The organism is Ponticaulis koreensis DSM 19734 (genome assembly GCF_000420665.1).
Taxonomy (GTDB): domain Bacteria; phylum Pseudomonadota; class Alphaproteobacteria; order Caulobacterales; family Hyphomonadaceae; genus Ponticaulis; species Ponticaulis koreensis.
Map to the genome: position 1 here is coordinate 2,204,935 of NZ_ATVJ01000001.1, position 57,671 is coordinate 2,262,605.

Genomic DNA, 57,671 nt, shown 5'->3' on the forward strand with positions numbered 1-57,671 from the left:
GCTACGCTCGCCGGGCAGCGTTCTGTCTGAAGGACAGATCATTGCGTCCAATGGATATTCGCTCTGCGCGCTCATCAATGCATGGGGCGGAGAGGCTATCGATCTGGGCGCGGCACCTGATGATCGCGCCGAAATTGCACGGCGAATAGAGAGCGCAGGCGAGGTCGACCTATACGTGCCAATTGGCGGCGCATCTGTCGGCGACCACGATCATATGAAGCCGGTTTTTCAGTCGCTCGGTTTCGAAGAAGTCTTCTCCAAGATCGCGATAAAGCCGGGCAAGCCGACCTGGCTTTTCAAGAAGGGGAACACGCGTGTTCTGGGGCTGCCCGGAAACCCTGCTTCAGCGCTGGTCTGTGCTCATATTTTTCTGAAACCCCTTGTTCAGACGATGATCGGCGCAGAGCTATCAGAAGGTTGGATGAATGTGGCTCTGGCAGAAGATATTTCAGCCAATGGCCAACGAGAGACCTTTATGCGTGGGCATCTCGCATATGACGAAGATGGACGGCAGATTGTCGTGCCTGCTGGAAATCAGGACTCATCATTGCTCAGCCCGTTTATCCACGCAGATGTTCTGATCCATCGTCCATCAGCGGACCCTGCGAAATCATCAGGCGATAAGGTGTCATGCCTTCGTCTCGATTGACGTTGCGTCATGCATTGATCTTTCGCGTCGGCTTGAGAAGTTAGCCTAAAAATAAATATGACTTCTGGGATAGAAGGACGATTGAATGATCACCCCACGTACGATCGATGATATTTCGAGTATTTTGACGCAGGTCACGCAGATTGGAGACATGAGCTCTGAGGCGTTTTCAGATTTTGATACTGATCTTGTCGCACCCGTTCTTGAAGAGGCTGGAAAGCTCTGCATGGACGTTCTGGCGCCGCTAAATCAGCCGGGAGACAAGACCGGCGCGCGCCTTGAGAGCGGGCAGGTTTACTCAGCTCCCGGCTTTAAAGATGCGTATAAAGCCTTCCAGGAAGGCGGCTGGATGGGCATGCCATTTCCTGAGGCGTTTGGCGGGCAGGGGCTTCCGCGTACGCTGGCCGTTGCGGTAATGGAAATGGTGCAGGCGTCGAATATGTCATTCAGCCTGTGCCCAATGCTGTCTTTCGGTGCGATTGAAGCGCTGCTCGAGCACGGTTCGGAAGAGCAGAAAGCACTCTATCTACCAAAGCTCATTTCTGGTGAGTGGACTGGCACAATGAACCTTACCGAGCCTCAGGCAGGCTCTGATGTAGGTGCGCTGAAAACGAAAGCTGTGCCCAATGATGACGGCAGCTACGCTATCACAGGGCAGAAGATTTATATCACTTGGGGCGATCATGACCTGACGGATAATATCGTCCATCTGGTGCTGGCACGATTGCCTGATGCTCCATCCGGTTCGCGCGGTATTTCGCTCTTCCTCTGTCCCAAATATCTGCCGGACGCCAATGGCGAAGCTGGTGAGCGAAACGGCGTTACCTGTATCGGTCTTGAGCACAAACTCGGTGTTCACGCGTCTCCAACCTGCGTCATGGAATATGACGGAGCCAAAGGCTGGCTCATCGGCGAGCCTAATAAGGGCCTTGCGGCCATGTTCACCATGATGAACTCGGCGCGTCTGCAGGTCGGCATTCAGGGGCTTGCGCAGTCCGAGGCGGCTTATCGTGTTGCCCGCGACTTTGCCGCGGAACGCAAACAGGGGCGCGCTGAAGGTGTTGAAGGCTCAGCTCCGATCATCAACCACCCTGATGTCCAGCACATGCTGCTCCAGATGCGCGCGCGTACAATGGCGGCTCGTGCGATCTGTTATGAATGCGCGAAGTCCAGCGATATGTCGGTGGGCGGTAGCGAGGCCGACGAACGCAAGCTTGCAAAAGAGGTCGAGGAAATCCTGACACCTATCGCGAAGTCATGGTCAACGGATGTAGGTGTTCTGTCTGCAAGTCTCGGTGTGCAGATACATGGCGGTTTGGGCTTTATGGGCGAAACACTCGCTTCGCAGCTCTATCGGGATGCGCGTATTGCGCCAATCTACGAAGGCACAAACGGCATTCAGGCGATTGACCTCGCCACGCGAAAGCTAGGCCTTTCTGGAGGCGAGGCTATTCCGCGTCTTCTCGCAAGCTTCGAGGCGAAGTGTTCGGAATTAGAAGCATCAGGCGATGCGGACCTGAAGCGCGTTGCGGCCCATCTCGCTGCGGGGATTAAGGCACTGCAAGATGTCACCTCATGGATGAAAGAGACTGACATGGATACCCGTCTCTTTGGCGCGACAGCATATCAGGAGATGTTTGGTCGTGTGGCTGGCGTCACATATCTGGCGCGCGGAGCCATGTCTGCAAAGGACGCAGGTTCAAATTCGGCAGCGGATCTGGTAGGGCTGGCGCTCTTCCTCTCGGAAACAGATCTTGGCGATATTGCTGGTTGGGCCGTACGCGTCCGTTCGGGCGAAGCGATGGACCGTCAAAAGCGAATGGATTTGCTTTCTTAGATGAGAGTGACTGGTAGGAGCGTCTATCTAGGACGCATCACCTTTCAGATTCTGGAGCGCTTCGACGATATCGCTACGAAGTGCTTCAGGAATTTTTTCTTGAGCGCTGATTTCTGCTGCCTTCGTTAGTGCGAATACCTTTTCTGCAGTTTTACGTCCCTTCTCAGTTAGCGACAGTCCGTGCGAACGTCCATCGACGGGTCTTCTTATCAGTAAATTACGCTGATCGAGGCGTCCGATAACCGGTGCGATGTTTGCGCTCGCAATGGCCAGAGTGCGACCAATTTCACTCTGAGTGATGCCGTCATTGTGCATGATCAAAATGAGTACATTTGCGTCAGTGATACGGAGCTTCAGTTCGGCCAGTTGATTTGTGAGATCCGATGTCATTGCTGTCGCGACACGCCGTATTGTATAGCTGATCATGTCATTGAGCGGGTTTTGGATCATTGTGATAAACCAGATTCGAATTGAAGCTTTGCGTCTGCAAGCGTTATAAGAAGCGGTGTATGAAAACAAAAGGCTTCTGATCGAAATGACAGCTGTGTAGTGAGCGTGAACCAGAAGGTCATTGGCGTTATTTTTGCTGGAGGCGAGGGGCGTCGTCTCGGCGGGGTCTCTAAGGCGCTGATCGAAGTTGATGGAATTCCGCTTTGGAAGCGGATTTCAAGCCAACTATCAGAAATTTCTAATGAGATTGTAGTCGTAGCCCCACGACAGCCTGACTGGCTGGAATGCGGCGAGAATCTGGTTTGGGTGCCTGATACTTTGGTGGACGGAGAACCGGTCGGGCCGGCCGGCGCTTTAACGGCTTCCTTGAACTACACCTGTAATTCTCACAGCGACGGTGCTTTGGTAGTCACAGTGCCCGTTGATGCGCCATTCTATGAATATGGCTTGTCGGACAAGCTTTTGAAAGCATTGGCGCTTCATCGTTCTGCTGCGGTGATTGCCGAAACAGGAAATCGCGTTCAACCTACTTTTGGAGTCTGGCGGGCGTCTTTGTCAAAGGCTATTGAAAAAGAAGTTTGTACCGGTGTCCGTGCGCTTCATCGAATTGCATCAAAGCATGATGCATACCGTCAGCGGTTCGATGGAAACGATAGTCGCTTCTTTAACATTAACACACCTGAAGATCTGGCACGGGCTCAACGTTTGTCTGTCTGAGGGCTTGTTGCCTTTATGCAGGTGAAACTTGAATGCGTCGCATGGTGACGATTGAGTGAGGTAATTTGCTCATGTTTGGAGCAAAAGCTGTCTTCACGCGCTGTAATACTGGCCGCATAACGGGAAGCTGCAGCGAATGATGGCGATTTAATTGAGTCCTGAACTGGTTTTCCTGTTTATTGGACTCAAGCTTTGCAGCGCGCATAGCCTCACGCATTCGATGAAGAGTGCAGACCTTCGGTGAAGAAGAAACAGAGCGCCGTCCTGTTCTACGGGCGGTTTTTTGACTTTCTTGTTCTGGCCCGGATCACTTCCAAATTTTGAGATCGGCCAGTCCTATTCTGAGGACTTCACTCATGTCTGCAACTAAATACGCAGTTTCAGCGCTCCCGTTCATCGCGCTCGCATTTGTTTCACCAATGGCTGCGGCTCAAGACGAGCCGACAGCTTTTGAAACTGCATTATCGGAAACAAAGCCAATCTTTCAGGCGCGCCTCCGTTATGAGGGCGTGGATCAGACCGGTTTTGCGAATGACGCCGATGCACTTACATATCGTTTCCGTGCAGGGCTTGAGACTGGCGCGTTTTTCGACACCAAGTTTCTTCTCGAATTCGACCACATTGACGACCTTGTCGATGACTTCAACTCGACAACAAACGGCAACACTGCCTTTCCAGTCGTTGCGGATCCTCAAGCAACTGAACTCAATCGTCTCCAACTGACAAACACCAGCCTGCCAGACACGACAGTCACGCTGGGTCGTCAGCGCATTATTCTGGACGACTCCCGCTTTGTGGGGAATGTCGGTTGGCGTCAGAACGAACAGACGTTTGACGGATTGCGCGTTCAAAATCAGTCACTAGGTGAGCTCAAGCTGGATGTCAGCTATGTGAACCAGGTGAATCGAATCTTCGGTGACGAGTCTGCTGCAGGGCGCTGGGAAGGTGACATCACGCTTGTGAATGCATCACATCCGACGCCTCTCGGAAATCTTACGGGATTTGCGTACTTTCTTGATATGGATGGCGCGGCGACGGGTGTTTCTTCCCATACGCTTGGTGCGCGCCTGAATGGGAGTCAGGAGCTGGGCGAGGGGCGTCTGGCGTATGCTGTGTCATATGCAAATCAGACCGATTATGGTTCCAGCCCGTTTGATTATAGCGCCGATTACTACACGCTCGACGCACGATACTCTGTAAATTCCTTCACTTTCGGCGGCGGTATCGAAACCCTTGGCGGCGACGCGCAGCGTGCTTTCCAAACGCCTCTTGCGACGCTTCATAAGTTTCAGGGTTGGTCCGATAAATTTTTGGTCACGCCGGTGAATGGTGTGGAAGATATTTATGCAACTATGGCATATCGCGCTGGTGAAGTTGGTTTTCTGAACGCGTTAAACCTCTCAGCCACCTATCATGACCTCTCTGCAGACGTTGGCGGGATGGATTATGGCAGCGAGCTGGACCTCGTGGCGTCCGCACGGGTCGGTGATGTGAATGTCACGCTGAAATTTGCAGACTACAGCTCTGACGGTTTTGCGACCGATACTTCAAAACTATGGATCCAATTTGACTTCGCTCTCTGATCACGACGAACAAATCAAGCCGGTACAGCAGGGGGCCACGAAAGTGGCGCCTCTGCGCGTACTGCTGATCGACGACGACCCGGAGCGGGCCAACATTGTAGAGGTTGGTCTGTCTGAAAACGCGGTCGTGCACATTGTTTCACACATTCACGGGCGCACGCTTCTGGATGAGATTGCGAGCATCACACCGGACGTAATCATTATGGATTGTGAATCGCCCGATCGCGATACCATCGAAAGTCTTCGCATGGTGGCTCAGTCCAATCCGAAGCCCATTGTGATGTTTGTCGAGGAAGAAGGCTCGGCCCAGATGAACGAAGCGATTGAGGCAGGGGTGAGTGCCTACGTAATTGACGGCCTCACGCCCAAACGCGTGAAGCCTCTGATCGAAACCGCTATTGCTCGTTTCAAGCATATGGATAGCCTGCGCAGTGAATTGCGCAAAACTAAAGAAGATCTCGCTGCGCGAAAGACGATCGAGCGTGCCAAAGGCTTGCTGATGCAACACCATGGCATGACAGAGGATCAGGCCTTCGCGTCCATGCGGACTATGTCGCAACAACAGGGCAAGCCTTTGAAAGATGTCGCTGAAAGCGTGCTGACTATCATTGGAATGCTTGCCGGTACGACCGGAAAGGCGAATACGCCATGACAAAACAGCAGCTGAATATTGGCTTTGTGCCGCTGACGGACTGCGTGACGATTGCCGCAGCGCAGGAGCGTGGGATTTTTCTGGCCAATGGCCTTGAAGTAAAGCTGAAGCGCTTTGTGTCCTGGGCGGCGATGCGCGATGCGCTTGGCACAGGTGCGATAGATGCGGCGCAAATGCTCTCACCTATGGTCGTTGCGTCTGCTGCGGGCCTCGGCCCGTTCCCTCGGGAGTTTACCTCCGCTTTCACCATCAATCTGAACGGCAATGCGATTACCGTATCTACATCGTTGTTTGAGCAGATGTCGCAGATCGCACCTGAGACGATTACGCGACGCCCGATGTCAGCCTATGCGCTTAAGCAAGTCATAGACAGGCGCCGTGACGAAGGTCGCCGCAAACTCGTTTTCGCGCATGTTTATAATCACTCCATGCACGCGCTTGAGCTAAAATACTGGCTCGCATCTGCCGGAATTTCGCCGGAAACGGATATCGAGATTGTCGTCATTCCGCCATCTCTCATGGTCGACGCGCTCGCCTCTGGCCAGATCGACGGTTATTGCGTTGGCGAACCGTGGAATAACAAGGCGGTTGTCGCTGGCATTGGTCGAACCGTAATCACGTCCGGGGAAATCTGGTCGAATGGTCCGGAAAAGGTGCTGGCGGTTCGCAAAGCATGGGCCGAAGAAAATGAGACAGTGCATCTGGCGCTTGTCTCCGCTATGCTTGAGGCTTCTGCATGGGTCGACGAAATGAACAACCGGTTGACCGCGGCACAGATTGTCTCCGGTCCTGATTATGTGAATGTCCCGTTTGATGAGATTGTCGGTTCTCTGACCGGCAGGAACCGGCAGACGGGTGGCGAACTGCGTATGGATATGCCGGACTTCAACGTATTTCATAGATACGCGGCTAACTTCCCCTGGCGGTCTCACGCAAAGTGGATTCTGTCCCAGCTGATCCGATGGGGAGATTTGCCTGATAGTCTTGATGTGGATTTTGTCGCGGCTCAGGCTTTTCTGCCGGACGTTTATCGCAAAGCCGCAGGCGCAATGGGCGTAGCTTGTCCGTCGGCAGACGAAAAAGTCGAAGGCGGCCACCAGCATGCATGGTTACTGACTGATGCGACTGCTCCGCTCGCTATGGGGTGCGATCAGTTTATGGATGGCCGGATTTTCGACCCATCGAATCTTGATGGTTATCTAGCGGGCTTTTCTGTCCGCCATGTAGAAAGCCGACTTGGCGAAAGTGACCGGCAGCAGGTTTCCAGCATAGCAGTTTAAAAGGTCGGGTCAGGCGAGTTCGGAGGCCTGACCCGTATCCGCTATCGACGCGCTCAATGGATAGCGGATAAGTAGGATGGCGGGATTTTTCACCGCATGTTCACGTGCGTCCATGGCAAGACGGTCGAGACGCGAAGAAACGTGCCGGACGTTTGGCTTTCCTGCATTCTCAATCCAGTCGCATTGCAAAGAACCGGGAACGCCCTTCGCCATAAGCGCCGTCTGAATGCGCCAGCTTTGCGCCACGCTCATATAGAAGGCTGCACAAACGCCCGGGCGAACGACAGAGCACCAATCAGGGTCTTTGCCATCTTTTGAAGATTTTCCTGTCGTAACAACAAAGCTCTGAAGTTCGGCCCTCTCGGTGATCGGTATGGACCATTCAGAAGCCGCAGCCAGAGCCGATGTTACACCCGGGACCATCTCGATTTCAGCGTCCTTGGAAACCGCGATTGCCAGTTCTTCGGAAGCTCGGCCGAACACCATGGGATCACCTGATTTCAGGCGTGCGACGGTCAGACCCTGTGAGAGCGCTTCAGAAATTCGGGCATTGATATCGACTTGTTGACGGCCTCCGTCTCCGCAACCTTTTCCAACATATTCGAGGGTGCTGTCAGAGCTTGCGAATGACAGAACTTCCGGGTCTACAAGGCGATCGTATAGGATGAGGTCTGCAGTTTTGATCCGCTGAATAGCGCGTAGTGTAAGCAGGTCCGCTGCTCCGGGGCCGCATCCGATAAGAGTGAGTTTACCTTTCATTGCCTTACTCCGCTGCGATGCTTGCTGGCGTGGATGGGGGAGCTTTTGCTGCCGCTGCACGGAGCAGGGCCCGCAGTTCAGGCTTGCATGAGCCGCATGTTGTGCCTGCGCCTGTTGCAGCACCAATGCCCTCAGCGCTTTGCGCCCCTTTACTAATCGCGTCTTCAATCTGATTTACGCCGACGCCGTTACATGAGCAGACGAGTCTACCCGTACTTTCTCCCGAAGGCGGACGACCGGCGAGAATGCCCAAGCGAATTTCGGGGGTGATGTTTGTTGTAAGCAGGGAAGAGAGCCAGGCGCGATCAGCGACCACCGGACCACTTTCGGACAGAGTGATGAAGAGTTCCAGCCTGTCTGCTTCAAACATCGCTGCAGCGTGCTGTCCGTCATGCGTTCTGAACGTGATGGCGGTGTCCGCGGCGATTTTATGAATCACCTTGTCTGCTGGTTCAGATCCCGCGATTTCATAGCGGAATCCTTCAGTGGATGTTGCAACAGCCCAGTAGTCAAGGGCATTCAGAATGTCGTTACACAGAGGTTTGCGAGAGACCAGGAAACCATACCAAGCGGGTGAAACTGGGTTGATGGCTATGGTGCCGTGCTTGGATTCAGGCTGGCCTGAGACGGGGTCGGTATTCGGCGCGATCAGCGCATCAACGCGCGCGGCAGAGCTGTTAGCCGCTGACCAGTGCATCGGGACGAATACAGATTTGCGTTGCATTCGTTCGGTTATCAGCACCCTTAACACCGCTTCACCAAAGGTGTTGGAGATGCGGGCAAGTGAAGCGGCCGTCAGGCCCAGCTTTTCTGCATCTTCCGGGTGGATCTCCACATATGGCTCAGCGATGTGCCCGGATAGCGTGGAAGATTTTCCGGTGCGGGTCATAGTATGCCAATGATCACGGACGCGACCAGTGTTGAGGATAAAAGGTAAGTCGTCTGACGGGAGCGAGGCCGGCGCGGCGAATTCTGTCGCAACGAAACGCGCCTTATGGTCTTGCGTGTAGAAATGGCCGTCCTGAAAGAACCGGTGATCTGAACCGGTATTGTCCTCGCCGTGACGAGGTGCGTCTCCAGCGGGAGCTGGCCATTGGAACGGCTCTAGTGCGTCGTAATCAGGATCACTTGTGTTGGCATACGCGCCGATGTCAAAGTCACGCAGTCCGTCATTCTCGTAAGCAGAGAGAGCGGCATATTCCCGGAAAATAGCCGCCGGTCCGCTGAAATCGAAGCCGTCATGGCCCAGCCGCTTACCAAGATCGCACAACGCCCACCAGTCGTGACGCGCTTCGCCAGGTGGTTTCAAAAAGCTGCGTTGGCGGGAAATACGGCGTTCCGAATTTGTGACGGTGCCAGTTTTTTCTCCCCATGTGGTCGCTGGCAGAACAACATCCGCCAGCGCGACTGTATCTGATGTAGTCGCGACATCGGAGACCACGACGAGCGGGCAGGCGGCGAGCGCGGCCTTTAGCTTGTCGGCGTTCGGGAGGGAAACCACGGGATTGGTCGCCATGATCCAGATCGCTTTGATCTGGCCGCTCTGGACAGCGTCAAACATCTCCACGGCTTTAAGGCCCGGACCGCTGGCGATACGCGGTGCCTTCCAGAAGCGTTCTACGCGAATGATATCTTCCGGAACGAAATCCATATGGCAGGCAAGCTGGTTGGCGAGGCCGCCGACTTCGCGCCCACCCATAGCATTGGGCTGGCCTGTGACGGAAAACGGACCCATGCCTGGTTTGCCAATCCGGCCAGTCACAAGATGACAATTGATAATGGAATTGACCTTGTCCGAGCCTGCGGAGGATTGGTTGACGCCCTGAGAGTAGACGGTGACGGTTCGCTCGTTTGCGGCAAAAAGCTCGAAGAATGTCTGCAGATCACTTTCGGACAAGCCGGTGAGTTTGGCTGTTTGCAGTAAGGTGAATTCGCCGGCTATGGAAAGCGCATCGGCGTAACCATTCGTATGTGTTTCGATGAAACGTTCGTCACGAGCCGCGCTCTCTGACAGATAATGAAACAGCGCATTGAAAAGCGCTACGTCCGCACCCGGGGTTATGGCAAGGTGAAGGTCTGCGCCATCCGTTGTTGCCGTCTGGCGTGGGTCGATGATGACCAGCTTTGTGCCACGCTTTTCACGCGCCGACTGAATGCGCTGATAGAGAACGGGGTGGCACCAGGCCAGATTGCTGCCGACCATCAGGATCAGGTCGGCTTCTTCGAGGTCCTCGTAACAGCCCGGAACTGTATCAGTGCCGAAGGCGCGCTTATGACCTGCCACTGACGAGGCCATGCAAAGGCGCGAATTCGTGTCGATATTGGACGAACCGATAAAGCCCTTCATCAGCTTGTTGGCAACGTAATAGTCTTCGGTCAGGATTTGCCCTGACACGTAGAAGGCGACACTGTCCGGACCGTGCTGGCGGATGGCATCGAGGAACCCGCGCGCCACCTCGTCCATTGCGTCCTCCCACGAAGCTCTTTGCCCTTTGATCTCCGGATAGAGAATCCGGTCCTTCAGCCCCAGCGTTTCACCGAGCGCAGAGCCTTTCACGCACAGCCGTCCATAATTGGACGGGTGATCGGGATCCCCGCGAACGATCGCGCTCTCACCATCAGCTGATGGCTGAACAAGAACACCGCATCCTACGCCACAGTATGGGCAGGTTGTGGCTATCTCTCTGTTCACTTTCTCGGTCATGGATTGCTCGATCGAAATCTTATGAGACAGGGAGATCAGGACGCCATGGCGAGGCGTAAATGCACGCGTCCGCCATCGCGAACTTCCGCCGGAAAGGTGCGTATCTGACCTTCGTCTCCACCTTGAGCTTTGCCAGTCGACAGATCGTAGACCCAGTTGTGCAGAGGGCACGTGACCGCACAGTCGTGCACGATGCCCTCGCTCAACGGGCCACCTTTGTGCGCACAGCTGTTCTCGACAGCATATACACGGTCGTCTGACGTTCTGAAGATGGCAATCTTCATTCCGTCCTTCTCCAGTCGACGTGACCCACGAACCGGAATGTCGGACAGCTCGCAGATGTCGAACCAACGTTCAAAAGGTGCCATTCCATCCATCCTTTTACTCCACCAGTTCGAGCGTCTTGAATTCGTGCGCATCGACTTTTCCTGATGCGCGCTCAGCCCAAGGGTCGTCCTGTGAGAATTGCTGTGCGTATTTGAAGCGCTCGAAGAGAGCTTTACGGTTTTCGACGTCATCGACGATGAGCTCATGGACTTTTTCTGCGCCGCCAATTCGGGCTGTCCATTTATAGATTCGCTCAAGGTAAAAGCCCTGTTCGCGATAGGCCTGCAAAACAGCAGCGCACATCTCGATGGCTTCTTCTTCGGTCGTAACGGTCGTCAGGTGATCGGTTGCCCGAACTTCCATACCTGCGGCGCCCGCAATGTGAATCTGATAGCCGGAATCCACGCAGACGACGCCAATATCCTTACAGGTGGCCTCTGCGCAGTTGCGTGGGCAGCCTGAAACAGCCAGCTTCACTTTGTGTGGCGTCCAGGAGCCCCACATCAGCTTTTCTAGCTTGATGCCAAGGCCCGTGGAGTCCTGCGTACCAACACGGCACCATTCAGACCCAACGCAGGTTTTCACCGTACGAAGCGATTTGCCATAAGCGTGTCCTGAGACCATGCCCGCGGCATTGAGATCCGCCCATACGCCCGGAAGGTCTTCCTTCTTCACGCCGAGCATGTCGATCCGCTGACCACCCGTATATTTGACCATTGGAATGTCATACTTATCGACTACGTCCGCCACAGCGCGAAGTTCTGCTGCGGTCGTCACGCCGCCCCAGGCACGAGGCACGACTGAATAGGTACCGTCTTTCTGGATGTTGGCGTGCACCCGCTCGTTAATGAAGCGTGACTGGTTGTCGTCGACATATTCTCCCGGCCAGCTGGCGAGTAGATAGAAGTTGAGTGCAGGTCGACACTTTGCGCAGCCGCAAGACGTCTTCCAGCCAAGTTCCTGCATGACGGCAGGAATAGATTTCAGTTCTTTAGCGATGATCAGACGACGGACTTCGTCATTCCCGAACTCCGTACAGTCGCAGACAGTCTTTTTAGCGGAGGCGTCAAATGCATCGCCAAGCTTCAGGGCGAGGAGGCTTTCGACGAGACCTGTACAGGTGCCGCACGAAGATGAGGCTTTCGTGCATTGGCGAACTCCCTGCAGGTCGGTCAGTTCGTTTTTATCAATGGCGTTGAGAATCTGCCCTTTGGAGATGCCGTTACAACCGCAGATCTCTGCCTCATCCGGCAAGGCTGCAACGGCCGCCATAGGGTCCAGGGGGGACCCTCCAGCGAAGTTCTGTCCGAAGATAAGCGTAGCGCGCTCATCTGCATCGATTTCTTCGCCTTTTTTGATTTTATCGAAGAACCAGGCTCCGTCCGCGGTCTCGCCATACAGGACCGCGCCGATGAGGCGGTTGTCCTGAAGTACGAGGCGTTTGTAGATCCCTTGAGCCGGATCTCGGAAGACGATCTCATCGCGGCCTTCGCCATCTGCGAAGTCGCCTGCTGAAAACAGGTCGACGCCTGTGACTTTCAGCTTGGTAGACGTCTCAGCGTGAGCAAATGCAGCTTCAGCATCGTTGGTCAGGGCGCGGGCGCAAATGCGAGCTTGTTCGTACAGCGGTGCAACAAGGCCGTAGCAATTGCCTTCAAACTCAACGCATTCGCCTACTGAATAAATGTCAGGATCGGATGTTCGCATCTGGCAATCGACCAGAATCCCGCGATTGACGTCGAGACCTGCGTCCTTGGCCAGTTGAGCGCTTGGACGGATGCCCACAGCCATCACAACAATGCTTGCGTCGATCTCTGTGCCGTCTTCAAGACGCACGCCCTCGACTTTTCCATCGCCGTAGATTTCTTTCGTATTGGCTCCCGTCCGGATGTCGATACCGCGACTGGAGAGTTCCTTCTCGAGGAGGTAACCAGCGGCTGGATCGAGCTGACGCTCCATGAGCGTTGGCATCAGGTGGATGACTGTCACATCCATTCCACGAAGCTTGAGCCCAGCTGCAGCTTCAAGACCGAGCAGGCCTCCGCCGATCACGACGGCTCGTCCGCCTTTTGCTGCTGCGTTCAACATCTTGTTCACGTCATCAAGGTCGCGATATGCGAGCACGCCGGGCAGATCATGGCCTGGAACCGGAATGATGAATGGCGTGGAGCCTGTGGCGATCAGAAGGTTGTCATACCCTTCGATCACACCGCCATCAGAACGAACGGTTTTGTTCTCGCGGTCTATCGAAACGACCTTCTCGCCGGCATGTAGTGTGACGTTGTTCGCTTCATACCAGGCTTCGTCATGGATAATGATATCTTCGTATTTGCTCTCCCCGGAGAGGACGGGTGACAACATGATCCTGTTATAGTTCACACGCGGCTCGGCGTTGAAAATGGTTACGTCGAACTGGCCCGGCGCGGTTTCGAACAGAGTTTCCAGAACTTTGCCCGGTGCCATACCGTTACCAACGACGACAAGTTTCTTAGTCATCAGGCTGCTTCCTCTGATGTTTCAGAAGCCGGGGCTTCCTCGGCTGGGGGAGTAGGGTTCGCGCCGCCTTCATACTCTTCAAGGAAGCTCAGGACCTGTTCGCGATAAGCGTAATAGTCCTGATGCTCCAAAAGGGCTTTTCGCGTGCGAGGGCGTGGTAGATCGACCTCCAGAACCTTGCCGATGCGTGCGTTTGGTCCGTTGGTCATCATGATGATGCGGTCAGACAGAAGAATGGCTTCATCAACATCGTGCGTGACGCACATCGCGGTGACTTGCGTGCGTTGCCAGACCTCCATCAGAACTTCCTGAAGTTCCCATCGTGTCAGGCTGTCCAGCATGCCGAATGGTTCATCGAGAAGGAGTAGCTTTGGAGACAGAGCGAAAGCCCGGGCAATACCCACGCGCTGGCGCATGCCGTTGGACATATCGGCGCCCAGCTTATCCATCGCATCACCGAGGCCTACCTTGGACAGATAGTACTCAACGACTTGTTCGCGCTCGGCCTGTGTTGCGTCCGGGTAAACACGGTCTACGCCGACTGCTACGTTCTGCTTAGCTGTGAGCCATGGGAAAAGGGAAGGTGCCTGAAACACCACGGCGCGGTCAGGACCGGCTGCAGACACCTCTTTATTGTCGAGGATAATACCGCCACGAGAGACTTCGTTCAGTCCGGCGGTCATCGTCAGAACTGTAGATTTTCCGCAGCCCGAGTGACCAATGACCGAGACGAACTCACCTTTTTTGATCTTGATATCAAACCCATCGACAACCGTGAGTGGGCCTTTAGGTGTCGGGTAGACTTTATCCACCTGTGAATACTCAAGAAAGCGGTGCTCCGCGACACCGGATGTCTGAGCCGCTTTGGTGTAAGCCTTCGGTTTGCCGAATGTGATGGGTGTGACGTCTGGAAGCGGACGTTCGATTTCCGCGCGCTTTTTGGCGACGCCGACATCCATCAGATAGGCGGTCACGTCACGACGAAGCGTTTTGAACGCGTCATTATGGTTCATCTCTGTTCGGTCGCGAGGACGCGGCAGATCGACTTTGAAAGACGGTCCAAAAGTTGCGTCAGGGCCCGGATTGAGCGGGATGATACGGTCTGCGAGCAGTATAGCCTCGTCCACATCATTCGTGATCAGAACAACGGTCTTCTTGTCATTTGACCAGATGTCCGTGATCTCGTCCTGAAGGTTTGCACGGGTGAGTGCATCCAGGGCGGACAGAGGCTCATCCAGCAGAAGTACCTTTGGGTCCATCGCTAGTGAGCGTGCAACCGCAACACGCTGACGCATACCGCCTGACAATTCTGCCGGACGTCGGTCTTTCGCATGACCGAGGCTGACCATCTCGATGTATTTGTCTGCACGAGCGGCGCGGTCTTTCTTGCTTTCCTTTGGGAAAACGCTGTCCACAGCCAGTTGAACATTCTCACGAACGGTCATCCAGGGCATGAGCGAGTAGCTTTGAAAGCAAACCGCCCGTTCAGGACCCGGGCCCTCTACAGGCTTGCCGTCGAAAAGCACCTCACCTGTGTCAGGAAAGTCGAGACCTGACATGAGGTTGATGAGCGTGCTCTTGCCGGAGCCAGAGAAGCCAACAATCGCAACGAATTCACCGTCTTCAACGTCGAGGCTGATGTTGTTGAGGATGTTGACCTTGTCGAGGCCTTCTCCAAACCCTTTAGAGACGTTTTTCAGCTCAATGATAGGCATTTCATCTCCTCCAGATTAGCGGTTTACAGAGTGGGTAAACATGGTCTGCAGAGCGACCATGACGCGATCGAGCAGGAAGCCGATAATGCCGATAGTCAGAACTGCGACGATGATTTTCGCCAGAGAGTTTGAAGAACCGTTCTGGAATTCGTCCCACACAAATTTTCCAAGACCCGGGTTTTGAGCAAGCATCTCAGCGGCGATGAGAACCATCCAGCCCACACCCAGCGACAGGCGCATGCCAGTAAAGATGAGTGGAAGCGCAGATGGCAGGACGAGCTTCGTCACTTTGGTGTAAGGCGTGAGCTTCAGAACCTTGCCGACATTGACCAGGTCCTTGTCGACTGTCGCAACGCCGAGCGCTGTGTTGATCAGCGTTGGCCAGAGCGAACAGAGTGTCACTGTAATTGCCGACGTCAGGAAGGACTTAGAGATCCCTGAATCTGTCGCTACCGTCGCGGAGACAACCATTGTTACGATCGGTAGCCACGCCAGTGGGGAAACCGGCTTGAAGATCTGGATCAACGGGTTGAACGCGGCGTTCATGCTTGGAGACATGCCCATGATGATGCCCAGCGGTGCTGCGATAAGCGTTGCCAGCATGAAGCCGAAAAAGACTGTCTTCAGGCTGGTCCAGATTTGCTGGTAATAGGTTGGACGTCCGGTATAGCCGGCATCTGACACATCCCCTGGACGGCCCGCATCAATCAGTGCCTGATTGCGTGCTGCCTGGCGTTCGTAGAATGCATCACGTCGCTCCATTTCCTGTGCATGGTCAGCATTGAGAACCTGAGCCTGTTCCCATACTTGCGCTGGTCCCGGGATTGCGCCGAGCGAAGTGTTTACCTGAGGTGCAAGCTGGGCCCAGGCGAATAGAAAGACCAGAATAGCGACAATCGGTATGCCAAGGCGTTGCCAGATAAGGCCGAGATTGCGTTTCGGGCTGTCACCGGCAGCCATCATCAGAATTGGTGTGACCCATGACAGAGCAAACACATCGAGAAATTTCGATGATTTGTTGATCAAGGAGAATACACGCTCCTGTTTAGCTGCTTTTACGTTCGCAGCGTTCTGTTCTTCTGCGGCCTCGGAAGCGTTCTCGTTGGCCGTTTGAGCAGCAAGAATGGCAGTCATTGTTCTGGTCCTTTCAAGGAAGAAAAGAAAGGGCGGCGCGCCTGGGTGCGAGGAGTTCGGGGAAAGGCACCGCACCGCCCTTGAGTTCTTATTGGACGACTTCTCCGCCCTGAACGGTTTCACCGTCCTTCAGGCCGATTTCGAGCGTTTCGAGGTATGCGTTTGGCTGGCGTCCATCGAAGGTGAGGCCATCGATGAATTCTGACTGCGGCTCGCGGTAGCCATCGGTATCCCATGGGAAATCGGCTTCGTTTGCGAGACCGTCATCGACCAGTGAGCGTGCGGCTTCGAGATAAATGTCGGAGCGGTAAACGCTGCGTGCGACATCATCATACCAGTCGTCAGGCTGGCTTTCCGCGATCTGCCCCCAGCGACGCATCTGAGTGAGGTACCAGACCGCATCGGAATAGTACGGGTAGGTCGCGTTGTAGCGGAAGAACACGTTGAAATCAGGTACTTCGCGTACATCACCGGCCTCATATTCGAAGGTGCCGGTCATGGATGCGGCGATCACATCACGGTCGGCCCCGACATATTCAGAGCGGGAAAGAATGTCCACGGCTTCTTCGCGGTTCGCATTGTCGTTTTCATCGAGCCACATGGCGGCGCGGATGAGAGCGCGTGTGATGGCCTGCGTCGTAACCGGGTTTTCTTCAGCAAATTCCGCCGTGATCCCGAAGACTTTCTCCGGGTTGTTGCGCCAGATTTCATAGTCTGTGATTACCGGCACGCCGATGCCCATAGATACAGCCTGCTGGTTCCATGGCTCGCCCACGCAATAGCCGTAGATCGTACCTGCTTCGAGTGTTGCCGGCATTTGCGGTGGAGGTGTTACGGAGAGAAGCGCATCGGCCATGATCTGACCGGATACGTCGTCTGGAGAATAGTAGCCCGGGTGGATGCCGCCTGAGGCCAACCAGTAACGAAGCTCGTAATTGTGTGTGGAGACCGGGAAGACCATGCCCATATTGAACGGACGACCTTCTTCCTGGAACTGCTCAACGACAGGTGCCAGAGCTTCAGCGCTGATCGGGTGAACTGGGCGACCGTCATCCATGCTCGGAATGTTCGGACGCATCATGTCCCAGACTTCGTTGGAAACGGTGATACCGTTGCCGTTCAGGTCCATAGAGAATGGTGTGACAATGTGAGCTTCGGTGCCGTAGCCGATTGTTGCGGCTAGTGGCTGACCAGCGAGCATATGCGCGCCGTCAAGTTCGCCATCGATCACGCGGTCAAGGAGAACTTTCCAGTTTGCCTGAGCTTCAAGCGTTACGAAGAGGCCTTCGTCTTCAAAATAACCATTCTCGTAAGCGATCGCGAGCGGAGCCATGTCAGTCAGCTTGATAAAGCCAAAAGTCAGCTCAGTGACTTCGAGCCCTTCCATGGGAATGATGATAGGGGCAGCGTCTGTAGCTGCAGGTGCCGTGCTTGTGGTCGGTTCGGAGCCGCCGCAGCCTGCGACAGCGAGTGTGCAGATTGCAACAAAGCCAGAAACAAAAACGCGCTTTGAGACATCGTTGTTCAGGAAAGAGAATGTCATAGTTATCCGCCGTGCTGGTCAGAACCTGTAGATCGGCTCTGAGTGAAACTTTTGTTGGACCAACATCCGGCGCACTGTGCGCTTACATGATATGGTCACTCAAAAGCCCATCGGCGGACGTTTGAAACCTATGACTACTTCGTCATATATTAGTGGATAAGGGTCTGAACGCCTCTCATCAATAAAATATACAGGAAGTCACAGGTGATCGGTCTTGATGATTAAATTCCAAGCATACTTCCTCATCAGGTGAACGCAGAGTGTGCGATAATTCGATCAGGGTTTGTGATTTTTTGGCCAAAACTGGGAGCGTAAGCCTCGGCGAGCCATATATTTAGAGAGAGTGGCACTTGTGATTGTCCGTTATGGAACGAACTTTCCGAGGTCCGCGCAGTGTCAGTTGGCACCAACACTCAACTACAACCCTCTGATTTATGGCTTCCCGAATGGGATCCCCGCGATGTTTTGGCGAAAATGTCTTCGGGGCGACATAGTGTCTGTATGCATTTGGGAAAGTGGTGCCGGCTGCAGGAGTCGAACCCGCGACCTGATGATTACAAATCATAACAACCTAAAAATGAATATTGAAAAAAGAGCATAAAAACAGTATCATATAGTCATTATCTCGAGAGTTTTAGCGCCCAAAATCGTTACACAACTCTTACACATTTTCGAGCGTAGTGACGGGAGGCACTGTTTTTATGCAAGCTGTTGAAAAACATTCGATTTATGGCGGTAAGGTTCACGTGTACCGCCGCGAGAACTCAGGCGTGTGGCAGTGCTCTGCCTACATCGCAGGCAAGAACCGTCGGAAGACTACCGGCGAGGCGAGCCTTCAACTGGCGAAGGAGTTCGCGGAAGACTGGTATCTTGGCCTGAAGGGCAAGGTACGCGACGGCGTGTTAAAAAACGAGAAAACGTTCAAAGAGGCCGCGACCCAGTTCAAGCGCGAGTATGAGATTATTACAGAGGGCGAGCGGAGCCCGATCTACGTCAAATGTCTGATGGAGCGGATCGACAATTATCTCATCCCATATTTCGGAAACCACGGCTTGTCCGAGATTACGGCGGGTTTGGTGCAGGAGTATCGTATCTACCGGCAGGGTCATTCCATCCCGCGACCTCACCACAAGACGCCAGACCAGCCAAAACCACCTTCTCGGAGCACCATGCACACGGAGATCGTCGCATTAAGGCACGTCCTCAAAACTGCTCTTCGACACGGTTGGATGAGTGCGCTTCCCGATTTCTCTATGCCTTACAAAACGTCGGGTAAGATCACTCGTCGTGCATGGTTTTCTCCGGATGAATATAAGAAGCTTTACGAAGCCACCCGAGCGGAATCCAAGAAGCATAAACATGGGCTTTGGAAGAACGCTGCGCTGATGCTTCATGACTATGTGTTGTTCATGGTAAACACCGGACTGAGGCCAGACGAAGCGTCACGGCTCGAATACCGCGATGTCACTGTCGTCAAAGACAAAGACAGCGGCGAGACCATTTTGGAAATCGAAGTTCGCGGAAAGCGGGGCGTTGGCTATTGTAAGAGCATGCCTGGCGCGGTTCAGCCGTTCAAGCGCCTAAAAACGCGGGCCAGGGCCGAACCGACCGATCCGATCTTTCCGACCTTCTCGAAGAAGATGTTCAATCGCATCCTCGAAGAAACCAATCTCAAGGTCGATCGGGAAGGACAGAAGCGGACTGCATATTCATTGCGCCATACTTATATTTGCTTCCGCCTCATGGAGGGAGCTGACATTTATCAGGTTGCAAAGAACTGTCGCACCAGCGTGGAAATGATCCAGAAATACTATGCAGATCACATCAAGACCCTGATCAACGCGGCAGCTGTAAACGTTAGGCGGAAGAAGTAATCGGGCACATCCTGTCCGTGGCGATGGCGCGAGCGGAACCGCTGAAGCCAAGCCTTTCGCAAAGTGGATGCTGAACAGCATCCACGGTGTCTGAAGAAACCCGAACGGGTTTCAGGCATTGCATGCCAACGTTTAGCCTAGTCTGCCTTTCAGGCGTTCCATCAAATCCATCTTCTCGTGGAGGATAGCCAAAACGAGCATTGGTTGAGGATCGCGTATCAGTCCGAAAATATAATGATGTTCGTAGCGAACCATTCGGAGGCCAGGGATGAGATCGTCCAGATTTTTGGAAATAGTGAGGCCGCTTGCAAATTCGTCCAGCCGCCGCTCGAGGCCGGACATATACTTCCGCACCTGCTCTACGCCCCAGCGGTCTACCGTGTAGGCGACAATATTGGCGATATCTTCGTCTACGTCTCGGGTCTTTTCAAAACCTGCCATGTCTACAACTTACCGAGTTTCCGTAGTGTGCTCTCGGTGATGTCGGTGATCAATTTTGAAGACACACCTTTGGAAGATGCGTTTTTGATGCGCTTGTCCAAAAGGGTTTTGAGTTCAGCCCATGCGGCCTCTTGGTCTCCATCACCGCTTGTCGGCAAGATGCGCTCCAAGACATATTCTTTGATGGACTTTCCTTCGGTCGCAGCAAGCGCCTTGATCACTTGATGCTGCTCGCCGGACACGTCGACGATTATTCTGCTCATATCGATACCCAATTCGTTTCTACTGCTGATTTTAGCACAAATGTACATTTATACAAAAGAACATTTTGAGTGCTGGGTTTTGGATAATTATGGGTTATCAATTCATATTGTGATAGTGGATGAGCACAGGTGTTTCTAAAAATGCTAAAAAAGCATATAAAACAGGTTAAAATGTGAGTACTCAAAAGAATTGATTGTTAGAAAAAAATGGTGTAATATCTAACGTAAAGGAGTTGATATTGATGTCTGCGATATCGGATAGGATCATGAAGCGTGTACGCGGGAAGGGCCGTGGTTGGGCCTTTACGCCTAAAGACTTCATTGATTTTGGTACGCGCGGCTCGGTCGATATGGCTCTTTCCCGTCTGGTTAAGGATGGGGCAATCCGTCGTATTGGCCGTGGTCTCTATGATTATCCACGTCTGCACCAGAAACTTGGCGCTCTAAGTCCTGATATGGACCGAATTGCGCAGGCTGTTTCTTCTCAGATCGGAGATAAATTGGTTCCTTCTGGTGCGGCAGCAGCAAACATGCTCGGGCTTTCAACGCAGGTTCCGGCTAAGGCGACCTATGCGACCAATGGAGCTTCGCGAGTGAAGAAGGTTGCGGGACGGACGCTTTCTATCAAGCATGCGCGCGCGCCATTGATTGATAACGCGCCCGTCCGCGCAAATGCCGTCTTGCAGGCCATGGTTCATTTGGGACGAAGCAATATCAACGCAGATATGATTGATCAGCTGGCTAAGAGGCTCGATGATCGGGATATGAAGTCGCTTGTGTCCTCTCGCGCACAAATGCCTGGGTGGATGGGTGATATTGTTCTGAAGATTGATGCGGCAATGCATGGATGATTTTTCCCGCAAATCGGCAGAAGATCGCCGAGCATATATCGAAGAGGCCGCCAGCAGGCGTGATCTGACAGCACTTATCATTGAGAAAGACTTCTGGGTTTGCTGGACACTCAAGCGCCTGATGGCGAGCGAGTTACTTCGTGGCTCTCTCACCTTCAAAGGTGGGACCTCGCTTTCAAAGGCATACGGGCTTATTCAGCGATTTTCAGAAGATATCGATCTCACAATCAGTCGCGATGCGACGTTCTTGTGTGATGTCCCCGCTCCTATGGAAGAGGGTATCAGCGGCAAGCAACGAAAGAAACGCGGCAAAGAGCTGAAAGAAGCTGCGCAACAATATGTTCAGAAAATCATCCGGCCGGAACTCTCGAAAGCAATCGAAGATGCCCTGGGCACTCTGGAAGGATGGAATGTCGAACCTGATCCTGACGATCCCGATGTTCAGACGATACTATTCTACTATCCGCAGGCCGACGGCGGCTCCAGCGACAGCGGCATCTCGGGCGCAGGTTACATAAAGCCGCGCATCAAGCTTGAATTTGGGGCACGAGGAGACACCGAGCCTTCAGGCTTGCAAACCATCCAGCCCTATCTGGCGGAGGAGTTTCCAGAGGAACTGCCAGATGCGTCGTGTTCGGTTCCCACACTCGCCGCTGAGCGAACATTCTGGGAAAAGGTCACTATCCTTCATGCGCTCCACCACAACGGAAAGCTGAGAGACGGTATGTCTCGTCATTACTATGATACACTGATGCTGGTGAATGGCGGGATTGCGGACCAATTCGATGTCGAGCTGCTCGCGCAAGTCGTGCACAACAAAAGCCTTATGTTTCCTGACCCCAAGGCATCCTACGAAACGGCAGTCCTCGGGTCACTCAAGCTGATTCCTTCAGATGAGATCGTTGCGAAATTGCAGTCCGATTACTCGGCAATGGCCGAAATGTTCATGGAAACGCCACCAAGTTTTGCAGAACTGATTTCCGGCCTTGAAGCCCTCGAGAGCCGTCTGAATAACGATTGGTGACAAGAGAAGCTATTTTGCGGCCCGCTTTGTGGACCATCCAATAAATGTCTTCAGGTTCTCGGGCAGGGCACGCATGATTTGCCGAATTGTCGGACCTTTTTGAATGCCTGAAGGCGTCCCGACAGTCACCAAAACCGCTTCAACCTTCGCGACCTCAAAGCTTGGCATCTGGTTGCCATTCGAACCCATCGGTTTTTGCGAGCGTTTATTTTTGGGCCTTTTAGGTTGCTTCGGGCCGGTGCTGGTATCCCAGTTATTCAGAATGTTGTTGGCGATTGAGTTGACCAGTTGAATCGGGAAAATCGCCAAAAACACGTAAAGCGTGAGCTGACTGTACTTATAATTGAAGTACACGAACGCCAGGGTGAGGATCCACACAAAGTGCCAGGCTTTTGTGCTGAGAAGCCAAAGAAAGAGTTTGGTAGGTATTATCCAGAACCACCGCATGCATCAGATCCTTTGTGGGAAACGGGTTTTGAGCCAATTCTTTTTCACGGAACGAAACATCGTGCCGGTTTGATAGAAAATGCCGTCCACCATGAAGTTGTGATGTGGCCCACCAGAGGCTAGGTCACGACCAAATGCGCCAGGCTCGATTTCATACTCAAGGGCTTCATTCATAGACTCGCTATAGCTGGAGCCAACCTGAGAGCCTCGATCCTTATTCTTCGAACGATTGCCGCGTCCCCAGAAGCTTGCGCGCTGCTCTTGTTCGTTCACCGATCGCCCTCGTGAATGGCTTTCGCTATATCCTTCGTTCTCACCGTAATTCACGCCCCGTCGAACCTGAATCGATTTTCCGATAAGATCGGCAGCCCATTCATTGGTGCTCGAACTACTGTTGGAATGGAAAATCTTTGTTTGAAAATGGCCAAGAAGGGAGTCGCAAATTTCGCGAGCATTGGATCCACCAATTTTCTTGATATAGCCGTCAATGCCCTGAGAGAGGTACACAGAACAGACGCTTGAAGACCGTGCCATGGATTGGAAGTCTTCATCATACTCATCGACAAAGACATGCGCTTCATCACACCACAGGAAAACAGGTCTTTCCTTACCGGTCTTCGGGCGTCGCTGCGTGGCGCGCTGCCACATATATTTGCAGATTTTTTGGATGAGGATGCCGACATCTGACCAGATTTGCGCAGGCATATCAACAATCCAGATCGCTCCCTCATGCGTCATTTCGGGGACAACGTTTGTCGAGGTGCAGAGTAGTTCATGTTCCTGACCGGTGAACAAAAGCGCCATCTTGCTTGTAAATGATATCCGAATGTTCTCACGCGTTTTCGTATCTGCTGGCCCGAACACGCTCTCCCAATAATTCCGGATCACCCACATTGAACGACTGTCCATTTGATGGGCCGGACTGGTTGCGAGCTTTTCTAATGTTTGCGCGCAAAATGAATGCTGCTTCCAGACGGGATCGCTATATTCCATCGCGCTACGCGGACCCGAATTGATCATCTGCATGACCTGATCGAGGTCTATCCGCCCGTAGGCGTGAAAGAGGGGATTGAGCGTGTTTCGTAAAAGCTCGCGAATGGCGTCATCCCAAAACTGGTTCTCATTGCTTCCCATCAGTTGGCGCTTCGACATCTCGATGACCTTCAGGAGCAGTTCGACGACATTGTTTACGCCGCCTGAGCCAACCGTCATTTCGTACTCAAGAAAGTTGAACCGGGTTCCCGTGTCAGGGCGAAAGAGGACAATGGATTTTTCACGCCCGCAGGCCTTTGCGTACTTCACCCAAAGCTCTGCTTCGTCCGGCTTGGCGCACAGCACTAATCCCCCCATACCGGCTTTGAGGAAAGCGTGAGCCAGGCTTTGACCTGAGCCGCTGGTTTTACCACTGCCCGTACCGCCAAAGATAGCAGTGCCCCGATAGGCATCAGAAAGTGTCCAAATATCTTTCTTTCCCAGCCTCAGAAGAGGCGTTGTGAGTTTCGTGTGGTAGTTTCCCATAAAAATTCCCCCGTAAGGTTGCTGTAACGCAAAACCTGAGAGAAAATAAAGACGGCACATCAACTAGATGTAGGAGAATTGTTATGCCTAGACCGATGTATGGGCAGCAAAGTCAGGAAATGACACAGGCCGCATCAAATACTCAAAAGGAACTTGCAGCCGCGACCAAAGAGTTTTCCAGGGCCATCAACGATATCCGGCAAACCGTGGTTGAAGAAGGATGGTTTGGCAAATCCCAAACCGGAAACTACGGCCACGGCCTCTATGAATCGAAAGGCTTTGGAAATGTCGGCCCGAGTGTCTCACCAGAAAACCAGCCTTCGATAGAAGCCCAGACTGTTGAGACTTTCGCTCAGCCCGGTTCGATCCATGACACGCATGATATCAATAATGGATTGGGGCCAACGCAGTCTCTTCATGTTTCTGCTCCGGCTCAACCGAGTGCCTTTGACCAGGCGACGGGAGGTGCGAGTTACCATCAAACGTCTCATGGCCAAGATCATCAGCATGGGATTGATCAATCTCACGGAGACATCAACCGGTGATCAAAGAGCTTCTCAAGTGGGTGGGACTTGGCTTTTTTGTGATCGCCTGTGTTTATGCGGTCCCCATTGTTTTTGCGCGAATAAACGAGGCGCGTGAAGACGCCTATCACCGCCAGCCCGTACATCCGGGCGATTCAACAATCACCGTTGATGCGGAGCGTCAGTCAAATCGCAATGTCCCAATGCGCCTCACCAACGTAAACGGGCAGACCTTCTATGTATTGGCCAACGAAGGTGAGACAGAATCCTTTATCAACGAGCTTATTGAGCGACTAGAAAGCGAACGGCGCGTGCAGCTAGAGCGCCTTTGTGAAGACATTCGGGATGATTTTGAGGTTGCCTTTCAGTCTCGCGACAATGACGTCGATGACTTCGCGGATTGGCATTTTTCGTGGAACAGAAAATACGATTATCTCGCAACCGCCACGGGGCAGATGATTGGCTCTGTTCTGTCTTTGGATATCGCAGATGTGTCTGAGGAAGGAAAGCAGGCTGTCAGAAAGAAGTTCATGCTTCGATATGAGCGAACGGTGTTGCGCCCAGAAATACGAGACCCGATTATTCAGGAGCGGCTTCGCCGTTCCATCTTGAGGGCGCATGAACGTTATGTTCGGGAGATGAGTTATCTCGATCGACAATTCCAAGCCTATATAGCAGAAAACACGACCTTGCTGGATGAGCCGGATGTCGAAGAGATTCTCCAAGTCGATCTGGACTGGGATCCAGAGCACTGGAAGTCACCCTTTTATTCCGCAGAAGGTGCGCCAACCGAGGCCGTCTTTACTGCCGTCGCCGATGTCGCAGGGGGTGCGCTCAGTTATTACGTGCTCGCACCAGCGATTGAAGCTGTGTTCCTCGAAACATTTTTGCCGCTCGTAGCTAACGTCATCACCGGAATAGGAACAGAGTTGGCCGCAGCAGAAGGCGGAGGTGCGATTGGTACATTCGTTGAACCTGGGGGTGGAACCGCGATTGGCGCAATCGTGGGGATTGCGGGAGCGGTGCTTACAGAAACTCTGATTTCTGAGAATTCCGAAAACCTTCAGCGTCCCGACTTTGTCGAAGCCGTCAATGAGGGATTGGATGTGACGATAGATGGTTGGTCGGGGCTAGCGTGTGGACGCTCAGAAGAACTCGTGAATGTGTGGTTCGATGACACGATCAACGTTCTGGCCTATGAGATTCTGAGAGATTGATTGATAAACAATAAAAAATCTGTATGATATCAATGGTGTAAACAATACTATTGATGAGATGAGTAACGATCAGAACCCAGACGAACGCCCCGAAATGACCGAGGAAGCCATTCGGGAGCTCGCAGAAGAATTTCGTGTAGAGGGTGAACTTGGCAAGATTGGCCACGTATCAACACAGCTGCTCAATCTCGGATTTCCTGAGAAATTTGCCGATTTTCTCGTTCAGCGCGGTTTCAGCGAAGATATCGTCCAGCAACTCATGCAGGCCATGAGTGAGTTCTTCTCGACCTTCTCGATCAATTTCGGTCAACCCTCTGAGACGGACCTTCGGAAGCAAATCGAGTTGGAGGAGGCGCGGAACGTTGATGCGCCCATCGGTCCAAGGATTAACATTGGCGACCCCAATAGCCCGCCAAACCTGCCTCAATAGTATCGATAGACATCGTCCACGAAACCAGAAATGAAGGACGAAAAGAACGACCTCAATTCTCGAGGTAAACCGGCACCCTCAACGGTCCTGAGAAGCTCGTCAATGAGTGCAGCCCGGCCAATCTCGGTGAGGTCTCGTCCCTGAACGGTGCTGGCAATGATACCGACTCCGCGCCCTATGTTGTCGCGGTCGCTGTCAGACAAGTTTGAGCAGGATTGGCCAGTGAAAAGCTGGCAAACAAATTCTTCTGCTGCCAGGCTAAATAGCGTTTGAAGTAACGCTTCTCCGGCAAGTTCTGTCAAATCGATACGGTGTACTGCGTAATTTATGGAGCCGCCGCTTCCCGAATAGTCTCCTATGACAACGTTATACCAACCAGATCGTCCGACATCCCCGAACAAGACCAATTCATTTCCGGTAGTTTCACCTTTGGTAACCGGTGAATCAAATAAAGGAGTGATGAGCACGTCGGGGTCGATCGAACCGGAAGTGCGCTTGATAGTGACGACGCCAACCTGACCTGCACCGACGTAAAAGTCGGCACAGACATATCGATTGTATCGAGTGTCGCTGGGAAAGTTCACGGATCTGTTGATGTAATATCCGGAGCCGGTATTACCGCACGAATCGTCTGCCTGACGTACTAAGCTCTGGGCGCTAGCGCTTCCCCACATCGAAATCGCCGCAAGCATTCCGCCAATCGAAATTGCCCATTTCCGCATTGTCACTCTCCCCCCAACGACTTTGGCTTGTAGAAAAAGCCAAAAAATCTCCCGAGAGTAGTAATAAGGCGCATATTCAGATTGTTATCAATATATACGCTATCATAAATAGATTATTTGCGCGTGTTGCCTCGATTTTGGCGTTAAATGACCTCCCAGCCAATTTGCTCGATATAGGTCGCCTTTTCCCAGGCGTTGCGTTCTTCAAAATCAGTCGGCTGGAAATCGTAAGGCTGGTGGCGTTCGATAATTTCGCAGATCAGCTCTTCTTCGATCCGCAGATACAGCGTGGCAAGATTTCTTCCGCTGAGCGTGACCCTGTGACCTATGAAGCTCATGATAATTCCGACATCGGTATTATACTCGGTCTCGATCAGCTGCATGTAGGGTAGTGAGCGCATCGCCCCATTGCTGAAGCGAAAGCCAATGCGATTGCCGAGCCGTGGATCGGTAAGCGTTGTAAAGGCGAGGTCTCTCTCCACTCTCCGTGCATCACGCCGTCTGTCGGCCATATGGTCTCGCGCAGTCTCATAAGTCATTCTCTATCCCCTGGCTTGGATAAGACGTTTGGTGGCGCGCTGAGATGGCTGGATCACCAGCTCGACCGATTCCTTGGTTTTGCTCAGCGCGAGCCTCGTGGAAGGCCCGATAGCGAAGTCCAAACTCTGTTTGTTCCTGGACGCGGCCGTTTCGGCCAGTTGGAACAAGATCGGAGGAGAGCGATCCATCTTGAAGTTCGATTGCAGATCCCCGTGCGCCGCTTTTGCTGATTGCTTCCAAAGTGGCGTCTTTGTCATCAGTATAGATGCGAACATTGCTCTTACCTCTGCTTACAGTCACGTAGAACTGTTCGGATGACATTGCGGGACTGCTCTGCTCTGACATGGAGGCAATGACCGTATCGACGGTACGTCCCTGCGAGGAATATGAGGTAGAGCAATAGCCGTAGTCGAGATGACCAAAACTCGGGCCAAGCTCGATGCCGTTTTCAAACGACATATGTCCATTTTTGTTGATCGACTTCACGCTCAGCAATTGCCCCGTCACGAGCTTTTTGCCGTTGAGGTCCTTGGCTTGCTCCGTGACACGTACCAAATCGCCCGAGCTTAGAGGTAATGCTTCTGTCTCATAGACTTTGAAGTCAGGTGCTTTGTCGAGCGGCAGGACAAAAATGTTGCTCGCATCTGTTCTTGCGAGCGGCTGACCTGAAGTATCACGTCCCATGATGGTCATTCGGTCACCACGGGTGACGCCATGGGGCATGTTCTGGAAGGCCTTCACTACCATGCCGGTTTCGTAGTTCGAGGCATCTCGCCGTTGCGCTTCAGTCCAGCGGGTGTCCTTCAGGCGCAGCACGGCGGTTTCGTCTTCGCTGAGCGCCTTCTTTGCGCGCAGTCCACTGCGAATGCCGCCGGTGATTTTGTCTTTCTCCCAATGGGTCGGCGCAACGACGAGCGCGGACTGACCTCTCGCGACCGCCTCAACATAGTCATTCGCCGCTTGGGTAAACCGGTCCTCGCTCGCGATTTCCTTAATCGCTCCGAGCGCATCAAGCTGTTTCCAACCGCCTTTCAGGTCGCCCTTGGCGATTGTATCAACAGCTTGCTTGTAAGCGCCTTTCTGTCTGACGATTTCCTGAACTTGCGCCGTGTTGAGGTTCGCCCGTTCCTGAAGGAGACGGAGGGCGTCACCCGCTGCGACAGCGCCATGCTGCTTGGTATCTCCTGTGAGGAGAAGCCGACAGGCATTGTCCTCAGCAATGTGAAGAAGCGTGCACATGTCCCGCACCCCAATCTGCCCCGCTTCATCGACGACCAGGACCGCGCCTCTTAGCTCCCGTTGCAGGCTCTCATCCACCAGCAAACGGGCAAGTGTGAAGGCGGGCGCATTCACTTCGCGTTTGAGTTCGCTGACAGCTCCAGACGCCGGAGCAAAGCTTGCCGTCTTGATACCTTGAGCATGAAGGCCATTAACGGCCTCAGCTAAAACCCCAGCGGTTTTGCCGACGCCGGCATCCCCTTGAACCACCATCACCCGATCGCGGCTGTTCCAGATGTGCTGTATGGCGGTGCGCTGCTTATCGTTCAGATAGTCCTTGGAGATTTTGTAGTTTCCATGCCCCAGTGCCCGACAGGCCATTTTTCCGCGTCGAGCGAGCGCAATCATTTCCTGCTCTTTGGCTAGCATGTCTTTCGTCGTGACGACATCGCGACCGTTGACTTGCCCTCGAACAATCCCTGACAGGCTTGCAACGGCCTTGAGGTCTCCGACTCTCACATCGCCCGCGCCAAAACGAAGCGCATCAGACATGACCTTCTTTTCGTGGGCGACCGACTGACGTTCAAGGGCGTGTGACAGTCCATGCTCCCACGCGGAGGTGACGGTCTGCGTTGGGCCGATTTTACCCTGCCGCTCTGCTTTGCGAACGAGGCCATTTATGCGCTCACTCTCGCCAAAGCGGAGTTTGGATTTCCAGACAGCATGTAGATCGCTGCTGAACAGGGCTTCGTCCTTTGCATCGCGTGTCATGACACCTAAAGCGCTTTTCTGGGCGGCAGACAGGTCACCAAACTCAGCGGCCTTGTCATCAATTTCTTTGGTGCGTCTTGAATACCGATCCAACATCGCCTTTGGGATGTCGGCCAGGTCCCACCATTTGCCCTTTCGCTCGACAGCAAAGCCAAGCCGTTTCATCTGGTGTGCAAGCGAAGCCAGATAGACCGCTTCGTAATATTCTCGCTCTGCTGCGATATTGCCAATCTGGACGGCTTTCCACTGGCGTTCCTCATCATCCCATGTCGCATTAATGACGGCAGCGTGGGTGTGCAGGTGAGGGTCGGGATAACCATCAATGGGACGCGCCGTATCATGATGAAATCCAGCCCAGATGATATTGCCTGTCTTACGCACATTGTCGGTGTTGAAGTGTCGCCCTTTGCGCACACGCGTTTCCATATTGGCTTCGACTTCTGCCATGGCCTCCGAGACTGCGAGCTTGTGAGCGGTCGCCAGACGCTCATCTTCTGTAAGCGCCCAGAGCAGGGAGACAGACTTGGGTGCATTGAACGTAAAGTCGATCATCGGCACGCGGTTCGCGCGGTCCCTTGCGGTGAGTTTTGCGCCCTGTGGGGTGCGGTTCTCGAGTAGGGCGATGAAGTCTTTATCGCGAACCTTACCGGCAAGCCCGAGCCGTGCGGCCCCCACGCCGTGCCACTCTCCACCGACGTCTTTGCCCTCGAGATAATAGTCCGCCGATCGCAGAGAATTGCGAAAATAGTTTGCCGCTCCAGACGACGAACGAGATTTAGTTAAGCGTAACACGCAACCTATAGTAGTTAAAAAGTATTAATAAGTTCTTAAAAATTGTATAGCAGACATGTCCCCTAAGGCTAGCTTAGGATTGAAAACTGTTTGAAAATCACTTGATTCGTCGTCGAAAACAACGACAAGGTCAATTTTTGAACTTTGAAAACGTCCTATGGCTTATGAAAACTTACAACCGCACAGCGCAGCTGTTATCGCCTGGCGCAGGGATGGTTTGTCGCTGAAAGAATGTGTCGATCGCCTTCGCTCAGAAAAAGGCGTCGAGACCTCGATTGGCACGCTGAGCCGGTTTCTGAAGGAAACCGCTCCGGCGCATGGCTTACGCTCTGCAACGCCGCAAGAAGGTCTCAGCATCGATGTGGCAAGTATCGTCGCAGAACTGTTTGCCGAGGTGCGAACGCTTAAGGAAGAGAACCGTAAAGCGCTTGAGCATCTATCAGGCCAAATTCGCGTTGCGACCGAAACCGCCAAGGGCAAAACGGCGACAACAAGCTATGACAAGAAGAAGCAACGCCAGACGTTTTTCACTGGCTTATCTGTCGGTGTGTTCCTGTCCCTTCTACTGGTCGGTGCGGGTGTCGGGTTGATGATCTATTTCAGATATCAATCCCAGTGATGGATGGGTAGGCTCATTCGGTGAAATTTCTACTTTCACATTAACTTAGCTTGTGCCGATTTCTTTTTTCAGAGAAGCTTCTCTCGAGCCATGTTGCGCTAGTGAATGGGAGACGTCATGTTCATCGTAGACGACATCATAATCGGTGCTTCACTTGCGGCCGTGGCTCAAGGTTTAGGAAGTCGGCTTGCTTCCAAGTACATAAAAACGCCGTTCGAGACAGCTCAACTTGCATCTGTAGATATTCAGAGGGAGCGCCTCTCCCAAGATGCTCGCTTGTTTCGTGAGCGAATGGACGCTGAGTGGTCCCGGCATCAAGATGCCTTCCGACAAAGGCTCGAATTGTTGGATGTCGAGCACAGTTTAAGAAAATGGCCGCTGGATAATCTGCCTGCCGAAATCAAGTCTGAACGAGACGCGTACAAAGACTCGGCTATAAATCTCTTTATTTGCAGCTCTAACGAGCACTTTTTTCAGCCAATTCCTGAAAATGGATCAAACTTTGAAACCAAGATAAGCAGGCAAAAGGCTAGCGACCTGCTTTTAACACGTCAGGTTTTGAGTGATGTGAAAGGCCTCAACCATTGGGTAACCAACCACTTCAATAAAGTGAATTCAAGTCACCCAGTTATCCCTTATATAGCGTCGCAAACTCATGTGAATTCGCACAGTACACCTCAGGCCTTGGCGACGAGCTTGCGCTATCATTTGCACACAGAACCCTGCGTCTTTGTTCATGTCGAATCTCATTCGCTACGGTCGGCAACGGTTTACACCGAAATCTGGGGTTTGTTGTCAGATGGCCTTTCAGAAGGCCGATCTCCCGCACTTGCTTCGAACTCATTCCAGATAAGGACGCATAACAGCCGTGATGAGTTGAACCAAATTGCCAGTGTCGACTTAGCGCTCAAAGTGATCGTCTCCAGCATTCTTGACCTGAGCCATCTCGTCTACTCACTAAGTCGTGGCGAAACGAAGCCGCCTCTTGCGCCACAAATTTTGTCGAAAGAACCGGAGTTTGCACAAGTAGCAGATGGAGTTTTCAAATTTTACTCAGCGATTTTACGCGAGACATCCAAGGTCGTTCCTGCACTTGCTATAGAAGAAGCGATGAGTTTTGTTGACTTGCTTTTACAGGTTGAACGTCCAGACTTGGCGCAGAGCTGTTTCACGTTAGGCCGAGATCAAGCGGCACAGATTTTGGGGTGTTCGACCATCGATCGAGAGTGGCACGAAACAGCTTTTCTTGGACATCCAGGCAATGAGCATTTTCGGCAGGTTTTGGGCCAGATTAGGCGAACACGTCAGAAGTTTCAAAACTTAGATGCCGAAGAAGTAGAAGTTGAGGATCCGATATTGGACCAATATGGGCCAAATACCCGAAAGCTTATCAACAAGCTTGGTATTTCTGGCAAGTCTGGAGGGGCATGATGAAGATCGCGATGATAGGTGTGCCAGGTACGGGTAAAACTATATATTTTACGGGACTTTATCGGGAATACTCCAACGATATTGGCTTTCTGCCATTGGGCGAAACGACTTATGACTATTTAGATAGTCTCGGTATAGAGCAACGTATGATGTTTGAGGTCCGCATCACCAACTTTCGCCAGCGGCAGGACTTTGCAGACATGGCAGAGATGCTCGGAAAAGATCCGATTGAAGACTATCCTCCAAAAACTAGCAGCTTAAATGACCTAAATCTAAGAATTAACTTCAAGTTTCAGGATATTGAAGATGGCCTCAAAGGGCGTCGTCATGCGCGCAGTCATAGAAGGGAGTTCACCTTTTATGATCCACCGGGTGAGACGTTTTTGGATAATGATCAGGAGCTTTCGGAAAGTACTTTATACGAACTAAACGCGTCAGATGCATTTATGATCATGCTGCCCTGCGACCTGATTGTGGCCAGGATTTACAGAAGTAAAAACCCGCTATTAGATGCCGAGCGGATTGTGCGCGACCTTAGTTTTGATCTCAGACTTGGTGCGGCTTCTGACATGCTCAATGCGCTTAGAGAACGAAAACTATATTATGAAAATCCTATATTTCCAGTCTGCTTTGTGCTCACCAAAGCAGACTATCTTAATGATACTGTAACAGACGTGGTCAATGAGATCATCTATAATGGGCTAATGAGAGCGTTTTCATTAGATAATTCAGACGCCGTCGTATGCGTTGCTCCGATAAGTGTCATTGATGGTCCAAACCAGCGTTTTGAGCCAGTAGGGTTGCGCTGGCCTTTTGCGTTCGTCGCAGGTGGGGCTTTGTTAGGGAAAAGTCATGAAGAGGCTTCGGACGCTGAGGATTATTATGATCGGGCGAGCGAACGGAGAAGGCTTGCCGCTGAGAAGCGGGATCTTGCAAGGCGTAGGCCGCTCGATCGTCTCTTTCAGTATTTGGCAACAGGGGAGTCCGCTACAGACGATGACGAGCATGCTGAGACTTTCGAAAGTGCAGCTGACGAACGGGCCAAAGAATCTAGAAAAGAGCGTGAACTAGCAGAACGAGTCTGGAATTCCATTCTGACAGAAGGCTATCACGAAGGTGTCAGGATTTTTATCCAAGGCACAGAAATTAACGATATAGACGAGCTTCTGGAATGGTAGAAGAGATTTTGTATTCTGCATTGGTGTCAAGTGAAGTTGGTCAGCCAAGAGGTTTGCAATTCCTTGCGGGGAAGCCAACCAGTGAATTTATGGCGAAACATCGCAAATGCCTGGAAGATGTCGGCAACACTTGGTCGAAGCCGCACTTATATTGTTTTCAGGCGGGCAGTGACCTCTATGTGGTGAGAACTGGCAGTGTTGGTCGATTATTAGGAAAAGATCACCCGTTTGCGAAAGAATTCAGCGAGGCGATATCAGGAGCTCAGCGCGGCCGAGACATTCAATTCAGCTATGCCTGTAAATTTACAGGAGAAGAAACTCTACCCCATCATGAAGAGTTTTTGTCTGGAGTGAAGGCAAGTGTAGAGGCAATTCTGACGCGAGCCAACAATGGGGAACAATTACCAATAACGGCGACCAAGCAATTTTCTAAGGCTAGTGCGTCCGGCAGTGCATTAGAAAATGCGAGTGAAAAAATTAAGGCAGCTTCGTCAAAAGGCTCGATCGCTAAAATTTCTGACGGAAACGCTATTGAATGGTTGGGTGAAAGAGCACCGAGTTTAGACCAAAAAAAAAGTCACTACACACCGAGCTACTCCAGCAGAAGTCGGTCGGTAGAAACAAAGCTACCAGAGACGTCCAAAAGCCTAGACCGCCGGACTTTGGTGATTGGGGCGACGGTCGCAATAGGAGCCGTGATCGCACTGGCTCTGTTCAAAAGCAGTCAGAAAAACGACGGCAATTCTCGGATGAGATAGAGAACGCTCGGAAGACTAGTCGCGAATCTAATGAAGGTTTCAACGCTCTTGATGAGTGGAATCGAAACCTTGAAAAGCAATTAGAATGGTGGGCGAGTTTTTTTAGGCTCCCACCGAAATAGTCCCAGCTGTCCTTCAGTTATCACCATAGCCGGAAGTATCGTTCGTGTCGGGGACGCCGGTTTCAGCCCAACCGGGATCATTGTAAGCAGGTGCTTCGCTTCCCCAGCCGAAATTATCATTGCCACCCCATTCCGAGGTTGCCGAGATCCCATCATCAACTGGGTCCACAAGAATGGTGCCGCCGCTATTTGTCAAACCGGTAATGAAGTTCTCAAAGCTGTTTCCATTCGTGGCAGAAGGGTCCTGCCACTCAGTTTCCATTGGCTGGTTGGGAGTGAAGTGTTCTTCGATACCGTTGTCGAATTCCTCGGAATACGTCTCTTTGGCTTCGTCAACATAAGAAGTTATGTAGTTGCTCTGGCCTTGATCCCATAGCCCTTCAGCCTCGTTTGCCTCTGAGGGCCAAAAGATTATTCCTAATCCAGTTAAAATTGGGTTCTTGGTAATGAGGTCGTCTGCCCCTAGATCTAATGCCTCGCTCATTCTTTCATTCGTTTCTTGATTTTCCTGAGCCAGCTGATCGTCGTAATATTCAAAGCTGTACTCACTTCTGAATGAATTGAAGCCATTGCTGTACAAGTCTGTATCGGTTGCAATTTCTCCGTCTTCGTAGCTTTCACGCGCAAAATCTTCGCCAGCGGCACGACCATCGATTTCTTCAGAAGAGGGGGCATCCTCTCCCCAGAGCCATTCGAACATTCCTTTGCCAGTCATGAACACTCTCCCTTTCGATTGAACTCAAGATTGAGCTCCAAATCGGGCAATTTTGGGGCGGGCGACAGCGTAGCCATTGTGAGTGACGGTCGAAAATGCGCTTAATATTCTGATAATTATGAAAAAAATAAGAGGACGGTATAACCGCCCAAAGGGTGGAGCTGTTGGACTGATGATCTATCTCAGATATCAATCCCAATAGATCTGGCGTGGCTGGCCTCGGACACAATCTGTCTCTCTTTTTCCAATGCCATCTCTTTGGCCTCAGACATTTGCGAAAGCGTGTTTAATTCAAGAGCGTCGAGCACCTGTCCGTCCACTATCTGGGCCTCAATTTCGATTGCGATGTCCCGATAAGCGGAAGGCTCAACGTCGATCCAACATTGCCGGATATCTGCTTCGGGGAGGGCGGTTGGATTAAGGTCGCGCATGTTTGAGTGCCTCTGTGACATCGACGCCTGTCATGACGCCCCAAAAATGGATTGATCGGTCATCGAGGATTCCTCTCGGCAGGCGCTCCATGGCCTCCTTGAAGCCTTCGCGTCCGACCTGTGCCCAGACGGTCCTCACGTCTGAACTCGTCCCATATCCCATCACTTGCGCCAAAAAAAACACTGGGTCTCGCTGGATAATTTGGGGATCGCTGAACCAAACGACATTTCTGGCAACTCGCTCTAGTTCGGGGGTAATCTGAAGTCTGACCGCCATTACAAATCCATACCTCGATCATGCGACGGCAGCGTTGAAAGATCCACGGCGTACACAGCGGAATGAAGCTGTTCTTGTATCTTCAGTGGGAGCGGATCACCCTGAATGTCATTGAAGCTACATAGTGCCTTGAGCGACGTCATGGGTTCGAAACTGTATCCCCAAACCGAGATCGCGTCTTCACACCCTTGTTCCAGCGTCCAGCCTTCGTTCAGGCCCGCTGCGATATCGATATAGTCTTTTGCGGAGCCTCGTTTCTGGATAGTGTTGAGCTTTGTCGCCAATACATCCCTGGGGGAGGCGACCGCCAGATCATTCTCCGTACTTGAAAAGGGTTGCTCCACTTTTTGGAGCTTTCGGCCTCCAAAAAACGAGACTAAAACTGGCCCTCCCCGATCCACCCGGCATTCCAGTGTGTTGTCAGCAGAGCGAATGAGGAGCGCGTCCTGAAGGTAAGGAAGACTTTCCTTCATTTCCATCGGATCAAAATCGTAATTGCTGAAAAAGTCGAAATCCACCGAGTCTCGGTGACCATAGTGGAGAGCTAAAGCCGTTCCACCATACAACGTGAACATTGAGGGGGTATCTTTGAGTTCCGGCCAAAGACGCAGCTGCGGTTCTGGCAGTATCTCCAGCTTCGGTTCGAAGTACTGTCTATGTAGCGCTGGATTCGTCATTTCTGCATTATAGCGAGCCGTCGCCAATTCTCATCAAGTATTTCAAATCGGCGGACAAAACGTAGATCGTATTTGGCCGACTGGGTCAAAACATCAGGATAGTTAACGAAAAGTTCACAAATAAAATATATCATATTGATACAAATGTGGAGGTCTATGTCCGGTGGAACGAACAGAGTAGAGGCTATTTCTGAGCAGCTATTGTCGATGGAAGTGATGCTGAAGAGTTCGCTCGCATCCATGCCAGATGCTGGGAGCGCAGTTCATTCTGAACTCGCAGATCACCTCGGAATGATTTCATCGCTGCAAGCCAGCATGTCGGCGGGCATCGCTATTTCTCCCGCTTCCCTTCAGTTGGCAATCAACCGAGTGCAGCAGGAAACGCTTCAGCTTGCGCTCAAAAAATCTGATCAACAAACCATCGCAGCCGTCCTTGTCGAGCAAATGCTCCAGGCCGAAGAGGCGCGACTTGCGCAAGAGGCGAGTGACTTCCGGTCATACGAACGCGAAGCATCAGGCAGAATTCAGTCGCTGGCTGAAGCCACTGGGATTGATATCAGCGCATACGAGCAGAATAGGGCTGATATTCTGGCCAGCCGAGAGGCGGCTCAGGCCAGCGGCGATATCGTGGAAGAGTACAAACAGGATGCTTTGCTGGCTGCGAACAACCGCCATGGAATGACACTGGTTGATGCGCCTGAAGAAGAACAGGAGCGCGCTCGCAAGGAAGAGGAGGCCGCTCAAGAGCGCTACCTCAGACAGGTCGAGATCATGGCAATGCGGGACGCCCAACGCATGGGACTAAGCGGCGAACATGCATCTGAATATGTTGTTTCACAAAGAGCGGACGCGGAAGTGGAATTACAGCAGGAGTTAGAGGACCGTGACATCGCTTCGAATACGGGGCGTGCCCGAGGCAATCCCCAATAATGCTGTCGCAGTAATAGAAGGAATAAGTCAGCAAAATTTCGATCTGAGCTTCTTGGACACTTCGGTTACGCCAGAGCGACCCGAAAGCTCTTGTCCACCCCTCCCGATCGCTAAGGATGACGTGCTCAGCCCCTGTCAGTAGCTAAGCGACCGAATGCCATGCCTGCCAGAAAACCGGTTTTCGTCGAATGACTTTCCATGTCAAAGCACCGTTCAGCATTGTGCTGGTGAGTCACCGTATCGGTATTCGGGTCTAGGACTTGTGTAGTGTTCTGAGCACCGAAGAAGAAACCCGCATCGAAAGCAGTCTGGCAATTCAGCGGCTTCATAGTTCTCGCGCCATTCATGTCATTGATACTGAGAAACTCTTGTTGGTCTTGCATTGCCGCACGAGCAATCTCTTGGAGGATTGTTTGAGGGTATCGGATCGACCAATCAGTATAAAGTCTCATGATGTAAGACTGATCGCCAGGATCACGGGACAGGGTTTCTTCCATTACCAACAGACAGAACTCGAGTTCTGTTGGGTCTCCCATTGCGGACGATATAGTATGACCGGCAGCACAAAGCGTCCGCTGGTTCCTTAAATGGAGGTCTCCGAACAGAGTGAGCTGGCTATAGCTATCTTGCAAACTCTGAATTGTTGAAGTCTGTCCCACTGCGAATCCGCAGAAAGCAGGAAAGGACATCAACGCCACAAGTGCGGATTTAAGGGGAGAGCATGAAGTCACAAGACACCTGTTCAGAAGATCAGATAAAATCGTGACGATGCTACCGAATGGCCTATACTGTTTCAGTATTGAGCCAATTTTTATTTTGTATGACTTGGATTGAGGTAATTTCCGCGTTTCAAACGCAGTTTTTGAAGTCTCCTATCAGTGAGCAACTTTTTGCAGTCGCACCCTTGCAACCGAATAGGCCATTCTGTTTCGGCCTTACCGCAAAGGGCTGACATGGAAACTGAAGACGGGATTTACACGACAGCTGGAGAACGAAAGTACCTGACGGTCAGTGAGCGCGAGCGCTTCGTAGAAGAGGCGTCCAAAGAGGATCTGGCCACCTTCGCCTTTTGCCTCTTGTTGTGCCTTACGGGCTGCCGTGTTTCCGAAGCATTGGCGCTTAAAGTCACGCATATAGACCGTGAGCTACGATGTGTTCGGTATCTAACCCTGAAACGCCGGTCCAAAGTAGTTTGGCGCTCTGTGCCCATTCCAAGTCAGCTCATCGAGACATTATTCAAATTGCCTGTGGTGGAAGATGGTCGAGTGTTCAAATTCAGCCGTTCCACGGCCTGGCGGCGCGTCGGAGCAATCATGGACAGGGCTGGCATCGAGGGCGCTCAAGCCTGCCCGAGGGGGTTACGCCACTATTTTGGTGTGTTTGCAGACAGCCAAGGCATTCCACAGCCCGTACTCCAAAGATGGATGGGGCACGCAAAATTGGAGAGCACGGCAATCTACCGCCAAGCGGTCGGAGAAGAAGAACAGGCGCTGGCCGAGCGGCTGTGCTGGCTAACTTAGCTTTCAAACAGAAGGATCGCTCGCGATTGTAAAGTTTTGTGCGCGGGTTTAAGGGCTCAACAGCAACATATAAAGGTGAACTTCTCGTCCTTGCTCATCAGCAAACGAGAAGCTTTTGTTCTCTTTTTGTCTGCAATGCTATAGTCTCAGGTGATGCGTATCGATTCAACCTATAAGCCTAAAATTTCGCCGTCCGAATTGATGCGTTCGCGCAGGCCGGAAAATTATTCTGATAGCGAGTTCACTTCTGCCTATTCCCTGGAGAAGGCGGCATTCAGTTTTTATCTCAATACGATTACTGATCGAAACGAACATAAAGTCTTCGAAGAATTTTGCAGGGCGCTGGCTCAACGAGAAATTTGCCCGAACCTCCGCCCTCAAACTGGCCCCGAAGGAGGCGGTGACGGAAAGGTCGATTCAGAAAATTATATCGTTTCTGACGAAGTTTCGGACAACTGGTTCGAAGCTGACGCTAACGCCGGTCAACAGAAATGGGCATTTGCAATGAGCGCTCAAGAGAAATGGGCGCCGAAAGTAAAAAGCGATGTCAAGGGGATCACCTCTACCGGGCGTCATTATGATCGCATTTATTTCTTTACAAACAGGGCGGCAAAGCAGCGAGTCAGGCTTAAAATTGAGCAGGAACTCACGAAGGAATATGGACTTCCGGTTACCATCTTCGATAGGCTATGGATAGAAGACAAAGTTTTTGTAAATCAGCACTTCGACTTAGCTCACAACTTTTTTGGAATTGGATCCCACAATCCTCACGAGGTTAAACTGGGCCCCAATGACTTTCGCCGCGAACGAGAGCTGTCAGAGATCGAGAACCGCTTCTCTCGGGACGACTACGATACCCATTTTGAGAAGATTTCGGATTCACTCTATGCCGCTAAACTCTCCAGAGGACTTGAGCGTCCACGATTTGAGACTGACGGTCGGTTCGACAGAGCGATAAGACTTGCAAAGAAGCACGGTAGCTTCGACCAACACCTAGAAGCAAAATACGAAAAAATATGGACAGCTCTGTGGTGGTTCGACGATTTCGCGTTCGCCGACGACCAATATGATGATTTTGAGAAATTTGTTTTCGCCAGCCATCTTTCCGCGCATGTGTCAAAAGTCGGAAATGTGCTCCAGATGTTGGTAAATGCAGGAACTGAGAACGAACAATTTGCCAATCGTTTCAAGATTGACGAACGCGGAGAGCGTTTACGTAACAAACTGGAAAGCATAGTGAGCGACAAGTCAGCACGTAACAACTCGCTATATGCCGAAACACTTTTGCAGTTTCAGGTGATAAACGAAAATCTGCGCAATAAGCAAAATGAAAAGCTTGATGATGTCTGGATCGCACTCAAAGCGATATTGGTGTGCGCACGTGGTTACGCAGAATATCCAGTCCAAATGCTGGACGAGCTCGTCAATGGCTTAGCCGATTTTGATTTTCACTCGGAGGCCTTTGACGACCTGTTGATGACGCTCGCCGAGTTCATGGGTGAACGGCATCAGGAAGCTCGACAGGGCCAAGTCTACTTCAGGCGAGGTGAACAAAAGCTTCTTGCAGGAAGGCCCGATGAAGCAGTCTCTTGGCTGGGAAAGGCATCCTTAGCCTTCCTGAAGAAAGAATACGACGAACAGCAATTCAGATCTTTGTTTATGCTTTCGGTTGCCTATCATAACGCTGGATTGTTATGGGCAGCCAGAGCCACTTGTTTATCGGCGCTCACCGTCATTTCCACCAAAAATCATGAGGATGGGGAAATTCAAATCGAGAGCTTTGCTGCAGCAAAGCTTCTCGCCCAAATCACTCTAGAATTGTCACATTTACCCGATTTATTTGAAGCCATTCGCTTACTGAACTTCTATTTGCAATCGGTTTCTTTAACGGATGATAGCATCGAGAAGCTCCAGAGTGATATTGCGGAATTAGATCAGTTGTTGATGTGTTCATTCCTCGGCTTCGACGATTCAGCTATGGACTTATTGGCAGAAGTTCCTAGCCTACTCGACTATCTGCAACTGTACCTCGCTCGAACTGGTCTGCTGTATCGACTTGGCTACATTGACGACCTTAAAGCCGACGGTTCATTTCCGGCTGAAGAAAGCGCGGAGAATTTTCATAATACAATAGAGTTGGTCGCGTCCCAACCAGCCGCTTATCAAGTGCCCGACAATCCCATTTTAAACTCAGATGCCGCGTGCAGCATCTCTTCCATTATCCTGGGCTGTTCGGTTGAGTTTAGCTGTGCTTCCAAAAGCTACTTGATCGCAGCACGAGAGATTCTGTTGTCCAGTCTCGAAGGATTTTCTGCAACGCTGATCAACAGGCGAGTGATCGCACACACTAACAAAGTGCTGATTGAAATTGTGGAATCGGAAGGCCCACTCAATTTTTCAATCACCTCCTCGCCTCATGATCTCAAAGTCATTGTAAATATTTCAGAGGACTTAGACCTCGGCAGTCACGAGCATACTGAAGTGGTGAACAGAGCAGTTCTGGAGTTTTGCGCTTTAACCATCAATCTCTTCACAATTGCAGATAATATCATCGAAATAGTCCACGAGTTGTTGGAGGAAGAGCGCCTGTTCGAGAGGTCTGTGCTTTTCAGCAACGTGCTCGCAAGCCACAGCAGGGTATTTGGGTCCCCAATAGGCAGGCTATCGAATTTCTATTTGCCCGAGCCACGAAGCTATCCTCGTCGAAAGGATGCACCTGAAATAAAACGGACGCGCCCAGATTTTGAAATGAACCCCACGGCCACCTATCCGTATCTCAAACGCCACAGTGATATTCAGGTTCACTCTGTTATCAATTTGCATTTGTGGAACGATGCAGGCTGGAAAGGCATGGCCTATGCGTCGTACGGACCAGATTGTCCGCCGATCCTAGGACTGTTTTTCAAGAATAAGGAATTGGGCAAGAAAATCTTCCAGCAATGGCGGGAACGCTTTGGAAATACTGATACCGATGAGGTTATCAGGGTTTCGATATTGCAGGGAATAAACAAGAATGCCACGCTACATTACCGTGCTCACATTTCACAAAAATTTGGAGATGATGAGGATACCTTTGATAAGTCACGTCTTCACATGTCGCTTTCCAGATACCTCGAAATGACGCCCGAAACATCGCAGCATCTCGACTTCTTTTTGCAAGAATATGCTCGATTGGGAAGCTTTCTATTCGCTCCTGTCGATCAAGCAGATGATGGCAGCCTGATGCCTGACCTAACGCTGGGAATAACAAAGCGAGAATTGATTAGAAAGCCAGCCTGGACGATAGGCCTCCATGACCAAGACAACGCGGTGATTCAAGAAACAGACGATGTGGTGGTTCCCGAAGGAGTAGATACGCCACCAGTATCGGAAGTTATAGCGCTAAAGAGAAAGAAAACCTTAGATTCAGGGGAATAGACACAGCATTACCGTGAGAATGCAATCAAAATGGATGTGCAATCGCTCTTCAGCAGAGCACCAGTTTCTGCGATAGAAATTGGCGCTACTCTCCTGTAAACTTATCCATATTTCTTGAAAAAAAGCTACTTGGAGCAGCGCAAATCAAAATGGAAAGGCACGTTTTTCTCTTCGTCGATACGAATCTGTTTTTCCAATGCCGAGCATTGGAGGAATTGGATTGGTCGGAGTGGGTGGACTATGAAGCCGTCCATTTGATCGTTTCCTCTCCTGTTCTGCGTGAGGTGGATTACCGCAAGAAGCAGGGAAATGACCGGGTTGGGAAAAGGGCGCGAAAAGCATCAGAGCGCTTTCGGGATATGCTCGGAAAGAATGAAGTGATGATCCGGGGCACAAACCCTTGCATTACATTACATGTTGAAGCGCAGCATACTTATGATGGCTCTTTGTCTAATCAGCTCGACTACAACGAACGCGATGATCAGCTTGTTGGTACGGCTTATCTGTATGCAAAGGAACATCCCGAACGAGACGTCCAACTTCTCACGGATGATACGATTGTGCTCTACAAGGCGAGCGGCCTGGGGCTCAAGATTGCACCTATCCCTGATCGCTGGCTCTTAGCTCCTGAGCTGGATGAACGCGACAAGCAAATCACCAAACTGCAAACCGAAAACAATAGACTACGAAAAGCCGAGCCTGCCTTTTCGTTTCGGACATTTGACGAAGCAGAGAACGAGATTGAGCGCTACCACTCACAACGCACCCGTTTTCAGCCGTTGGGTGAGGATGATGTGGAAACGCTGTTTGAATCAATCAAACGCACGCACCCGATGGTGACCGATTTCGATACAGAAAGTTCAACGATTACCCAAAAATCACCAAGTCTGAAATTTAACATTCAATGGAATGAAACATACGAACCTCCATCGCCTGAGAGCATTGCAAAATACCAGACCGACCTTTATCCGGCCTGGCTAGATAAATGCAGAGAACGGCTGGAACACCTTCATGAAGCACTAGAAAAGCGACGCGAAACCAACAAGGTTTGGGTTGCCATCGCTAACACAGGCACACGGCCTGCTGATGATGCACTCATCACGTTTATTGCGCATGGAAACTTCCTAATAAAGCCACCCGATTACAAATCGGATGAGGAACAGGAGGCAGAGGAAAGTTCACTCCTCAAGCCTCTGCTTCCGCATCCACCGGACGCTCCAAAGGGAACATGGAAACATGAAAAGGCCACTCAAACACTGGCCCGCGACCTGGCTAGGATTGGAAGTATACGAGGTCTTCTTGGTCCGTCCTCTGGGATTGGGCCTGGTATCGATATGACGGCAATACGCCTTGCCCATCAGCCTTCTAAACGAGAACCCAACAGTTTTTATTATACTCCGGACCGTCCGTATTCTGCTCAGGAACGCTTCTCCCTGGAATGTGAACAATGGCGTCACGCTTATGGAGAAGAAAAAATGCTCATTGAAATCCATGCTGTCGAAACTGAAGCAGCTATTCAGGGTAAACTGGACTGCATTGTTCAGGCTGCCAATCTTTCCGATATGGCGCGCTTTAGTATTCCGGTTCGAATTAGCCTTACTTCTGGAGACACCATCGCTGAAGCGAAAAACGCTATTGCGGTGCTCTGTGGTACATAGTGTGTAGAGTATCGAAATTAGGGATGGCTTTCTATCTTCACGCGATCTCCTGCTATTCATCTTGAACAATCGTTGATCTGCAACACGGACAGTACTCTGTGTATTGTCAGTCGTCACGATTGATACGCCTCGGTAGTGCATCCCGCATGGCGCATAATTTGATTTCCAGCCTCATCTTGCCGAGCATCAATTTGGCTTGAGCTTGTAATTGATATGACCCGCCGAGCGCGAATAGGCCGTTTAATAAGTTGAACATCTGAGACTCCTTTCTGTGGTTACGGGAGTTCTCTCAGCGACACCGTCACGAATGCTGGCACCTTTGGTCGTAACGTAGTGCCGAAGCTCCCCAGAGCTTGCCGTTTGTCTGACGTCGCTACACTCCTAAAGAAACACAAAAGGGCGTCTTGGTAAGCGCATCTTGCTTATTCTGTCGCCTGCTACGCACTGGCGGGCTCAACTCACTCCGCTCACAGACTTGAGGGCATCAGCTCGTATTTGAGTGACATAGTCCGCTCGTCTCTTCCTCGTTTGTGAGATCAATCCGCGAATTTGGCAGAAAGCCCCACGGTTCAACGGAGGCCCGCTCCATTCCGTCGCTTCGCTCTGTCCCGTGTTCCCCGTTCTCGCTCTGCAAGCGATGAACCGCGGGTCCGATTTCCGCCTCTACCTTCGCGTCCTCACAACAGCGAAAGGAGCCCGGACATGTCTAAAACTTCAAAACCACGCTTCGATGTCTACGCAGCTGTCACAAATCGCATCGTTGAAGTTCTCGAAAGCGGCGCAGCAGAGTATCAGCGTCCCTGGATCAGAAAGGGTGGATGCACCGGACGCCCGATCAATGTCGTTTCTGGAGACGCCTATAACGGAATAAACGTCGTGTCCCTCTGGGTCGAAGCGCTTGCACGCGAGTTCGAAACCCCGATCTGGGGCACATTCAAGCAATGGGGTGATCGTGGAACCCCCGTTCGTAAAGGCGAAAAAGCCTCTCTCATCGTATTCTATAAAACCATCGAAACTGTCCGAGACGACACATCAGGTGACGACTCTCCCGAACTTCGCCACTTTGCACGGGCGAGCTGGGTCTTTAATGCGGCACAGGTTGAAGGCTATGAGCCACCTCCGTCAGAACCTATCCCTAATGAGCCTCTCTTCGATCCAATTCCGGTCGCGGAAGCCTTTGTGGCTTCGACACGTGCAAACATCACGGAGACCGGTGATCAGGCATACTTCTCACCTTCAGAAGACCGTATCTGTATGCCACCTCGAAACCTCTTCACGGGTACGCAGACCATGGCCGCCGACGAAGCGTACTACGCCACGCTATGCCATGAACTCACCCATTGGTCCGGCGCAACGCATCGTCTTAATCGTGACCTCACGGGCCGATTTGGCTCCGAAAGCTATGCCATGGAGGAACTCATCGCTGAACTCGGCTCAGCCTTCATCTGTGCTGACCTCGGCTTGACGCCTGAAGCTCGCGAAGATCATGCGGGCTATATTGCAAGCTGGCTGAAAGTCCTCAAAGAGGACAAGCGCGCCATTTTCACGGCTTCAGCCAAGGCTTCTGAGGCCGCAAACTGGCTTCTATCCCACAGGGAGGCGGCTTAGGCCGTCTCTATCCCCAGTTCAGAGAAACTGGGGGACAACCTGCCCGCTAAAAGTTCCCTTTTCCAAACCAACCGGTTAAGGTGCAGATGTGCGGGAAAAGTCGACTTGTCGGCTTTGATTCGGGGCTGCCTTCATGAAAATGAGAACAGATTCGTCCCGCCGGCTGCGGGCGATTGTGCTTGTGTGAATTTAAGTGTGACTACAAATAATCATAATGAGACGCAGGTATGCATATTGAGCAAATCAAAATTCAGAATTTCCGGTTACTGCAGGATTGCTGCATTGATATGCGACCACAAACAACTTTGCTGGTCGGAAGAAATAATACAGGCAAAACGTCATTTGCAGTATTGCTGGAAAAATTTCTCGAGCGACCGGATACATTTTCTTTCACTGATTTCCCACTCGGCCTGCGGAAAGCTATTTTCAGCATAGATGCCAAGACGAACGTTGAGGAACTTGCGATAAGGCTGGTTCTTCGAATTGCTTATACCGAAGCTGACGACCTCGGTATTCTTTCCGAATTCATGCTGGACCTTGATCCGGACAGGCGACATACGAGCGTTCTCTTCGAATGCACGATTGATAAGAAAAAGCTCCTTCGCGGTCTTCCGGCAGACGAAAAAGAACGCAAGAAGTTCATCGAAAACAATCTTTCAGGAAAATTCCTCGATGTGAAAGTTTATGCCTTTGATGATTTCGGCCATGTCGGCGACCAAGCGTATTACATGTCTCACCGTGATCAGCTTGAGGAGAAGGAGCGCACCAGCCTTCGTAAGCTTCTAAATTTTCAAGTCATCCACGCCCGAAGAAGCGTTGCAAGCTCAGAGGATGCCGGGCGCGGTTCAAAGCCGCTTTCTGCCATATCAACCAAGTTCTTCCGTAAGCGGGATATTGAGGCGGGTGCTGACGATGAGGGCGAAGAAGGCGCCAGCGTAGACAAGCCTGGTGCCGGGAGCATAGAAAAGCTTAGATCGATTTTAGCTGATATCGACACACAGCTGGGTGAGCAGTATGCAGAGGTTTTTGGAAGTTTCTTAAAAAATTCACGCGACTTCCTAGATCTTGGCGACTTGAAAGTGGTCTCCAATATCCAGTCGCAGTCTCTTATCGAGAGTTCGTCGCAGGTCATCTACGGCGACACAGATAATTTTCTTCCAGAGCACTATAGCGGGCTTGGCTATCTGAATATTCTTTATCTGCTTCTGCAAATCGAACTTTGCCGCGACGACTTTTCAAGACGAAATGCGCCGTTGAACCTCTTATTGATTGAGGAGCCTGAGGCTCATACTCACCCACAGATGCAGTATGTGTTTGCGGACAAAATGCACGGACTGGTATCGGCAATACCCAGCCTGCAGGCTCTCATCACCACACACTCCTCTCATATCGTAGCAAAGTCTGACTTCGAGAATATTCGTTATCTATCCAGATCATCCGCCACAGGCCCGGTCTCTATCAAGAATTTTCACACTGATCTCAGCAAGGAATACGATAAGCTTGGCACAGACGGCCAAGCACTATTCAAATTCTTGAAGCAATATCTCACCATCAATTCGGCAGAGCTGTTTTTTGCGAATAAGGCAATTTTTATCGAAGGTACAACTGAGCGCATGCTCCTCCCGCTGTTTATTGAGATGCACGATAAAGTGAACGAAGATGTCGCCGAGACCGGTGGCCTTTCTTCTCAAAATATCTCGGTGCTAGAGGTTGGAGCAAACGCGCGAGCGTTTGCGCCATTCTTGGAGTTCATCGGTGTCCGTACCTTAATCATTACGGATATCGACACAACCAAGGCTGAACAGAGTGCAGAAACTGGCAGGCTGAGCTACACTGCCCACAAGGTGAAAGGCTCCACCCACACCTCGAATGCGACTCTCAAACACTTCCTTTCGGCTCCTGCGATAGACAAAAGCGACGAGTACCAAGAATGGCACAAGCGTCTACTAAACGGCGAGGCTGCTTCCGATGACGGGCAGATCAAGCTTGCCTACCAAATGGAAGAGAACGGCTATCATGCAAGAAGCTTCGAAGACGCTTTCATCGCAAAGAATTTTGAGAAAATACTCGGGAAAATAAAGGAGAGTAAAGACGCTTTGGCGGGGCTCCAAAACGTCAAGAAATTTGAGGAATTTGAAGGAGGCGATTATTACGCTCTCACCGAAAGCGTTTTAAGTAAAAAATCTGATTTTGCTGGATCGGTTCTTTATGCGGCGTTGGTTGAAGGCGAAACATGGGAAACTCCCGAATATATAATGGATGGTCTGAAATGGATTCACAAAAATTGAGTCCGGTAGATCGAATTGCCGAACTCGTTTTCGGTGGTGAGAACTTTCTCCTTCAGGGCGGCGCGGGAAGCGGTAAAACCGAAAGCCTTAAAAGAGTCGTCCAAAAGGTGCTCTCTGTCGATCAGAAGCTCAAAATCGCATGTATAACGCATACGAATAAAGCTGCCGACGAGATCGCTGAGCGTATTTCAGCTGACATAAAGGTCTCAACCATCCACTCATTTCTGGGCGGAGTAATCTCGCCATACAAGCGAAACATTCAGCATGTTTTTCCGGCCCTGTTCGAGCTTCCTGTTTTTGTTGGGTTAGGGGACGAGCACTATGACGGAGATGAAAAGGTCAGAAAGAAGGAGGAGCATGAGCGATTTAAGAAGGCCTATAAGAAATTGGAGAACCGCCGCCAAATTGTTCTGGGCGAATTAACTCCGAAGGTAACAGGGAAGCGGGATTACGATAAGGATCCGGAAGCTTATGTCGTGCAGATGAACAAATTGATTGCTGAGGTGAACCAAGAAATCCGCGCAAAACTGGCAACCCGGAAACCCGATGAGTTCTTCTACAACGAAACGAAATTTGACAATTTTAACGAGCCATCATTCGGGCATGATGGCTTAATTGCCATAGCTTGCGGGATGTTCGATGAGTTCCCGGTATTGGGAAAAATTGTTTCGGATCGATATGATTGCATCTTCATTGATGAGTATCAGGATACGAACGCGAATGTTATTCGCGTTTTGCTCCGCTGCTTACCCAAGCCATCACGAACAATCATTGGATTGTTTGGAGATTCCGAGCAGGCAATTTACTCAGACGGCATAGGAAGTGCTCAAGAGCACATCGATGCTCAAGAAGTAGTTCTTGTGGAGAAGCAGGACAATTACCGATGCTCTCCACAGGTCATAATCTTCTCCAATCAGTTTCGCACAGACGGACTAAATCAAGAGGTAGCACTAAAAGCGCTCGACGACGGGACGGTTGAAACCTTTGAGAGCCGAGAGGGCAGTGTAACACTGCTTTATGATTTCGCTTCAGAAAAAATCGATACGGGCAATGAGGCTCAAGATAAAACTACCAATGCCGCGTTGTTTCGTGAAGCGCTCGATGCGCTGGTTGGAAGAGTGAGCCAAGACTATCCGAGCTATGTTCAGCTAAAGCTAACGAACAAATCGATTGCTAAAGATGTAGGTTTTGGGCGGCTCTATCAGATATTCGATGATCGGTACTCTGAGCCCCGAGATCGAATGCGCAAAACACTCGACAGATTGCAGTTTGATGAAATAGTCAATTTGACAACATTGCATCAGAGTCTACCTGGGGACAGGCGTGCATACAATCGGTTGATCACAGGACTTCGCAAGCGGGGATTTTCGATTTCATCGGTATCTGACAAATCCAAGCTGGATGAGATACTACGTGCATTCTTTGCCAAGGACCTTTCCGCGTACAAAGCAGTGGAATTTGCAGCGGAAGCTGGGCTGATCAAAGTTTCAGAAAGCCACGCAGCTTTCTTGACGCGCCGTGACGAGCTGTTCGCACGTCTTAAGGACGACCCCGTATTCGAGGCTTTTGAAGCACTACATACCAGCGGCCACCGAACTAAACCACAGATGCTTAATGAAATTAAGGCTGCGCCGAAAGAGAACCTGGATGCGGATTTAATTGAGGCCGAATACGATGACCGAGCCAATGAGCTCAAGCAAAAGAAATTCTTCAACGATTTGTTTTCAGACGAGCTTCGCTTCGGTGAGGTTTTGTCATTCTATGATTATGAGGAAAATGACGGCGGCTTCGCCACGATGCATAAAACGAAAGGGACCGGGATCGAGAACGTGCTGCTCGTAATAGACGAGTACGGATGGACGACAGAATATGATTTTGTGAATTGTTTTACGGATGAGTTTCCATCTAAGAAAAGGGATATTGCTTCGAGGAAGCTCTTATACGTGGCCGCTTCTCGGACGAAAAAAAACTTAGTTTGCGTCAGATTAATGAATGATCATGCGGAGCTAGATCGCATATCTCCATATTTTCCAGATGTCACTCATGTTAGATAATAAGCTGTTTTTGATCGCGCCCTTGCAGGCCGGGCTCTCGTAAACCGAGCCTGGCTGCACCTGTCTCGGCCATACGGCTTCGATCCCTTGCGTTAAGGCTTAGGGGTCTCCCCTCAGCGCACTTCAAGAAAAATAGACACTGACCGAGGCTCCACGCGCTGCGTGTGCGCCCGCACCACTCTGAATCGATTTTTCCCTCCGTTTACACACCCCGCTTTCGCCAAGGGGCAGGTTTGCATGTGCAACCCAGACCCTACGGAGGTTTTTATGAACAATCAGGGAGAAATCAGAATCTATATGGCGTGCCTCGCCGCCTATAATAACGGCTCTCTGCATGGCCGCTGGATTGATGCTCTTATCGGAGCAGATGCCATTCAGGACGAAATCAACGAGATGCTTAAAACCTCTCCCATGCCGGACGCTGAGGAGTGGGCGCTCCACGACTATGAAGGTTTTGAGGGCCTGAGCCTTTCAGAGTATGAGGGGCTGGAGAGTGTCTGCGAGAAAGCCGAATTCATTGAAGAGCATGGCCGCATGGGTGCCATGCTGGCCGAACACTTCGGCGGGGATCTGGAAGAAGCCCGCAAAGCGTTAGATGACCAATATGCCGGTAGCTACAAATCACTCGCCGACTTTGCTGAAGACATCACAGAACAAACCACACTCATTCCGGACGCTCTGCAATACTATATCGATTACGAGCGAATGGGGCGCGATATGGCGGTGAATGACGTCTTCACCATCGAAGCTGCATTTGACGAAATCCACGTGTTCTGGAGCCGCTGAGATGGCTTCAGAAACACATATCATAGAATGGGAAGGCATCACCATTCAGGTTCGCTATAACCCCGAACAATGGGGAATTACATCCCACATTGAACTGGAAACGCTGAAGCCTGTCCGCGCGCTGCTTCCCGTTACAGAAACGGGCTATCGCTCGCATTTCGTACCGGTGGGGACCGTGGAGGCCACGGGGCTGACCGTATGCGAATATGTCCTTGCATGGCTCGAGCACGTGGCAAAGCGCCCAGAATGGCGCGAAGGGCAACAGAAGGCCGCGCAAGGCGAGCTGTTCTGATTGGTGATGAGTAAAAAATTCGGCTTCGCAGGAGTCCTGCGAAGCCATTGTAGGGTGCGATCTACGGGGCGGCACTTTGCGGCTTTTAGTGCCTCATTGGCCGCTAGCGTGGCTAGCCATGCGGGAGTCGCGTCTCACCTTGCGGCAAGTGTGGTCGTCTCATCGCGCGATGGCAGGCGTTCGCATTCATGAAGCTCAGCAGCGACTTTCTCGCTTTCTGAGCTCACGGTGACTCCTGTGCTCACGGCAGCGGCTGCCAACGTACAGGCAAGGTATGAGGCCCCCGCATCGATCCAGGCGATCGAGACCAAATAGCTACACCCCACGACTCCGGCAAACGTGCCAAGGCCACCCCCGACGGTGACTGCGTTTGTAAGGCGTGCGTTTTCCTGAACGTTGATTCTGCACTCTTCCCTCGTCTCTGCGTGTGCGTGGGGAATGATTGTGGCGGCCGTGAAGGCAGCTGCTGTTACGGTTTTGAGTATGAAGTTGGGCATTCGAGTTCTCCGATTTGCATCGGAAACCCTTTGGCAAGCAGGCACGAATGGTTTATCCTGCTATCGCGGCTTCCGAGCTGTTGCGTTGGCGGAGCGGCGCACTTTTTCGCGGTCGAATTCGATTGAGGAACCGCTCTGTCAACAACCCGCTTTTGCGGATGTAGGGTTAAAATATATTAAGACGTACATTTCGTCAATATCTGCCCTGTTCTTGCTGGGGTACGGGAGCTGTGACCTTATCAAGCAGGTCTTGCTGTTTCTTCAAGCATTCTGATTTCGTAGGGAAGAAGCCTTGGTAGACGTTGTCGTTTCTACGCATGATTGCAACGAAAAAGCTATTATCGTGCTTTTGGACTTGGTCGCCGAAGAAAACTTTTTCGTCGGCTAGCTGCTTATAGTGTTCGTTATACCAGTCGATCGGGTCGTATCCGGCGCGCACTCCCGGGAATTTGGGAATCTGTGCAATCAAGTTTTCGTTATATCGCTCAGTTAGATAAAGATACTCGGCAAGCACATCTACTCGCTGTTTAGCCGCTTCTCTGCAGTACAGTGGAACCGAAGTGGCATCTTCAGTGGAAACAAGTTTGCTTGGTTTGTGTGGTAATTCCTTAATACGCCGTTCTATACTATTAAAATTATTCTTCAGAGATTGTACTTTATCTTCTGATAGCGTTCCACTTCTTTTTAATCTCACGAATGTGGACAGCGCCGAGGACAAATGCGTTCCATTAGTGCCGCCTGCCTTCAGATACTCGATTTTCTTCGAGAGCAGTTCAGAGGGCTCTTCTTTCGTTAGGTGACCGGGCCTCTGTTCGAGTCCGCGAGGTTGAGTTCTTGCTTGCTTTGACTTTGAACTGGAGGGCTGCATATCTTCATTCCATACTTTGTTTGCCCGAGCGTTTCCCGAGATTCACTATCTTGCCTGCGGCAGCAATGATGTTCGCCGCGTGAGCCAGGGCGCCATATGTCAAAGGGTTGGGACAGCTTGCGGCCTGAACAAAACGGAAGCCTTCATCGAAGTTGTGCTGAATATAGCTCGGTTTGAGGCTGACATTTCCATCCACATCGATAACAGCGAGGCGTTCGTAGAGTTGATCATTTATTGCAGAGATGAGAAGGCCGTCTGGCCCCATTTCGCTGTCTCTGTCATTTACGACGCGCCCGTCCAGCACGATCAGTGATGGTCTGTGCGCGGCAACCAGAATCTCGCATAGCTGGACTGCGTATTCAACGATGACTAAAGCCTTGCGGAGTGCGATCTTGTTCATGGACAAGCCATCTGAGCGATAAATTTCGACGCGGCGTTTAAGGGCGCGCTGCGTTAACATTCCGCCGAAGCAGTCATTGTGAAGCGAGCAATCGCCTTCGAAGTCGTCATTAAAGCCATGGTCGATGATATTACATCTATGGGGATGCAGCATGGATAGGTAGGGGTTTCCTTTCCCCTCAAAGAGTACCCCTTGCTGTGTAAGGGCGGCGTTGATATCGCTTGAAAGCTTCACGTAACTGACTGAATGTTCGTCGAAAATGACTTGGTCGACACTTCTTCCCACCCGCGCTGCATAGAGCTTTTGCTTTTGTCGAGTGGTTTCGGAAGTGAGCTCTTTGTGATTGAGTCTCCAGTGATACTCGCCAAGTGATGCGAGAGCGACATCAAGCTGAACATGAATGTCCATAGGGTCGATAATTGAAGCGCATGCGTCACAAGCCAATGCGTACAGATCCAGCCCTGACCACGCTGGATAAAGCCCGGACGCTTCGGTTACCCCGTAACCTGAGCTGTCAAACCCGCGCTCGCTAGGCGCGGTAGATTTGAGTGGCGACGGACTGGCAAGAACGAGGCTTTCTGGTCTCTTCTTGCAAATTTCGGACATCGCCTCGCGCAACGCTTCGACCAGTTCATCCTGCTTCGGAGGTATTGGGAATGTCTTTCGGTAAAGTCTGGTGCAGTCATCTCCCGACCAGCCAAGTTCAATGTGATCGATCTTTTTGCTGTTATGAATGACCTGTGCAGCTGAGGCCTCAATCATTCTGTCAGTATAGACGACACACGCTACGATCTGTTGAGGTTGAGAGTTGGGCATACCGTCGTCCACATTACTGATAGCGCGAGAGCATTCTTGCGACTGATCTCTGAGCAAGCTGGCAGTATACATTGAGTGTATATAAAAAAGCAATAATACACTACAATCTATTCCGGGAAATGGTCGTGCCAACGCGACTGTTGGTTCGTGACGAGCATGATCGACAGGCTTCCTCACGTTGGCCGTTCGAATCCACCACCTTCAGAAATGCTGGCTGGAGCCTCATCCGGTCGTGAACTCGTCAATAGGCGGCCCGCTCCGGTGCGTTGCACCCGTGTGGCCAATGACGCCGTCAGAGTGTCCAACCAATTCGCCTTTCAAGGTTCGGAATTCACCGGCCAAACAGAAAGGAAAATAACATGTCCAATCAACCAATCACCAAACTCAAAGATGGACTTATCTCAGCGACCATCTGGAAGAACCAAACTGAGAATGGAAAAGACCATTACTCTGTGACCTTTTCCCGGAGCTATCTCAAGAATGACGAGTGGCGTGAAGCTTTCAGTTTCTCAGGCTCAGAGCTGCTACGCTTGGCGAGGCTCTCTCAAGCCGCATACGACGAAATCGAGCGTCAGAAACAACAATCAGCATCCTTGGCAGATACTGCTTGATACATCCTGGCCCGCAGCCGCTCGGTTGCGGGTCATTTTCCATGGAAAATACCGACTGTGTAAGGATATTTGTTACACAAACCGGCCAAATGGATGTTGCGACTATTTTGTAGAGAGTAAAAATATCTATGTTTTTCAAGGGGGAAAGTGGTGCCGCCACCAAGATTCGAACTCGGGACCTGATGATTACAAATCAACTGCTCTACCAACTGAGCTATAGCGGCACATCTTGAAAGCGCAGAACTAGCGAACCCGCTTTCGTAAATCAAGAAATAAATTTTTGTGGATAAAACTTACACAAAAACTTACACAGTTACACGTTTTCTCTTCTAAAATGCCTTATAATTCAGTTATTTGTAGCATAGAGCTTATGATTACAAATCAACTGCTCTACCAACTGAGCTATAGCGGCATTTTACCAAAGCGGCACCTTTAGCGAACAAGGAGCCTTAAATCAAGAAATTATGTTTTTGTGGATAAAACTTACACAAAAGCTTACACACTTACACAGTTTCTTAGTTTTTTATCCTTACAATACAGCCGCTTAGCGCATAGAGCTTATGATTACAAATCAACTGCTCTACCAACTGAGCTAAGCCGGCACTGGTAAAGAGCGCGCGTCTTACCGAGTTTGATCGGGTCTGGCAAGTGCTTCTGACAACTGTTTTTCAGAAATTTTTTCTGGAGCCGATTCAGCTGTTTATAACTATCCCAAGATTGCCACATTTGCGCCTCGGAACAATCGGGTTGTTCATTCATTAATTCTGTACGGCCCAATGGGTTGGAGGCAATAATGAAACAGACAGCACGCTTACTTACAGTCGCTGCGGCCATCGCAGCATCCACCTTCGGAGTACATAGTCTCGCGGAACAATCTATCCGTGAAGACATGGAGAAGGCGTGCGCACCTGTAGAGGTTTCAGTTTACTTCGCTCCCTCCCAGTACGAGCTGAACGAATTTGCTGAGGACTTGCTGAAGCAAGCCGTCAGCCGTGTAGAGCATTGCGAACTCGCCCAGATCGAAGTCGTTGGTTTCAGTGATTCATTAGGTCAGGCGGACTTCAATTATCATCTGTCTGAACAACGCGCCGAGCACGCGATGGCCTATCTGGAGGAGCACGGCGTTGTCGCAAATACGATCCAGATGAGCGCACGCGGGCAGGAAGGCGCTGTTTCCGATACTGGTGAGCCATTGATTATGCGCCGCAAGGTCGACCTCCGATTTATTCCGGTGCCGCCGACCGTTTGATATTCCTGCAGACGCAAGTGTCGGGGGAAAATGCCAGCCTAAACGAAAATTTTTGCCGCGCGGGGCTCAACGAGCTTGCGTGCGCGCAATTCTGTATCGTACCGATGTCACCCTGAAAAACGAAAACGGGTTCAATGGCGGGCCCGGATATATTGGGGAGGCTCAACGATGGGTCGTTTCGGACTTGCGCTGCGTCATGCAGTGCGAGCCGTGTTGGCGTTTGGCGTCATCACGGCATTCTCAGGCGCTGCTTATGCCGATACAGGCGACACGGCCTGGATACTTACTTCAACAGCTCTAGTGCTCTTAATGACGCTGCCAGGCCTTGCGCTATTTTATGGTGGCCTTGTGCGATCAATCAACGTGCTCTCGGTTCTGATGCACTGCTTTGCGATCGCCTGTCTCATGTCCGTGATCTGGCTTGTCGTCGGTTACTCCATCGCGTTCGGAGATGGCAATGGCGCAACCGATGGAGCAGGGCAGTGGTGGGGTGGTCTCTCCCGCGCCATGCTGAGCGGTGTCACGGGCGAGAGCATGACGGGTACGATACCGGAACCGCTCTTCTTTATGTTCCAGATGACGTTTGCGATCATCACGCCTGCGCTGATTGTGGGCAGCTTTGTTGAGCGCGTCCGCTTCGATGCGGTGCTGAAATTCTCTGCAATCTGGATTCTCGTTGTTTATGCACCAGTATGTCACTGGGTTTGGGGCGGCGGCTGGCTTGCGGACATGGGCGTTCGTGATTTTGCTGGCGGCCTTGTCGTTCACGCCACAGCCGGCATCTCATCTCTCGTGTTCGTTGCGATGCTCGGAAAGCGTAAGAGCTTCGGTCATGACATGCATCCACCGCACGCACCTGTTCTGGTGATGATTGGCTCGTCTATGCTCTGGGTCGGCTGGTTCGGCTTCAATGCTGGCTCGGCGCTCGGTGCGAATGGCGGCGCCGCACAAGCCATGCTTGTGACGCATATCTCCGCAGCCACAGCGTCGCTCGTCTGGATGATGATTGAGTGGATCCAGTTCCGTAAACCGACGCTCGTCGGCATTTGTACAGGTATGGTTGCCGGTCTTGCGACCATCACGCCAGCAGCAGGATCAGTTGGACCAGCTGGAGCTCTGATCATCGGCTTCCTCGCGGCGATCATCTGCTATTACGCGGTCGTGCTGATCCGCAATCGTCTCAAATTCGATGACAGCCTCGATGTGTTCGCGGTCCATGGTGTGGGCGGCATTCTTGGCACTCTGATTATTCCGTTTGTTGCCGCGCTCGGGCCGCTTGCGCCGGGTCTCGGCGAAGATAGCGTCATGGGTGCGTTCATGGCGCAGGCGACCGGTGTTGTGGCCGTGTGCGTCTGGTCTGCCATTGCCAGCTTCGCAATTCTATTTGTTGTGAAACTTACGGGCAGCCTTCGCGTGGATGAGCAGACTGAAGATCAGGGGCTTGATACAAACACGCATGGCGAGAGCGCTTACCCTTAAGCGCTCTCAGTGTTCATTTTGGTCAGGGGCGGCGCTCAGGCGTCGCCCTTTTCAGTTGTGGCAGGTGCTTCTGGTGTCTTTTTCTTCCGGAAGGCTTTGCGGAAAAGGAACATGAAGAGCCAGATCAGACCGACAATCACAGGCAGCCACGGCAGAACAAAAGCCAGAATGGTCACGATGGAGCTAAGAGCAAATGCGACATTCCGGAAGAAATCTCCGAACGCTTCGGTGACGGGCCGCCAGACAGATTGAGAGGTCGGCGACACGCGCGCCTCGTAGGAGAGGTTGATATCGGACATGGAAACGCGCTGGCGGAGGTTAGCGAGTTGAGACTCGTAGCTGTCGAGTTCGGATTGAACGCGCGCAAGTTCCCGTTCGACGGAGAGCAGTTCTCCAAGATCGCCTTCACGGCTTTCCAACAATTGCTGCAGCCGATCACGTAGCGTGGTTTGTGCCGCCAGACGTGCATCCGTATCAATGATCTGCGCAGTCAGATCGACCGTCGATGTACT

General features: G+C 51.6%; 51 protein-coding genes and 1 tRNA gene (2 of these 52 only partly in view). 28 read left to right on the forward strand and 24 right to left on the reverse strand.

The genetic code is table 11. The features are described from left to right. Both G523_RS0111155 and G523_RS0111160 read left to right on the forward strand, forming a co-directional pair. Nucleotides 1-649, forward strand: partial view of a molybdopterin molybdotransferase MoeA gene (locus G523_RS0111155; protein WP_022695148.1) — the 3' portion only. 542 nt of this gene lie to the left of the window's left edge; only the last 649 of its 1,191 coding nucleotides appear in the window; the start codon falls outside the window, past its left edge; it ends in the stop codon at nucleotides 647-649. Nucleotides 650-734: 85 nt separating this feature from the next. Next, entirely contained in the window at nucleotides 735-2,486 is a 1,752-nt protein-coding gene (locus tag G523_RS0111160; RefSeq protein WP_022695149.1) for an acyl-CoA dehydrogenase, read from the forward strand. A 27-nt stretch (nucleotides 2,487-2,513) separates the two neighbouring features. Here G523_RS0111160 and G523_RS19060 read toward each other — a convergent pair whose 3' ends face one another. Continuing rightward, complete coding sequence (locus tag G523_RS19060; RefSeq protein WP_051134773.1) at nucleotides 2,514-2,936, reverse strand: MarR family winged helix-turn-helix transcriptional regulator; 423 nt, start codon at nucleotides 2,934-2,936, stop codon at nucleotides 2,514-2,516. A 99-nt stretch (nucleotides 2,937-3,035) separates the two neighbouring features. Between G523_RS19060 and mobA the strand changes: the two genes are divergently transcribed. From mobA to G523_RS19065, 4 genes are all read left to right on the forward strand, one after another. Beyond that, complete coding sequence (mobA, locus tag G523_RS0111170; RefSeq protein ID WP_022695151.1) at nucleotides 3,036-3,653, forward strand: molybdenum cofactor guanylyltransferase; 618 nt, start codon at nucleotides 3,036-3,038, stop codon at nucleotides 3,651-3,653. A gap of 356 nt (nucleotides 3,654-4,009) precedes the next feature. Beyond that, complete coding sequence (locus tag G523_RS0111175) at nucleotides 4,010-5,236, forward strand: alginate export family protein (RefSeq protein WP_022695152.1); 1,227 nt, start codon at nucleotides 4,010-4,012, stop codon at nucleotides 5,234-5,236. After that, nucleotides 5,220-5,888, forward strand: coding sequence for an ANTAR domain-containing response regulator (locus G523_RS0111180; protein WP_022695153.1), 669 nt, complete (start codon nucleotides 5,220-5,222; stop codon nucleotides 5,886-5,888). The genes G523_RS0111175 and G523_RS0111180 overlap by 17 nt, the downstream gene beginning before the upstream one ends. Next, entirely contained in the window at nucleotides 5,885-7,168 is a 1,284-nt protein-coding gene (locus tag G523_RS19065; RefSeq protein WP_022695154.1) for a CmpA/NrtA family ABC transporter substrate-binding protein, read from the forward strand. The genes G523_RS0111180 and G523_RS19065 overlap by 4 nt, the downstream gene beginning before the upstream one ends. Before the next feature lie 9 nt (nucleotides 7,169-7,177). Here the strand turns inward: G523_RS19065 and cobA are convergent, their stop codons facing one another. From cobA to G523_RS19075, 7 genes are all read right to left on the reverse strand, one after another. Then, nucleotides 7,178-7,927 (reverse strand): uroporphyrinogen-III C-methyltransferase, encoded by a 750-nt coding sequence (gene cobA, locus G523_RS0111190; RefSeq protein ID WP_022695155.1) that lies wholly within the window; start codon nucleotides 7,925-7,927, stop codon nucleotides 7,178-7,180. A gap of 4 nt (nucleotides 7,928-7,931) precedes the next feature. After that, nucleotides 7,932-10,631: a nitrate reductase gene (locus G523_RS19070; RefSeq protein ID WP_022695156.1), complete on the reverse strand. Its 2,700-nt coding sequence runs from the start codon at nucleotides 10,629-10,631 to the stop codon at nucleotides 7,932-7,934. A 35-nt stretch (nucleotides 10,632-10,666) separates the two neighbouring features. Beyond that, nucleotides 10,667-10,999 (reverse strand): nitrite reductase small subunit NirD, encoded by a 333-nt coding sequence (gene nirD, locus G523_RS0111200; protein ID WP_022695157.1) that lies wholly within the window; start codon nucleotides 10,997-10,999, stop codon nucleotides 10,667-10,669. A gap of 13 nt (nucleotides 11,000-11,012) precedes the next feature. After that, on the reverse strand, nucleotides 11,013-13,454 hold the full coding sequence (gene nirB, locus G523_RS0111205; RefSeq protein ID WP_022695158.1) for a nitrite reductase large subunit NirB: 2,442 nt from the start codon (nucleotides 13,452-13,454) through the stop codon (nucleotides 11,013-11,015). Next, the gene (locus tag G523_RS0111210) at nucleotides 13,454-15,169 is read right to left on the reverse strand and encodes an ABC transporter ATP-binding protein (RefSeq protein ID WP_022695159.1); all 1,716 of its coding nucleotides are present in this window, start codon (nucleotides 15,167-15,169) and stop codon (nucleotides 13,454-13,456) included. Before G523_RS0111210 ends, nirB begins: the two co-directional genes overlap by 1 nt. Before the next feature lie 15 nt (nucleotides 15,170-15,184). After that, on the reverse strand, nucleotides 15,185-16,303 hold the full coding sequence (locus tag G523_RS0111215; RefSeq protein ID WP_022695160.1) for an ABC transporter permease: 1,119 nt from the start codon (nucleotides 16,301-16,303) through the stop codon (nucleotides 15,185-15,187). An 88-nt stretch (nucleotides 16,304-16,391) separates the two neighbouring features. Further along, the gene (locus tag G523_RS19075; RefSeq protein WP_051134837.1) at nucleotides 16,392-17,690 is read right to left on the reverse strand and encodes a CmpA/NrtA family ABC transporter substrate-binding protein; all 1,299 of its coding nucleotides are present in this window, start codon (nucleotides 17,688-17,690) and stop codon (nucleotides 16,392-16,394) included. An 857-nt stretch (nucleotides 17,691-18,547) separates the two neighbouring features. Between G523_RS19075 and G523_RS0111225 the strand changes: the two genes are divergently transcribed. Then, on the forward strand, nucleotides 18,548-19,720 hold the full coding sequence (locus G523_RS0111225) for a tyrosine-type recombinase/integrase (RefSeq protein WP_022695162.1): 1,173 nt from the start codon (nucleotides 18,548-18,550) through the stop codon (nucleotides 19,718-19,720). Nucleotides 19,721-19,852: 132 nt separating this feature from the next. On the opposite strand, the gene G523_RS0111230 is transcribed toward G523_RS0111225, so the two are convergent. Both G523_RS0111230 and G523_RS0111235 read right to left on the reverse strand, forming a co-directional pair. Continuing rightward, a complete protein-coding gene (locus G523_RS0111230; protein ID WP_022695163.1) occupies nucleotides 19,853-20,161 on the reverse strand; it encodes a type II toxin-antitoxin system RelE/ParE family toxin in 309 nt (102 codons plus the stop codon). Nucleotides 20,162-20,163: 2 nt separating this feature from the next. Beyond that, nucleotides 20,164-20,424 (reverse strand): antitoxin, encoded by a 261-nt coding sequence (locus tag G523_RS0111235; RefSeq protein ID WP_027441673.1) that lies wholly within the window; start codon nucleotides 20,422-20,424, stop codon nucleotides 20,164-20,166. 242 nt (nucleotides 20,425-20,666) lie between these two features. On the opposite strand from G523_RS0111235, the gene G523_RS0111240 reads away from it, so the two are divergent. Beyond that, entirely contained in the window at nucleotides 20,667-21,275 is a 609-nt protein-coding gene (locus tag G523_RS0111240; protein ID WP_027441674.1) for a DUF6088 family protein, read from the forward strand. Further along, complete coding sequence (locus tag G523_RS0111245; protein WP_022695166.1) at nucleotides 21,268-22,299, forward strand: nucleotidyl transferase AbiEii/AbiGii toxin family protein; 1,032 nt, start codon at nucleotides 21,268-21,270, stop codon at nucleotides 22,297-22,299. The genes G523_RS0111240 and G523_RS0111245 overlap by 8 nt, the downstream gene beginning before the upstream one ends. A 9-nt stretch (nucleotides 22,300-22,308) precedes the next feature. Here G523_RS0111245 and G523_RS0111250 read toward each other — a convergent pair whose 3' ends face one another. Both G523_RS0111250 and G523_RS0111255 read right to left on the reverse strand, forming a co-directional pair. Continuing rightward, nucleotides 22,309-22,746 carry a hypothetical protein gene (locus tag G523_RS0111250; protein ID WP_022695167.1) on the reverse strand — a complete coding sequence of 146 codons (438 nt, stop codon included), beginning with the start codon at nucleotides 22,744-22,746 and terminating at the stop codon, nucleotides 22,309-22,311. 3 nt (nucleotides 22,747-22,749) lie between these two features. Further along, on the reverse strand, nucleotides 22,750-24,324 hold the full coding sequence (locus tag G523_RS0111255; protein WP_155802651.1) for a type IV secretory system conjugative DNA transfer family protein: 1,575 nt from the start codon (nucleotides 24,322-24,324) through the stop codon (nucleotides 22,750-22,752). Nucleotides 24,325-24,347: 23 nt separating this feature from the next. On the opposite strand from G523_RS0111255, the gene G523_RS0111260 reads away from it, so the two are divergent. Genes G523_RS0111260 through G523_RS0111270 form a run of 3 tightly spaced genes read left to right on the forward strand, consistent with a single transcriptional unit; the run spans nucleotide 24,348 to nucleotide 26,435 of the window. After that, complete coding sequence (locus G523_RS0111260) at nucleotides 24,348-24,809, forward strand: hypothetical protein (RefSeq protein ID WP_155802652.1); 462 nt, start codon at nucleotides 24,348-24,350, stop codon at nucleotides 24,807-24,809. Further along, a complete protein-coding gene (locus G523_RS0111265) occupies nucleotides 24,806-26,005 on the forward strand; it encodes a hypothetical protein (RefSeq protein ID WP_022695170.1) in 1,200 nt (399 codons plus the stop codon). Before G523_RS0111260 ends, G523_RS0111265 begins: the two co-directional genes overlap by 4 nt. Before the next feature lie 58 nt (nucleotides 26,006-26,063). Continuing rightward, nucleotides 26,064-26,435 carry a hypothetical protein gene (locus G523_RS0111270; protein ID WP_155802653.1) on the forward strand — a complete coding sequence of 124 codons (372 nt, stop codon included), beginning with the start codon at nucleotides 26,064-26,066 and terminating at the stop codon, nucleotides 26,433-26,435. Here the strand turns inward: G523_RS0111270 and G523_RS0111275 are convergent. From G523_RS0111275 to mobF, 3 genes are all read right to left on the reverse strand, one after another. Further along, nucleotides 26,429-27,157, reverse strand: coding sequence for a hypothetical protein (locus G523_RS0111275; RefSeq protein WP_022695172.1), 729 nt, complete (start codon nucleotides 27,155-27,157; stop codon nucleotides 26,429-26,431). The genes G523_RS0111270 and G523_RS0111275 overlap by 7 nt on opposite strands. Nucleotides 27,158-27,300: 143 nt before the next feature. Next, nucleotides 27,301-27,696, reverse strand: a complete 396-nt coding sequence (locus tag G523_RS20950) for a hypothetical protein (protein WP_155802654.1) — start codon at nucleotides 27,694-27,696, stop codon at nucleotides 27,301-27,303. Beyond that, complete coding sequence (gene mobF, locus G523_RS0111285) at nucleotides 27,686-30,478, reverse strand: MobF family relaxase (protein WP_081648769.1); 2,793 nt, start codon at nucleotides 30,476-30,478, stop codon at nucleotides 27,686-27,688. The genes G523_RS20950 and mobF overlap by 11 nt, the downstream gene beginning before the upstream one ends. 157 nt (nucleotides 30,479-30,635) lie before the next feature. Between mobF and G523_RS0111290 the strand changes: the two genes are divergently transcribed. From G523_RS0111290 to G523_RS0111305, 4 genes are all read left to right on the forward strand, one after another. After that, on the forward strand, nucleotides 30,636-31,097 hold the full coding sequence (locus tag G523_RS0111290) for a hypothetical protein (RefSeq protein WP_022695175.1): 462 nt from the start codon (nucleotides 30,636-30,638) through the stop codon (nucleotides 31,095-31,097). A gap of 117 nt (nucleotides 31,098-31,214) precedes the next feature. Further along, a complete protein-coding gene (locus tag G523_RS0111295; RefSeq protein ID WP_155802655.1) occupies nucleotides 31,215-32,528 on the forward strand; it encodes a hypothetical protein in 1,314 nt (437 codons plus the stop codon). Then, entirely contained in the window at nucleotides 32,528-33,706 is a 1,179-nt protein-coding gene (locus tag G523_RS0111300) for a hypothetical protein (RefSeq protein WP_022695177.1), read from the forward strand. Before G523_RS0111295 ends, G523_RS0111300 begins: the two co-directional genes overlap by 1 nt. Next, nucleotides 33,700-34,464, forward strand: a complete 765-nt coding sequence (locus tag G523_RS0111305) for a hypothetical protein (protein WP_022695178.1) — start codon at nucleotides 33,700-33,702, stop codon at nucleotides 34,462-34,464. Before G523_RS0111300 ends, G523_RS0111305 begins: the two co-directional genes overlap by 7 nt. 135 nt (nucleotides 34,465-34,599) lie before the next feature. On the opposite strand, the gene G523_RS0111310 is transcribed toward G523_RS0111305, so the two are convergent. From G523_RS0111310 to G523_RS0111325, 3 genes are all read right to left on the reverse strand, one after another. After that, nucleotides 34,600-35,301, reverse strand: a complete 702-nt coding sequence (locus G523_RS0111310) for a hypothetical protein (RefSeq protein WP_022695179.1) — start codon at nucleotides 35,299-35,301, stop codon at nucleotides 34,600-34,602. 182 nt (nucleotides 35,302-35,483) lie between these two features. Next, entirely contained in the window at nucleotides 35,484-35,732 is a 249-nt protein-coding gene (locus G523_RS0111315; protein WP_022695180.1) for a hypothetical protein, read from the reverse strand. A gap of 276 nt (nucleotides 35,733-36,008) precedes the next feature. Next, nucleotides 36,009-36,713, reverse strand: a complete 705-nt coding sequence (locus G523_RS0111325) for a nucleotidyl transferase AbiEii/AbiGii toxin family protein (RefSeq protein ID WP_456107077.1) — start codon at nucleotides 36,711-36,713, stop codon at nucleotides 36,009-36,011. 264 nt (nucleotides 36,714-36,977) lie between these two features. Here G523_RS0111325 and G523_RS0111335 point away from each other — a divergent pair, with 264 nt between their 5' ends. Beyond that, entirely contained in the window at nucleotides 36,978-37,616 is a 639-nt protein-coding gene (locus G523_RS0111335; RefSeq protein WP_155802656.1) for a hypothetical protein, read from the forward strand. Between the two features lie 125 nt (nucleotides 37,617-37,741). Here the strand turns inward: G523_RS0111335 and G523_RS0111340 are convergent, their stop codons facing one another. After that, nucleotides 37,742-38,113 carry a hypothetical protein gene (locus G523_RS0111340; protein ID WP_155802657.1) on the reverse strand — a complete coding sequence of 124 codons (372 nt, stop codon included), beginning with the start codon at nucleotides 38,111-38,113 and terminating at the stop codon, nucleotides 37,742-37,744. 456 nt (nucleotides 38,114-38,569) lie between these two features. On the opposite strand from G523_RS0111340, the gene G523_RS0111345 reads away from it, so the two are divergent. From G523_RS0111345 to G523_RS0111385, 8 genes are all read left to right on the forward strand, one after another. Then, the gene (locus tag G523_RS0111345) at nucleotides 38,570-39,136 is read left to right on the forward strand and encodes a tyrosine-type recombinase/integrase (protein ID WP_022695186.1); all 567 of its coding nucleotides are present in this window, start codon (nucleotides 38,570-38,572) and stop codon (nucleotides 39,134-39,136) included. Between the two features lie 153 nt (nucleotides 39,137-39,289). After that, nucleotides 39,290-42,553, forward strand: a complete 3,264-nt coding sequence (locus G523_RS0111350) for a hypothetical protein (protein ID WP_027441676.1) — start codon at nucleotides 39,290-39,292, stop codon at nucleotides 42,551-42,553. 149 nt (nucleotides 42,554-42,702) lie between these two features. Further along, nucleotides 42,703-44,211: a PIN domain-containing protein gene (locus G523_RS0111355; RefSeq protein ID WP_081648770.1), complete on the forward strand. Its 1,509-nt coding sequence runs from the start codon at nucleotides 42,703-42,705 to the stop codon at nucleotides 44,209-44,211. Between the two features lie 702 nt (nucleotides 44,212-44,913). Next, a complete protein-coding gene (locus tag G523_RS0111365) occupies nucleotides 44,914-45,819 on the forward strand; it encodes an ArdC family protein (RefSeq protein ID WP_022695190.1) in 906 nt (301 codons plus the stop codon). A gap of 227 nt (nucleotides 45,820-46,046) precedes the next feature. Then, nucleotides 46,047-48,107: an ATP-dependent nuclease gene (locus G523_RS0111370; protein WP_022695191.1), complete on the forward strand. Its 2,061-nt coding sequence runs from the start codon at nucleotides 46,047-46,049 to the stop codon at nucleotides 48,105-48,107. After that, nucleotides 48,089-50,161 carry a UvrD-helicase domain-containing protein gene (locus G523_RS0111375; protein WP_022695192.1) on the forward strand — a complete coding sequence of 691 codons (2,073 nt, stop codon included), beginning with the start codon at nucleotides 48,089-48,091 and terminating at the stop codon, nucleotides 50,159-50,161. Before G523_RS0111370 ends, G523_RS0111375 begins: the two co-directional genes overlap by 19 nt. Nucleotides 50,162-50,428: 267 nt before the next feature. Next, entirely contained in the window at nucleotides 50,429-50,947 is a 519-nt protein-coding gene (locus tag G523_RS0111380) for an antirestriction protein ArdA (protein WP_022695193.1), read from the forward strand. 1 nt (nucleotide 50,948) lies between these two features. Beyond that, a complete protein-coding gene (locus G523_RS0111385) occupies nucleotides 50,949-51,239 on the forward strand; it encodes a hypothetical protein (protein WP_022695194.1) in 291 nt (96 codons plus the stop codon). Between the two features lie 134 nt (nucleotides 51,240-51,373). On the opposite strand, the gene G523_RS0111390 is transcribed toward G523_RS0111385, so the two are convergent. The 3 genes from G523_RS0111390 to G523_RS0111400 all read right to left on the reverse strand — a co-directional run bounded on the left by G523_RS0111390 (nucleotide 51,374) and on the right by G523_RS0111400 (nucleotide 53,820). Further along, nucleotides 51,374-51,736, reverse strand: a complete 363-nt coding sequence (locus tag G523_RS0111390) for a hypothetical protein (protein ID WP_022695195.1) — start codon at nucleotides 51,734-51,736, stop codon at nucleotides 51,374-51,376. A 193-nt stretch (nucleotides 51,737-51,929) separates the two neighbouring features. Next, nucleotides 51,930-52,604 (reverse strand): hypothetical protein, encoded by a 675-nt coding sequence (locus G523_RS0111395; RefSeq protein ID WP_022695196.1) that lies wholly within the window; start codon nucleotides 52,602-52,604, stop codon nucleotides 51,930-51,932. Nucleotides 52,605-52,608: 4 nt separating this feature from the next. After that, nucleotides 52,609-53,820, reverse strand: coding sequence for a hypothetical protein (locus G523_RS0111400; RefSeq protein WP_022695197.1), 1,212 nt, complete (start codon nucleotides 53,818-53,820; stop codon nucleotides 52,609-52,611). 359 nt (nucleotides 53,821-54,179) lie between these two features. Here G523_RS0111400 and G523_RS0111405 point away from each other — a divergent pair, with 359 nt between their 5' ends. Further along, nucleotides 54,180-54,431, forward strand: coding sequence for a hypothetical protein (locus tag G523_RS0111405; RefSeq protein ID WP_022695198.1), 252 nt, complete (start codon nucleotides 54,180-54,182; stop codon nucleotides 54,429-54,431). Between the two features lie 148 nt (nucleotides 54,432-54,579). Here the strand turns inward: G523_RS0111405 and G523_RS0111410 are convergent. After that, nucleotides 54,580-54,655, reverse strand: a tRNA-Thr gene (locus G523_RS0111410). A 569-nt stretch (nucleotides 54,656-55,224) separates the two neighbouring features. Between G523_RS0111410 and G523_RS0111415 the strand changes: the two genes are divergently transcribed. Continuing rightward, nucleotides 55,225-55,680 carry an OmpA family protein gene (locus tag G523_RS0111415; RefSeq protein WP_022695199.1) on the forward strand — a complete coding sequence of 152 codons (456 nt, stop codon included), beginning with the start codon at nucleotides 55,225-55,227 and terminating at the stop codon, nucleotides 55,678-55,680. Nucleotides 55,681-55,848: 168 nt separating this feature from the next. Next, nucleotides 55,849-57,159, forward strand: coding sequence for an ammonium transporter (locus G523_RS0111420; RefSeq protein WP_022695200.1), 1,311 nt, complete (start codon nucleotides 55,849-55,851; stop codon nucleotides 57,157-57,159). Between the two features lie 35 nt (nucleotides 57,160-57,194). On the opposite strand, the gene G523_RS0111425 is transcribed toward G523_RS0111420, so the two are convergent. Continuing rightward, nucleotides 57,195-57,671 carry the 3' portion of a DUF4349 domain-containing protein gene (locus G523_RS0111425; protein WP_022695201.1) on the reverse strand. 474 nt of this gene lie beyond the right edge of the window, so only the last 477 of its 951 coding nucleotides appear in the window; its start codon lies beyond the right edge, outside the window; its stop codon occupies nucleotides 57,195-57,197.

Bases quoted from the DNA above. Each gene is read 5' to 3' on its own strand.
- G523_RS0111160 (WP_022695149.1), top strand. From the start codon at position 735: ATGATCACCCCACGTACGATCGATGATATTTCGAGTATTTTGACGCAG.
- G523_RS19060 (WP_051134773.1), bottom strand. From the start codon at position 2,936: ATGATCCAAAACCCGCTCAATGACATGATCAGCTATACAATACGGCGT.
- G523_RS0111175 (WP_022695152.1), top strand. From the start codon at position 4,010: ATGTCTGCAACTAAATACGCAGTTTCAGCGCTCCCGTTCATCGCGCTC.
- G523_RS19065 (WP_022695154.1), top strand. From the start codon at position 5,885: ATGACAAAACAGCAGCTGAATATTGGCTTTGTGCCGCTGACGGACTGC.
- cobA (WP_022695155.1), bottom strand. From the start codon at position 7,927: ATGAAAGGTAAACTCACTCTTATCGGATGCGGCCCCGGAGCAGCGGAC.
- G523_RS19070 (WP_022695156.1), bottom strand. From the start codon at position 10,631: ATGACCGAGAAAGTGAACAGAGAGATAGCCACAACCTGCCCATACTGT.
- nirD (WP_022695157.1), bottom strand. From the start codon at position 10,999: ATGGCACCTTTTGAACGTTGGTTCGACATCTGCGAGCTGTCCGACATT.
- nirB (WP_022695158.1), bottom strand. From the start codon at position 13,454: ATGACTAAGAAACTTGTCGTCGTTGGTAACGGTATGGCACCGGGCAAA.
- G523_RS0111210 (WP_022695159.1), bottom strand. From the start codon at position 15,169: ATGCCTATCATTGAGCTGAAAAACGTCTCTAAAGGGTTTGGAGAAGGC.
- G523_RS0111215 (WP_022695160.1), bottom strand. From the start codon at position 16,303: ATGACTGCCATTCTTGCTGCTCAAACGGCCAACGAGAACGCTTCCGAG.
- G523_RS19075 (WP_051134837.1), bottom strand. From the start codon at position 17,690: ATGGAAGGGCTCGAAGTCACTGAGCTGACTTTTGGCTTTATCAAGCTG.
- G523_RS0111225 (WP_022695162.1), top strand. From the start codon at position 18,548: ATGCAAGCTGTTGAAAAACATTCGATTTATGGCGGTAAGGTTCACGTG.
- G523_RS0111230 (WP_022695163.1), bottom strand. From the start codon at position 20,161: ATGGCAGGTTTTGAAAAGACCCGAGACGTAGACGAAGATATCGCCAAT.
- G523_RS0111235 (WP_027441673.1), bottom strand. From the start codon at position 20,424: ATGAGCAGAATAATCGTCGACGTGTCCGGCGAGCAGCATCAAGTGATC.
- G523_RS0111240 (WP_027441674.1), top strand. From the start codon at position 20,667: ATGTCTGCGATATCGGATAGGATCATGAAGCGTGTACGCGGGAAGGGC.
- G523_RS0111245 (WP_022695166.1), top strand. From the start codon at position 21,268: ATGGATGATTTTTCCCGCAAATCGGCAGAAGATCGCCGAGCATATATC.
- G523_RS0111250 (WP_022695167.1), bottom strand. From the start codon at position 22,746: ATGCGGTGGTTCTGGATAATACCTACCAAACTCTTTCTTTGGCTTCTC.
- G523_RS0111255 (WP_155802651.1), bottom strand. From the start codon at position 24,324: ATGTGCCGTCTTTATTTTCTCTCAGGTTTTGCGTTACAGCAACCTTAC.
- G523_RS0111260 (WP_155802652.1), top strand. From the start codon at position 24,348: ATGCCTAGACCGATGTATGGGCAGCAAAGTCAGGAAATGACACAGGCC.
- G523_RS0111270 (WP_155802653.1), top strand. From the start codon at position 26,064: ATGAGTAACGATCAGAACCCAGACGAACGCCCCGAAATGACCGAGGAA.
- G523_RS0111275 (WP_022695172.1), bottom strand. From the start codon at position 27,157: ATGCGGAAATGGGCAATTTCGATTGGCGGAATGCTTGCGGCGATTTCG.
- G523_RS20950 (WP_155802654.1), bottom strand. From the start codon at position 27,696: ATGACTTATGAGACTGCGCGAGACCATATGGCCGACAGACGGCGTGAT.
- G523_RS0111290 (WP_022695175.1), top strand. From the start codon at position 30,636: ATGGCTTATGAAAACTTACAACCGCACAGCGCAGCTGTTATCGCCTGG.
- G523_RS0111295 (WP_155802655.1), top strand. From the start codon at position 31,215: ATGTTCATCGTAGACGACATCATAATCGGTGCTTCACTTGCGGCCGTG.
- G523_RS0111300 (WP_022695177.1), top strand. From the start codon at position 32,528: ATGAAGATCGCGATGATAGGTGTGCCAGGTACGGGTAAAACTATATAT.
- G523_RS0111305 (WP_022695178.1), top strand. From the start codon at position 33,700: ATGGTAGAAGAGATTTTGTATTCTGCATTGGTGTCAAGTGAAGTTGGT.
- G523_RS0111310 (WP_022695179.1), bottom strand. From the start codon at position 35,301: ATGACTGGCAAAGGAATGTTCGAATGGCTCTGGGGAGAGGATGCCCCC.
- G523_RS0111315 (WP_022695180.1), bottom strand. From the start codon at position 35,732: ATGCGCGACCTTAATCCAACCGCCCTCCCCGAAGCAGATATCCGGCAA.
- G523_RS0111335 (WP_155802656.1), top strand. From the start codon at position 36,978: ATGATTTCATCGCTGCAAGCCAGCATGTCGGCGGGCATCGCTATTTCT.
- G523_RS0111340 (WP_155802657.1), bottom strand. From the start codon at position 38,113: ATGGAAGAAACCCTGTCCCGTGATCCTGGCGATCAGTCTTACATCATG.
- G523_RS0111345 (WP_022695186.1), top strand. From the start codon at position 38,570: ATGGAAACTGAAGACGGGATTTACACGACAGCTGGAGAACGAAAGTAC.
- G523_RS0111350 (WP_027441676.1), top strand. From the start codon at position 39,290: ATGCGTATCGATTCAACCTATAAGCCTAAAATTTCGCCGTCCGAATTG.
- G523_RS0111355 (WP_081648770.1), top strand. From the start codon at position 42,703: ATGGAAAGGCACGTTTTTCTCTTCGTCGATACGAATCTGTTTTTCCAA.
- G523_RS0111365 (WP_022695190.1), top strand. From the start codon at position 44,914: ATGTCTAAAACTTCAAAACCACGCTTCGATGTCTACGCAGCTGTCACA.
- G523_RS0111370 (WP_022695191.1), top strand. From the start codon at position 46,047: ATGCATATTGAGCAAATCAAAATTCAGAATTTCCGGTTACTGCAGGAT.
- G523_RS0111375 (WP_022695192.1), top strand. From the start codon at position 48,089: ATGGATTCACAAAAATTGAGTCCGGTAGATCGAATTGCCGAACTCGTT.
- G523_RS0111380 (WP_022695193.1), top strand. From the start codon at position 50,429: ATGAACAATCAGGGAGAAATCAGAATCTATATGGCGTGCCTCGCCGCC.
- G523_RS0111385 (WP_022695194.1), top strand. From the start codon at position 50,949: ATGGCTTCAGAAACACATATCATAGAATGGGAAGGCATCACCATTCAG.
- G523_RS0111390 (WP_022695195.1), bottom strand. From the start codon at position 51,736: ATGCCCAACTTCATACTCAAAACCGTAACAGCAGCTGCCTTCACGGCC.
- G523_RS0111395 (WP_022695196.1), bottom strand. From the start codon at position 52,604: ATGCAGCCCTCCAGTTCAAAGTCAAAGCAAGCAAGAACTCAACCTCGC.
- G523_RS0111400 (WP_022695197.1), bottom strand. From the start codon at position 53,820: ATGCCCAACTCTCAACCTCAACAGATCGTAGCGTGTGTCGTCTATACT.
- G523_RS0111405 (WP_022695198.1), top strand. From the start codon at position 54,180: ATGTCCAATCAACCAATCACCAAACTCAAAGATGGACTTATCTCAGCG.
- G523_RS0111415 (WP_022695199.1), top strand. From the start codon at position 55,225: ATGAAACAGACAGCACGCTTACTTACAGTCGCTGCGGCCATCGCAGCA.
- G523_RS0111420 (WP_022695200.1), top strand. From the start codon at position 55,849: ATGGGTCGTTTCGGACTTGCGCTGCGTCATGCAGTGCGAGCCGTGTTG.